The organism is Rhodococcus gannanensis (assembly GCF_042681175.1).
Lineage (GTDB): Bacteria > Actinomycetota > Actinomycetes > Mycobacteriales > Mycobacteriaceae > Rhodococcus_G > Rhodococcus_G gannanensis.
In genome coordinates this window covers 482,951-526,972 of sequence record NZ_JBHUFB010000012.1, presented here as the reverse complement: position 1 = coordinate 526,972, position 44,022 = coordinate 482,951, and the positions used below count along the sequence as shown (strand labels likewise).

Below are 44,022 nucleotides of genomic sequence, written 5' to 3'. Positions count from 1 at the left end.
GGCGTGAAGGACCTGGCGTCCGGCGATGATCCGCAGGTGTCCGTGGACTCGGTGGTCGCCGAAGTGGGTGCCGCGCTTGCCGACCGGTGATGCCGGGGCAGTCGAACTGGACCTGATCCCGGCGCGCCTGATCGCTCCGCGCCTGCGCAGGCTGGCCTTCGGGGCGGTCGGCCTCGGCCTGGTGATCGGCCTCGTTGTCGGCCTGTTCACCGGACCCGGCATCGGATCGCTCGTCGCGGTGGTGATCGCGTTGCCGACCGCGTTGTCCGCGTTCCTCGCGTCGCGCCGCCGAATGTGGATGTCCGGCACGGTCGTTCACGCGCACAGCGGACTGCGCACGAAGTCGGTGGATCTCGCCGACGCCGTCAGCGCGGAACTGCTGGTACGCAGCGGGCGGGTGTCCCAGGTGGCGCTCAAGGTGGGTGACGGGAACCGTCAGGTCACCGTTCCGCTGGCGTTGTACACCGACGACGGCGGACGCGAACTCGAGGTGTTGCCCTTGCGGGCGCTCGCGGACGGGCTGGTGTCCGGGGAACTCGCGCCCGCGGTGGCGATGTCGTCCGCACTGATCGGCCAGTTGCGTTGCGAGGCGCGCGGAGCGGGCCTGGAGGAGCGGCCCCTCTACCGCGCTGTCCGGCTCGCGCGGGAGTCGAACCGGATCCCGCAGACGGTCCTCACGGACGACGAGGTCGTGCGGCTCACGGACTGAGTCGGTCGAGTGCGCTGTCGGCGAGCCGGTCGAGTGCTTCCGACAGTGCCCTGATTCCCACGAGTGTTCGGGCCAGCTCGTCGGCGCCGACCTCGGCGACGAGCCGGGCGGCGAATTCGGCGTGGGTCGGGTCGATTCCGTCCACCGCGGCCAGTCCTGCTGCGGTCGGGGCGACGAGCTTCGCGCGGCGATGCGCAGGGTTCGTCCGGTACTCCGCCAAGCCCTTGTCGACGAGTAGGTTTGCGACGCGTTGCACGCCTTGACGGGTGATGCCCATGTCCCGGGCGATGTCTGCGACGGACTGCGGCGTGTGCAGGACCGCGCCGAGGACCTGCCACCACGCCGCCGTCAGTCCGGCGGGTCGTGCCAGGTCCTCGGCCACGTCGAGGAACTGCCCGTTCAGGTGGAACGACGCGAGTGCGAGTCCGCTCAGAAGCCGCTGGTCGGGATTCTCGGTCACCGTTCTGCGAGCGCGTAGAAGCCGGCCGGATCGCGCAGCCCGTAGAGCGCGAACCAGGCGTCGAGGACGTCGGGTTCGTACAGGTCGAGCCGCTGGAAGATCTCCCGCGCGAAGTGGACGGGCGCGATACCGGTGGCCGTGATCAGGTCGCCGTCGGTGACGGCCGGTTCGTCGACGTACCGCGAACCGCCCGCATAGCCCAGGCCGTCGAGGAACTCGGCCGCGTTGCTGGTGTGCGCCCGGTCGTCGAGCAGGCCCGCGAGTGCGAGTCCGCCCGTCGCTCCGCAGATCGCCGCGACCGGCACGCCTGCAGCGAGGAACTCACGCGCCTTGTCCGCGAACGGCGTGAACCGGTCGGTGTTCCAGACGTTGTTGCCGGCGAGGATCAGCATCGCGCTGTGGCTCGGCTTCAGCCTGTCGAGTGTGGTGTCCGGCAGCATCCGCAGCCCGCCGGTCGTGGTCACCGGATCGAGCGTCGCGCCGACGGTGGCGACGGAGTATCGCCCGGGCTGTTTCTGCCACTCGGGATTGTTGACGTGGTCGATCGCGTACCCGATCTCCCAGTCCGCGAAGGTGTCGTACAGGGCCACGTGCACTGTCTCAGTCATGACAACATGCTGTCATATTTGACAGCATGTTGTCAATAGGGGAAGCCTCAGGTGGCGCCGTCAAGGATGTGCGCACGTCAGAACGGCGCCGGATCGGCTTCCGGTGTCCGCGTCCGGACCGTGGCCGGAACAGTGATGAGGACGTCCTGCTGCGGGATCACCACGCGGCGCAGGTCGAACGCGCGGCTCGGCACCGGTTGGTGAAGTTCGATCAGGAAGTACAGGTCGCTCGCGGCGTCCCGGCCCCGGTGTGGTCCGAAGTGTCGTTCGAGTGTGGCCGAGTCGGTCAGTGTGAGGCCCAGTGCGGCGGCGATCTCCTCGTCGGCGGAGGCAGCGCCGCCCGGTGTGGTGGTCACGGTGTCGCGGGCAGGGGTTGTCCATTCGAGACGACCCCCGCCGAGTTGCCGCACGGTCCAGAGACCTTCGGTCTTGAGACGGTGATGTCGACGGCACAGGCATGCGAGGTTCTGTTCGGTCGTGCGTCCGCCCGCTACGGGATCGTCGTGGTCGAAGGGAACGGTGTGGTCGAGGTCGCACGACCGTGCACGCACGACGCAGCCCGGAAATCGACAGTGTCCGTCGCGAGCCCGCACGACGTCGGCCAAGCGGGTCGAGGGGCGATAGGTGAGGTGTTCTCGGTGGTTCTTGGTGCGTGCTCGAATGGCTGTGGGTGTGACGCCCGCGGACTTCAGTGCACGACCGATCCCGAGTATCGGGCCGTGCGGCAGGTGTCGGGTCGATGCTCGGGCGGTGTCGCCGGCCGTGTCCGGCTCGACGATCTGGTCTGCGAGCGCGTCGACGATCGCAGTGCGATCGGTGTCGTTGAGTGTCAGCATCTTTCGCCACGTCGCGTCGGAGGCGATCTCGCGAGCGAGGTCGGCGTCGATGGCTCCGTGGCCGGCCAGGAATCCGGGGAGATCGTCCAGGCCGAGCAGGGTCGTCACGTTCACGCTGACGTGAACCGTCGCGGGTGGGAGCGGCGGTAGCGCGGCTGGGTTGGAGATGCCGCTGCTCGCCTCATGGTCGGTAGGTGGGGCGGTCTCGGGCTCGGCTGGGGACTGCTTCGTGCAGTCGGATCGGCCGCACAGGCATTCCAGTCGTGTGCCGCCTTCGGCGAGCGCGACGAGCGCATCGGCTCGGCGCTGTGCAAAGGTGCGCGGGTCGTGACCGCACGCGTCGAAACACATGGCGCGCAGTCGCATTGCCACGACCTGTCCGGCCGGACCGGGGAGGGTGCCCTCGACGGCGCAGGTTCCGTCGTCGTTCGCGCGGATCCGCACGTCTCGATCGTCCTCGGCGCGCCGCCTGCGCTCTGCCGCACCATCGGGATCGTGACGGGCGATCAATCGACGGGCCTTCGCTCGGAGGGTGGTGGTGTTCAGGTGCTCGGCGTCGTCGAGGAGGAGCTGTTCGATCAGGTCGACCTTGTTGGGGGACACGTTCGCGAGGGCGTCGGAGATCGCGAATGCCCGTGCCTGGTCGATGCCGCCCGCCGAGAAGACGATCGAGGTGCGGTGCAGTCGCCAGCGCAGGTCGAGGCCCAGTTCGATGAGTCGCTGCGCGCTGCGTTCGGTGAGGCGCAGGATGTGCCCGACCTCGGCGCCGACGAACTCGCCCTGAACTGCATCGTTGCGGCCGAGGCGCGCATCCTCCGCGCAGCGCGCGAGGTAGAGGGTGGTGACGGCGTCGGTTTCCGTGAACTGTGCGCGCGCGACGGCTGCGTGATGTTCGCGGAGAGCTCCGGTCCAGTCCGACTCGGGGAGTCGCGACAGCAGTCCGGAAGCGACCGCTCCCGGTGTCTCTGTCGAATCCCCCAACTCGAACATGTGTTCGATATTAGCAGGTCTACGTGCGCTTGTCGCCCTGAATCGGAGGGTTCCTGTGTGTTCTGTCAAGCCCAGAATCGTTCGAACATCGGCCCTGTGGTCTCGGTGCGGGTCGACGAGGGCAGCGTCGACCCGCACCGAGGTCTACCTGATCCTCACACTCTCGAGCCGCTTACCCGTCTCAGCTGGTCATATCTCTAATGCCAGGCGCGATCAGGCGCGAGTCCGGTTGGCAGTGTCGGTGACCCAGCGAGGACTTTCCCAATCGTCGCCCGGTGCCAGTGTTTGGGGCGGCCAGGAAGGTTCTCACCCAGCCTGACCAGTGGTCCCGTCACCTCCGCGCCGCCTTCCCTTACCAGGGTCGATGCGGAGACGACCGCCCTTGTACACCACCGTGTACGGCACATTGTCGTCGTTGTCCGGGTCGCCGGAGTCGGAAGGATCCGGCAGTTCCGCCATCTGCTCGACCACCATCTGCGCCCGTGCCGCACCGGGGTCAAACATTTCCTGAAACGGCCCGACGAACGATCCCCCGAGCCCGCGATGCTTCGCCCGAATCGCTGCCCATCCAAGTAACAGGAACGGGCCGAGTATCACGGTCAACAGCAACAAGTCCCCACCCATGTCCACTGAGCATACTGATGAGCCCCTCCGCTTCACTGGACTCGATAGACCGGGCCCTGGCCGCTCTTGGTTGGATGGCTGTGGTCTTGTAGCAGAAGAATCCTCACCTGGAACAGCGGAGTGGATCGGATGCGGGCCGCGAAAGTCCGCCTTGAAGAATCCCCTGGTGTGAGACATGTGCCAAGGCATGTCCCGGCAACCGGGTCGAATGCAGTTCGCCTAAGCCGATCGCAGAATTGGAACCGCCGACACTCGCGATGATCTCGGCACATGTTGCGCCACAACCGTTTCGCGACTTGCCGTTTGAGACACCGCATCGCCTCGCGTGAGGTCTTACCCTCGGCCATCTTCCGTTGGTGGTAGGCGTAGCCGTCGCTGCTCGGTGCCCTGGATTGGGTGACGGCGACGATGCGGATTGCGGAGTTCAGGGTGCGGTCCCCGGATCGGGACAAGCGGTGCCGCTGCCTGTCTGCGCTGGCCACCTCGATCGGTGCGGTGCCGCTGTAGTTCGCGAACGCGGCCTCGGTCGCGAACCGGGTCGGGTTCCCGGTTCGGCGAGGATCTTGGCCGCGGTCACGATCCCGACGCCAGGGATCTTCAGGAGCCGCGTGCCGCTGGCGGCGAGTTCGGTCTTGATGCGGGCGGTGATGTCCTCGATCTGGAACCTCGTCCTCCGTAGGTCACCGACGATGTCGAGGGCGACGTTCTTACGCATCGCATCGGCCTGCGTCTCGGGCAGGAATGCCTTGAGGCGGCTGGCAGCGTCTTCCGTATCGAACTCGCGTTCCATCCCACCCCGGGAACAGCTCACGCAGCAGGGCGTGGAGCTGGTTGACGAGCCGGCCGTTCTGTTCGCTACGACCCGTCGGTTCGAACCCGACGCCGCTCCGACACACAAATCGGAAGCGTTGACCGGCGCTGTTCGCAAGATTCGCGGGCTTCCAGTGCGATGTGACTGGCTAGGCTGCGAAGATGTCGAGAGCGGTGTGGTGGGCCTCGGTCGTGGCTGCATTGGCAATCACCTTGTGGGTCGGCAACTCGCCGATGGTTGACGTGTCGATGTCGTGCTCGAAGAGTGGCGAACTGTATCTCGATGATGGCCGCACCTCCTCCTTCCAGTGCGACGACTCGATCACGCGCGTTCTGGGGATATGGCCGCTGGTTGGTCTCGGTGTGTTGCTCACGACGCCGCCCCTGGTGGCGGCATTGGCGAAGCGACAGTGGGTTTCCTGGCTGGCAGTCGTCCTGCTCGTGGGGTTGTCGGTCGCGGGGATCGTGAACTGGGCTTCCTACTGGAGAGTGCTGCTCTTCGCTGTTCCCCTGGCGGCCTTCGGTTGGACGGCCATCGTCGTGCAGCAGGCCGGTCCCCGCCTCGAACGACAGCGGAGTGGATCGGATGCGGGCCCCGCCGGTCCGCTGTGACCTGGGTGGGTCACGCTACGACCCGTCGGTTCGAACGTGACGCCGAATGCAGGTCGGACTCTCAGGCTCCGTCCCAGGCTGCGCACATGCGTTGAGCCTGATCATGATTCGTACGACAGGCGGTCGCGAGCCTCCAGAACCGCATTGGCGTCTTCGGTAGAGAGCATCTCTCGGTGTTGGGCCAGACGGTGCTCTGTCGGGCTGTGTGGTCGACCGAGACGAACGGGGCGCGCGCGGCGACAGCCGTCAGTGCTTGGCCGTCTCCGGGATCAGAGGCCGAGCCCAGCCCCTCTCCCCGTCGTGGCGAGCCGTCGGCCCTTCACGACCGCCGTCAGCCACGTGACGGCAGCGGTGGCGGTCGCGGCGACCACGACGGCTCGCCACGACCAACCGCGACGCCGGGTCAATGCTCATCTCCCGGGCGGTCAGGTGATCCCGCCGTCGAACGCTCGCGCGCATCCAACCGCAGGGTCCATAAGGTGACCGCCATCAGGACGATGCCGAGGCCGGCGAGGGCGGTGCCCGTCCAGTCGACGACCCATGCGGTGGCTGCGACATCTGTGCCTTCCAACTCCGTTGTGCATCTCGCTGCAGGAATCGGCAGAGGAGCTCGGGTCGTCTCGTAGTCGACTCCGTAGTATCCAGGAGCGGGCGGTGGCGGGAACGGCATGTGGTCGTAGCACACCGTCTCGGGAGTGGATACGAGGAAGGCGAAGCCCCAGATCGCCAGTCCGGCCAGCACGCCCACGCTCACGCGGATCCATCGCATGCTGCCATTGAACCGCAGATACCGCGCGATGCGACTCCCCGACTTTCGGCGTCCGGTCGCGGGATCGGTCGCGTGGTCCGGGACGATCCTGGCAGTGCGCCTACGTAGGGTGCAGGTGGGAATCGTTCAACTCAACGTGACTGTGGTGCAGTATGTTTCGAATCCGCACTACTGCGGGTCGACCGACCTGTAGCGTCGCGCCGGGGCGGTGCCGTTTGTCGCATTCGTCGAGGGTCGAGGAGTGCCGCACCGCCGCCATCACCTGAGGGGGTCACATGTCACCACGTTCGGGGCGTCGCCTGTTGGCGTCTGTCGCGGTTGCTGCTGCGCTGGTCGGAGGGGTCGGCGCCGGTGCAGGCACCGCAGCCGCGCAGGATCCGTCCGCATCGTCCGACCTCGAGCCGGGCTGGTCCTCCAGCGATATCGGGGGAATCGCATTTCGTGCCGTGTTCTTCCCGATCTACTCCTTGATGGCATTCGTGGAGTCCGGGGACAGTTCGTCGGAGTACCCGACCTGTCGCTGGCTCAGTCCGACCTGTGGAACCTGGGGCGGTCAGGGCTAGCCGTTGTCCCGCTCGGCGCGGTCTCATCAGCGGCCGCGCCGAGCAGCATGCCGACCGAATCGAGTGCGACAACTGGACGACCCCGTGTCATCCGTCGGTGGCGCTCGACTCCAACGCACGGCTGATCGTCCGGGCGACGCCGGCGGCCTCGGCATCGTCCGCATACGTCGTTCGAGGCCAGAAGAATCCGCGCAGACCGTCGCCCTTCGTACGGGGAACGACGTGTACGTGCAGGTGCGGCACCGACTGTGAGACGACGTTGTTCATCGCGACGAACGACCCCTGCGCTCCGAGCGCCTCGACGACGGCGGTCGAGATGCGCTGCGCGACGCCGAACAGTGGTGTCAGCTGATTCTGGGGGAGGTCGCCGAGGGTCTCCACGTGCATCCGGGGGACCAGCAGCACATGACCGTGGAACACGGGACGGCGGTCGAGGAAGGCGACGGTCGCGTCGTCCTCCCACACCCGGTGCGCGGACGCCGCCCCGGAGATCACGTCGCAGAACACACATCCGGCCATTCGAGGTCAGTTTCCCGAACGTAGTTCGGACACGAGCATGGCAGCCGGATCGCGGAGCGCGGCGACGTCCACCCAGCCGAGGACGCGCAGTCCCGCGTCGGCGACCGTCGTGGGATCCACCGCGTCGAGTCCGCCGTCGCTCTCGGCGTCGCTGCGTTCGTTGATGACCGTCTCCACCACCCGGAACGGCAGCCCGGTGCGGGCGGGGTCGTCCTCGCCCAGATCGGCCAGGACCAGGTTCGCCAGTTCGGCGTAGCGGGCGCGCAGTCGCTGCCGCTCGAGCCGGAACGGGGTGAAGCGCTCGGTGCGGAGTTCGGGCAGCAGGTACAGCGCACCGAGGTTCCAGCGGCCGGACACCAACTGTGCCGCGTCGATGGTGAGCAGGGCGTACAACCGGACCGCGGCCGGTTCCGGCCGTCCGATCAACTCGTCGCCAACGGCGAGTGCGCCCGTCACGGTGCCCTGGAGGAGTGCGGCGAGGATGTCGTCCTTGGTGGCGAAGTGGTGGTACAGCGACGCCTGCCGCACTCCGACGGCATCCGCGATCTGGCGTGTCGAGGTCGACGAGAACCCCTTCGTCGTGAACAGCTCGGCGGCGGCGTCCAGGATCTCGGCTGCCGCGGTCGGTCCGGGTCTGCGCTGCTTGGTCAGCCGGGGGCGACCCGGGCCAGTGTTGGTCACGTCACCATCCTGCCAGTCCCGCCACACGATGCAGACCGTCGAGTACGCTCCTGGCCGTAGCCATGCCTCCACGAGGCGAGTGCCGCGGACAGGGGCGGCGCGACGACGTTGTAGTGCAGTACGTGGAAAGCTCCGAAAGGCCTGACCTTCGCCGTGTCCGACATCGTGGCCAGTTCCGTCGACGCACCGGATTCCACTCCCTCGGCCTCGATCCTGTCCGCGGCGTCGCGTCCGATCATCGAGGCGACGCTGCCGGTGGTGGGGGAGCACCTCGGCGACATCAGCCGGATCTTCTACCGGCAACTCTTCGACAATCTCCCGTCGCTCGAGTCGGACCTCTTCAATCGCACGAACCAGGCGAACGGTGAACAACAGAAGGCCCTCGCGGGTGCCGTCGCGGCTTTCGCCACGTTGCTCGTCACGGAGGACGCCCCGCCGGTCGACGAGGTGATGTCGAGGATCGCGGCCAAACACGCGTCGCTCGGAATCCTGCAGGTCCACTACGACCTCGTGCACACCGCGTTGTTCGCCGCGATCGTCGACGTGCTCGGCGACGCGGTCACCCCCGAGGTCGCCGCCGCCTGGGACGAGGTCTACTGGCTGATGGCGAATTCGCTGATGGCGCAGGAAGCCGTGCTGTACGAGGCGGCGGGTGTTTCCGCCGGTCACGTCTGGCAGCCGATGACGGTGCTGGGCAAGCGGGAGGTCGCCCCGGGGGTGTGGACCTTCACGTTCGGTGACACTCAGCCGGGCGCGATGATGAACTGTGTTCCCGGGCAGTATGTCTCGGTATCCGTCGTGTTTCCGGACGACACCCGACAGATTCGCCAGTACACCGTCGTGTGGGGAGAGTGGCAGGACACGTGGGAGATCACCGTCGAGGCGGTACGAGGTGGTCTGGTGTCCAACAGGCTGATCGACGACGTCGGGGTCGGCGATCCTCTGGTGGTGTCCATCCCGGTCGGGGACCCGTACCCGATCCGCGAGGGCAACCCGGTGGTGCTCGGCTCGTCCGGTATCGGTTCGGCGGTGAGTGTCGGCCTGCTGCAGCGGCTGGTGTCGCACGGCGACATCCGGCCGGTCCGTGTGATTCACGTCGACCGGCGCCCGGAACTGTTCGCACATGGCGACAAGCTCGACGAACTGCTGTCGGTGTACCGGGGGCCGTCGTCGTTCCACACCGAGTACGCCGATGACATCGAGCACGCCGTCTCCCGGTTGCGCGACGGGAAGTGGGACCGCGCCGCCGACGTGTACCTCTGCGGTTCACCGAACTTCATGCGCAAGATGCGCCGGGTTGCCGTGCGGGAAGGGGTGGCGCCGACGAACATCCACTACGAGGTGTTCGCGCCGGACTCCTGGCTCGGCTTCGACTGAGCGGGGCGCAGCGCCCGCGCCAGCAGGGGAATCAGCGGTCGCGGGCTCGGTGCCCCCACCCTGCGGAACGGTGCCGAATCCCGGGACGCCGCCACCCAATCGGTCCGTTCGATGCCCGACAGGTCGAGGCGGAACCCGGTCGCCGCGCACAACTGGTGCAGCAGCAGTGTGCCGGTGCGGCCGTTGCCCTCCCGGAACGGATGGGCATGGTTGTACGTGACATACACCGCCGACAGCCCGTACGCGAGCCGGCCGCGGTCCGCGCGAGGCCAGTCCACCGTGGCGATCGCGATCTCCACCTCGCGCAGATACCGGTCGATCGTCGCGACCGACGCGAAATCGTCGCCGTTCTTGCTCAGTTCCACGATCCGATGCTGGCCTGCCCAGCCGAAGACGTCGCCGAAGACCTGCCGGTGCACGTTCCGAATGTGGTCGGCGTCGATGCGGCGGATCGGAGGCGGGCCGGCGAGGTGCACGCCGAGCAGGCGCGCGGCCGTCGCCGCGAATTCGACGTCGCGCAACTGATCGGCATCGCGGAGGTCGAAACGGTTGCGCAACACCGACGTTCCGCGGACCAGGTACGGGCGGGGGCGGACCCACCAGCGGCTGCGCGTCCACACCTCGCGAGTCGTCACTCGGGCAAGCGTGTTCCGGATGTGGGCGTCCGGGGTGAGTTCGCCGCCGGCCAGCGACAGCAGGGCCTCGACGTCGGTGCGCTCGGGCGTCCAGCCCTCCAGTCGTTCCGCCGCCACGACCTGGTCCACCGCGTGCACGACGGTCGCCGCCTGCGCCTCGAACAGATCGGGCCAGCGCTCGGAGGCACGTTCGGTCATGCCGGTGGTCCCGCGTAGGCCAGGGTTCGCTGCACCCCGGCGATCTCGCGCACGGCATTCGAGAGCAGACTGCGCTGCAGCGGGCCGAGGAGTTCCGGATCCACCACGTCGGTCGGCGCCTGCCCTCGTTCGATCTGCTCGCACTGGTGGCGCAGTCGGATCTGGGTGAGGACGTCGAACGTCTCGCCCAGGACCCGGCCGTCGTCGTCCGACAGGAGGCCGTGTTCGACCGCGACCCGCAACCTGGTCGGAGTCGATTCGGAGGCGAGACCGGCTGCCGTCCCCGCCCAGCGGGCGATGTTCACGACCGGGCTCAGCCCGTGCACCTTCACGTCCACCGGTTCCGGACGTCGTGTGACGATGCGGCGGCGCGCGGGAATCCGCGCCTTCTCCTCGACCGCTTCCTTGAGCAGCAGTCGCAGCACTTCGGGCCGCGACCGCAGCATCTCGGCGGTGGGCCCCGCCAGGTCCAGTGCCGGGTCGCCGTGTGCGATCCTGCTGTCCACCAGCATCCCGAGCATGACGAGCGCCTGATCGGCGAAGGGGTCGGCCAGCCACCCCTCGATCGCGGAGTGCCACTGGTCGGGAGAACGCGCGAACCGCGGCCGATCGGCGACGGCGCCCTTGTCGTCGGCGCGCAGCCCGCACCGGTCGAGCAGTGCGTGGACCGCTGCGGCGTGTTCCCGCGCAGCCGCCACGGTCTCGTCGCCGGACCACGCACTGTCGACGTCGGAGCTGGGTACCGCCTCGCGGCGAGCGATGCTTCCGAGTCCGAACCAAGCTGTGGGGGAGCGTGATTCGTCCCCGGCGAGTTCGACGGCGCGTCGCACCGCGGCTTCGACGACGACCGAGAGGACGGCGCTGACGTCCAGGGCCGCGACCCGTGCCCGCCACAGACCCACCGTGAGGGCGGGTATCCGCGAGCAGGCGGCGACCAGGGTCTCGGGGTCCTCGGCGCGGGCGATCTCCCCGCGCAGTAGGAAGCCGCCCCGGGTGGCGTTGGCGAGCAGATCGGTGTCCTCGACGACGCCGAGCGGTTCGCCGGTCTCCGACACCACCGGCAACCGGCGAACCCCATGGGTCAGCATCACGAGCAGGGCATCGGCGCCCAAGGTCGTCGCCGGGGTTGTCAGTGCGGGCGCCGTCATCACCTGCGCCACCGTGACGTCCCCGCCGTGGCCGGCGCCCAGCACCCGCCTGCGGAGGTCGCCCTCGGTGAGGATGCCCAGTCGACCGGCATCCAGGCACACCAGGACGTAGCGGGCGCGGCCGGAGGTCATCAGGCGCGCGGCCTCGGCGACGGTGGCGTCCGGACCGCAGGTCGGAGGGGTGCCGCGGAGCAGCTCGGCCACCGGTCGCATCGCGGCGTCGCGGACGACGAGCGGTTCGTTCATGCGTTCATCCTGGCAGCACACGGTTGTCCGCGACGGTGTGAGAGATCGGCAATGGCCCCGTAACGCACGAAATCGAACTGCAACGCACTGTCTACATGCGGAAACGTGGGAGTCATCGTCAGAAAACGGCCGACGTCAAAACTGTCGACTGACAGGAATTAGCCCGCCGCACCTCGCAGGAGCGCACATGACGACGGTCGCATCCAAGACCGGCGACGACGGAGATCTCGCCGAGTTCGGGTACGAGCAGCAGCTGCATCGTTCCCTCGGCAAGTTCGCATCCTTCGCCGCCGGTTTCTCGTTCGTCTCCATTCTCACCACCATCTTCCAGCTGTTCGGCCTCGGCTTCGGATTCGCCGGGCCCGCCTTCTTCTGGACCTGGCCGGTCGTCTTCGTCGGTCAGTTCATGGTCGCCCTCTGCTTCGCGGAACTGGCGGCGCGCTACCCGATCTCCGGCGCGATCTACCAGTGGTCGCGCCGCATGGCCGGCGAGGTGATCGGCTGGTTCGCCGGCTGGTTCATGATCCTCGCGCAGATCGTCACCGCGTCCGCCGCCGCGATCGCACTGCAGGTCGTGCTTCCCAACGTGTGGAGCGGATTCCAGGTCATCGGTGACGATCCCGCGCTCACCTCCTCGTCCGGCGCCGCCAACGCGGTGCTCCTCGGTTCGGTGTTGCTGGTGATCACCACCACGATCAACTGCGTTGGCGTCAACTGGATGTCGCGGATCAACAACATCGGCGTCACTTGCGAGATCGTCGGCGTCATCGCGGTCATCGGCATGTTCCTCACCCATGCCGAGCGTGGCCCCCAGGTCGTCTTCGACACCGGGGTCCAGGGCACCCAGCCCGGATACATCTGGGCCTGGATCGTCTCCGGTCTCATGGCCGCGTATGTCATGGTCGGGTTCGGTTCCGCCGGTGAACTCGCCGAGGAGACGCGCAACCCCCGCCGCGTGGCCCCCCGCACCATCCGGCTCGCGCTGTCGGTGTCCGCACTCGGCGGCGGTCTGATGATCGTCGGCGCGCTGATGGCAGCGCCGAGCCTCACCGACGGACGCCTCGCCACCGAGGGCCTGCCCTACGTGCTGAACTCGATCCTGTCATCCCCGTGGGGCACCCTGCTGCTGATCGACGTCGCGATCGCCGTGACCGTGTGCACCCTCGCGATCCAGACCGCCGCGTCGCGACTGATGTTCTCGATGGCCCGCGACGGCCGACTGCCCGCCTCGTCGGTGTTGTCGAAGGTCAACAGCCGCACCGGAACCCCGATCGCGCCGTCCGTGCTCATCGGCGTGCTGTGCATCGCGGTCCTGGGTGTCAACGTCGGCAACTCCGCGATCTTCACGACCCTGTCCAGCGTCTGCATCATCCTGATCTACCTCGCCTACCTGCTCGTCACCGTGCCGCTGCTGGTGCGACGGCTCAAGGGCTGGCCGCACGGTGGACCGCAGTTCGACGCCGAGGGCAAGCCGCTGTTCACCCTGGGAATCTGGGGCGTGCCGGTGAACATCGCCGCCGTCGTCTACGGCTCGCTCATGGTCGTGAACCTGGCATGGCCGCGCGCCGAGATCTTCAACCCCACAGGTGAATACCCAGTTCTGCAGTGGGCGGGCCCGCTGTCCATCGCGGCCGTCGTCCTCGTCGGAGTCCTCTGCTACCCGCGCGGCAAGGCCGTGCCCAACCCCGTCACGATCGGAGCCTGAACCGTGTCCGCCAGCACCGCCACCACGACAGCCGCCCGAGAGCACGCCCGTTCGCAGGCCGGGTCGATCACCGACTCGATGCCGGTCCTGCCCGCCTCGTCGTGGCCGACGCCGCCCGAAGGTATCGACGCCACCCGCCTCACCTGGGCAGAGACCGTCCCCGGCGGCCGGTACACCAGCAAGGTGCTCGCCCGTGGCACCCGGATCCGGCTCCGCGACATCGACGGCCGAGCGTGCGCGAACATCCTGCTGTACCGCGCCGACGCCCTGCACGAGCGGCTCAACGTCGCCGACACCGTGAAGGTCCCGTGGCAGGCGTACCTCGGTGTGGGGCACCCTCTCCTCTCGGACCAGGGTCGGGTGCTCGCGACGGTCGTCGCCGACACCTCCGGTCGGCACGACACCTTCTGCGGGACCACGCACCTCGCAGGCAACACGGCGAAGTACGGCGCGGGCACGGTCCACTCGGACTCGCCTGCGGGACGTGAGCTGTTCACCCTCGCGGCCGCCAAGCACGACCTGGCGCCGCGGGACCTACCGCCTTCGATCTCGTTCTTCCACGGTGTGCGCGTCGAGGACGGCGGGACCCTGGTGCCGACTGGCAACGCCGGACCGGACACCGCCGTCGAACTGCTCGTGCACCTGCCGGTCGTCGTGCTGATCGCCAACACCGCGCATCCGCTCGACCAGGCGGAGGACTACCCGACCACCTCCCTCGAGGTGCTCGCCTGGGAGGCCACCGAGGACCTCGACAGCCTGCCGAACGACGATCCCGAGTACCGCCGCGCCGTACTCAACACCGAAGACTGCTGGACCGCTGCGCGGTTCGGGAAGGACGCACGATGACCGCCACCCTCGCTGCCGAGTCCCTGACACTCGTTCCCGGCACCGTCGTCCTCGACGAGATTGCCGGCGCCCGCGGACCCTGGTCCGCCGTCGTCCGTGCCGGCGACGTGCTCACCATCGTCGACCTGCACGGCAACCAGGCCGTCGACACGCTGATCTACTCGGCCGCCGACCACGCCGTCCGCTACGACGCCGCCGCGACCGTCTCCGCTCAGGGCGGCCTGTTCCTCACCACCGGATCGGTGCTCCGCGCCAACGACGGCTCGGCGCTGATGACGATCGTCGGCGACGAGGTCGGCAACCACGACACCGTCGGCGGCGCCTGCTCCCAGGAGTCGAACACCCTGCGGTACGGCCACCACACCAGGCACCAGCACGCCTGCGTCGAGAACTTCCTCATCGAGGGCGCTCGGTGGGGCCTCGGCAAGCGGGACATGGTGTCCAACATCAACTTCTTCATGAACGTTCCCGTTGATGCCGACGGCACCCTCGGGATCGTCGACGGGCTGTCCGCGCCCGGCAAGCGACTCGCGCTCCGCGCCGAGGTCGACGCCCTCGTGCTGGTGTCGAACTGCCCGCAGATCAACAACCCCTGCAACGGCTTCGATCCCACCGAGGTCCGCATGATCGTCACCCGCGAGGAGCAGTCGTGAGCACGGTTCTGGTCGACCGACCCGGAATGCTGGCCACCGTCCAGGACTGGCCGGGCAGGGTCGGGTACTGGCAGATCGGTGTGCCGCCTTCGGGCCCCATGGACGACCTGTCGTTCCGGCTCGGCAACGTCGCCGTCGGAAATCCGGAGGGCGCGCCGGGGCTGGAGTTCGCGATGTCCGGTCCCGCCCTCCGTTTCGCCGCCGACACCGTGGTCTGCGTGACGGGTGCGCCGGTGCCCGTTCGGGTCGACGGCGCCGCCGTGCCGATGTGGCAGCCGGTCACGGTGCAGGCCGGCGGACTCCTCGACGTCGGCACCGTCAGCGGTCCCGGGCTGCGGATCTACCTGCTGGTTCAGGGCGGCATCGACGTCCCCGACTACATGGGCAGCGGAGCCACCTTCACTCTCGGGAGGTTCGGCGGTCACGAAGGTCGCGTGCTGCAGGCGGGTGACGTGCTGACGGTTGGTGACGCGGCCGTGAACCACGATGCCGCACAATCGGTTCCGGGGGAACACGTGCCGGTGTTCGCCTCGCGGTGGGAGATCGCCGTCACCGAGGGTCCGCACGGTGCGCCCGAGTTCTTCACCCGCGCCGACATCGACACCCTCTACGCCACCGACTACGAGGTGCACTTCAACTCGGATCGCACCGGCGTCCGGCTCGTCGGCCCCAAACCGGACTGGGCCCGCACGGACGGCGGGGAGGCGGGACTGCACCCCTCGAACATCCACGACAACGCGTACTCGGTCGGCGCGCTCGACTTCACCGGCGACACCCCGATCCTGCTCGGACCCGACGGCCCGAGCCTCGGCGGATTCGTCTGCCCGGTCACCGTCGTCGCCGCCGAGCGGTGGAAGCTCGGACAGCTCAGCCCTGGCGACACGGTCCGTTTCGTGCCCGTGAAAGGTGCGCACGCCGCGTCCTCCCGGGCCCTCGGCGTCGACCGACGCGCGGGACTGCCGGCGGTGTTCTCTGCGGGCGGCGACGGCGACGACGGCGTCATCGCCCGCCGGGACGGTGCGACGTCGGTGACCTACCGCCGCTCGGGCGACGACAACGTGCTCGTCGAATACGGTGACCTGACATTGGATCTCGCGCTGCGCGCCCGGGTGCACGCCCTGCATCAGCGGCTGGAGGAGGAACGTCCGGCCGGCCTGCTCGACCTGACGCCCGGTATCCGGTCGTTGCAGGTCCGCGTCGATCCCGACGTGCTGCCCGTCCCGAAGCTGATGGGCCTGCTCGGTGCGGTGGAGGACCGGATCCCGGAGTCGTCGCAACTGGTGGTGCCCAGCCGCGAGGTTCGGATGCCACTCGCCTGGGACGACCCGTCGACGCGGGAGGCGATCAAGCGGTACATGCACGGTGTCCGGTCCGATGCGCCGTGGTGCCCGTGGAACATCGAGTTCATCCGCCGCATGAACGGGCTCGGCACCGTCGCCGACGTATTCGACACGGTCTTCGACGCCCAGTACCTCGTGCTCGGACTCGGCGACGTGTACCTCGGTGCGCCGGTCGCGACACCGCTGGATCCGCGGCACCGGCTGGTGACCACGAAGTACAACCCGGCCCGGACGTGGACCCCGGAGAACGCCGTCGGGATCGGTGGCGCGTACCTGTGCATCTACGGCATGGAGGGCCCCGGCGGCTACCAGTTCGTCGGCCGCACCACCCAGGTGTGGAACCACCGCTATCCGGAGAACGCGGCCGCCTTCGAGGACGGCACGCCCTGGCTGCTGCGGTTCTTCGACCGGATCTCCTGGTACCCGGTCGAGCCCGACGAGCTGCTCGAGCTGCGCGCGGACACCGCGGCCGGGGGATCGGGCGGCGTGCAGATCACCGAGGGCAGCTTCTCGCTCGCCGACCACGAACGCTTCATCGCCGACAACGCCGACTCGATCGCTGCGTTCCGGGCGACGCAGGCGGAGGCGTTCGCCGCCGAACGCGAGGCGTGGGCCGCGGCCGGAGAGTTCGCGAAGGAGGCCGCCTGACGACGGCAGCTTGCGACGAGGGGTGAATGTGTGTTCACCTAGAAGGGGTGAACAGCTGTTCACCCCTTCTGTCGTCGCACGCAGTCGTGCAGTTCGGAGGTCGGTCGTTTGTCGGCTCACGCGAAAACGGCGACGCGCTCGTCGTCCCGCATCCTCACCGTGGTGCTCTGCATGTCGGGCATCGTCGTCGCGCTTCAGCAGACGCTCGTCATCCCGCTACTCAGCCATTTCCCGAGCATCCTCGACGTCGACTACCCGACCGCATCGTGGCTGGTGACGATCACCCTGCTCACGGCGGCCGTCGCCACCCCGATCGTGTCGCGCCTTGCCGACATGTTCGGCAAACGGCGCATGATGCTCGTCTCCCTCGGGACGATGGTGGCCGGATCGCTGCTCGCCGCGCTTGGCGGCACGTTCGTCCTGGTTCTCGCCGGCCGCGGCCTCCAGGGGCTCGCATCCGCGCTCGTGCCGGTCGGTATCGGGGTCCTGCGTGACGAACTCCCGAAGTCAAAGGTCGCGGGCGCGACCGCGATGATGAGCGCGACTCTCGGGATCGGATCCGCGCTCGGACTTCCGCTGTCGGGACTGGTCTTCGAGCATCTGGGCTGGGAGGCGATCTTCTGGCTCTCCGCCGCCGCAGGCGTGGCGCTGTTCCTCGCGGTTCTCGCCGTCGTCCCGGAATCGCCGGTACGCACACCGGGCCGCTTCGACTTCGGCGGCGCGCTCCTGCTGTCCACGGCCCTCGGTTCGCTGCTCCTGGGTATCTCGAAGGGCGGCACCTGGGGGTGGGCCAGTGAGCGGACGCTGATCGCGCTCGCCGTCTCCGCGGTCGCCTTCGTGATCTGGTTCCCGTTCGAACTCCGGGTCAACCAGCCGATGGTCGACCTGCGGACGTCGGCACGCCGGCCCGTTCTGCTCACGAACATCTCCGCATTGCTCGTCGGAATCTCGATGTACGCCAACATGATGTCGACCACGCAGCAGTTGGAGATGTCCGTCGGTACCGGCTACGGGCACGGCCTCACCGTGCTCACCGCCGGACTGTGCATGGTGCCCGCCGGACTCATGATGGTGGTGTTCGCGCCCATTGCCGGGCGTCTCATCGGCGTGATCGGAGCGAAGCACACACTGCTGATCGGAACCGCGGTGATGGCCGTCGCCTACTGCACCCGGATCTTCCTCACCGGCTCGATCGTGCTCATCGTGCTCGGCGCGATGTTCGTCACCGCCGGAACCGCCATCGCCTACGCGACCATGCCGATGCTGATCATGGGGTCGGTTCCCATCACCGAGACAGCGTCCGCCAACGGGCTCAACGCGCTCCTGCGATCCGTCGGGACGTCGGTGTCGAGCGCGATCATCTCCGCGGTGCTGACCACCGTCACGATGGACGTCGCAGGCGTGGAGCTGCCGTCGCTCGTCGCGTTCCAGATCATCTTCACGCTGGCCGCGCTCGCTGCCGTGGTGGCGACCGCTGTCGCACTGTTCATTCCGGGCGCGGAGTCGTCGGAGAGAGTGGCCTCGACAACCGCCGAGACCCGAGACGACGAGGCTCCCGCCGAACTGGTGATCAGCGGCACGGTTCGCAGTGGCGCCGGCCGCCCGATCCGGCAGGCGGTCGTGACGGTCCTGAGCACCGGTGGCGAACCCGTCGACTGGAGCCGCGCCGACAACGACGGTGAGTTCTCCGTGGTGCTTCCGGCGCCCGGGCCCTACCTGGTGGTCACGAGCGCGGACGGCTGGGCTCCCGCGTCGAACGTGATGGATCTCGGTGGTGTGTCGGACAGGCCCGTTGTCGTACTCGCCCAACGCCTGCGGCTCGGTGGCGTGGTGACCGTCGCCGGACGGCCGTGCGGGGGAGCCGTCGTCAGCCTCGTGAAGGTCACGGGCGAACACGTCGCCAGCACCCGGACCGACGCCGACGGCAGCTACGAGCTGGCGCAGCCTCCGACCGGCCGTTACGTTGTCACGGTGCTCGGACCGGATCGACGAACCTGCGCCAGACATGTCGCCGTGCTCACCCGCACGGCGGAGGTGAACCTCGACCTCGCCGAGGCGGCCGTCGGGACGCACCCCGCAGGTTCCGACGATCTACGGCCCGTGGGGGTCGGGTGACGGCCCCGTCGACCCGCGAGACCGTCATCGCGGCGGCGCGCGAACTCTTCTCCCGCCGGGGGTACACCGCGACAACGATCAAGGACGTCGCCGCGGCTGCCGGGTGTTCTCCCGCGCTCGTCATGAAACTCACCGGGAGCAAGGCGGAGCTGTTCGCCGCGGCCGATCCGTCGGCGGCTGCGGTGCTGGAGGAGCACCTCGTCGAGGAGGAACCGATCGGACGCCAGCTCGCGCGTCGCCTGGTCGATCGCCGTGATAACGACGAGGCGGAACCGTGGGCGATGGCACCCATCCTCATCCGCGAATCGGCGGACCCCGCGGCGGCGCGGGACGAGACCCGGCAGCGATACCTGGACGCCATCGCCGACCGCATAGGCGACACCTCCGAGGATCGGGTCAGGACACAGCTGGTGATCGCGCAACTGCTCGGACTGGGGGCAGCGATGCGTCACTTCGAGCTCCTCGGCCAGGACGTGCTCGACCGCGAATCCCTGATCCGCCGCTACGGTTCGGTGATCCAGTCGATCGTCGACGGCGAGGTGTGAGGGTCAGGCGAGAGTCCGGGACAGGTGCTTCGCGATCGCCTCGAAGGTGATCGGGTCGAGAACCGCGCCGAGGTACCCGTCCGGGCGGACGACATGGCCGGACCCGGGGCGGGTGTCGTAGACGCCGGCGAACTCGCCCGCTCCGTCGAGGAACACGATTCCCGACGCGTCCGCGTCGGCAGCCGCTGTGATCACGTAGCAGCGGACCAGGTCTCCGTACCGCTCGCCGACGCGACGCGCGAGCAGTTCCTGCCGCATCGCCTCGTCGGCCGTGGAAGCCCACAGGAACAGGGTGTGTGCGGTGTGCCGCAACAGGTCGTGCGCGCGGACCGGCACGGGCGAGCATGCCTGGACGAGTCCCCGCGCATCGGGGGCCCGTCCGGCGGCGCCCTCGGTGATCGGGCTGTCCGGGTAGGCGATCAGCAGCTGTGCCTCGCGGAGGGCGACGACCGAGAGATCCGGCTCGTCTGCCCCGATACCCTCCCTGGCGTTGCGGACGGTGCGCCCCACCACCTCCTCGCCGACCGGGTGCCGTTCGAGGTGGTAGGTGTCGAGCAACCCGTCGGCGGCCCGGCCCCGCACCGCCAGTGCCAGCTTCCAGGCGAGGTTGCAGGCGTCCTGGATGCCGGTGTTCATGCCCTGGGCGCCGGTGGGCGGATGGATGTGCGCGGCGTCGCCCGCGAGGAACACCCGCCCGCGGGAGTAGCGGTCGACGAGGCGATGACTGATGCGGAACACCGACGACCAACGCATGTTCGACGCCGTCGTCGGCTCCGGGGCCATGCGGTCGAGCACGGCCTGGACGTGGTGGAGTTCGGGGGCGCGGCCGCCCTCGAGGCCGTGCGCCACCTCGCCCTCGGCGGGCCGGGTGGCGAGCTCGTCCGGCACCAGCATCGAGATGCGGTACCGCTTGTGTCCCGGGCTGGAGTGCGGCAGGGGGATGGCGACCAGGATGTCGTCGATCGTGCCGTCGGTCCGGTGCATCGCCCGGAGTCCGTAGCCTCCCGGCAGATTCCAGTCCACCTCGACGTCGGCGAGCATGTACTCCTCGGGGAACGCGTCGCCCTCGAAGGCAGCCCCGATCGTCTTCCGTACCAGCGAGTGCGCGCCGTCGCACCCGGCCAGGTAGCGGGCCGACACCGTCGACCGCCCGTGGGGTCCGTCGAGGGTCGCCGTCACGGAGTCGTCGCGGTCGTCGAACCCGGTGACCTCGACGCCACGGGTGACAGCGCCGCCGTGCGCCGCCAGTGCCTCCGAGAGGATGCGTTCCGTCGCGTACTGCGGGAGGCCGATCGCCCGGTAGGGGACGGCGTCCGGGAGAACGAACTCCAGGGTCTGCGGCGGGCCCTCACCGAGGCGGATCTGCTGTCCACGCATGGTGATCGACGCGTCGATCACGTCGCGGACGACGCCCATCGAGTCGAAGACCTCGAGGGTGCGCGGCGAGACACCGATCGCCTTGGCGTACGGCGCGCGCTCCGTCCGGCGGTCGACGACGAGGACCTCGACGCCGTTGCGCCGCAGTTGGACCGCGAGCGCGAGGCCGACCGGCCCTGCGCCGACGATCAGGACGTCCGTCGTGGTGTGCGGGACCTTCGGATCAACTGCCGACGTCATGGAGAAAGTGTGGCACCGGACGCGCATGCGCGCGCGGGGACTTGACAGCTGGTCGAACTGGTGTTCGACTGTTCCGCATGCGGTGGCAGGGTCAGACACTCGATGCCGTGCAGTCGGAACTCGACGACGGCGCCCTTCCGGGCCTGGCGCGGGCCGGGCTCGTCCGAAGCGTACAGACCCCGGACTTCGAGGGCATCACGTTCCACGAAGTGCTGTGCAAGTCCGCGCTGAACAAGGTTCCGCCGGAGTCGGCGCTCCCGTTCCGCTTCACCGTCAACACTTTTCGCGGTTGCACACACGCGTGCCGGTACTGCTTCGCGCGGCCGACCCACGAGTACCTCGACCTGGACGCGGGCACGGATTTCGACACCCAGGTCGTCGTGAAGACCAACGTCGCCGCGGTGCTGCGCCGAGAACTCGCGAAGCGGTCCTGGAAGCGGGAGACGGTCGCGCTCGGCACCAACACCGACCCCTACCAGCGGGCCGAAGGCCGATACCGGCTGATGCCCGGGATCATCACCGCGCTCGCGGAATCGGGTACGCCCTTCTCGATCCTCACCAAGGGCACCCTGTTGCGGCGCGACCTGCCCCTCCTCGCCCTGGCGTCCCGGCAGGTACCGGTGTCGCTCTCGGTGTCCCTCGCGATCGGCGACACGGAACTGCAGCAGGCGATCGAACCAGGCACCCCGACACCGCGAGCCCGCCTCGACCTGATTCGCGCGATCGCGGACGCCGGCTTCGACTGCCACGTCATGGTCGCGCCCGTCATCCCGTACCTCACCGACTCCACGACGCACCTCGACGCCCTGTTCGCCGCGATCTCGGAGGCCGGTGCCAGTGGGGTGACCGTCTTTCCCATGCACCTTCGCGGCAGCACCCGTGGCTGGTTCCTGAACTGGCTCGCCGAACACCACCCGGCCCTGATCCGGCGGTATCGGCAGCTCTACGGTCGCGGCGCCTACGTGACGCCGGAGTACAAGGCGTGGCTGCGGGGCCGTGTGTCGCCCCTCGTCGAAACGTACGGGCTCGGAGTCGATCCCTCACGAGCGGAACCGGTGGCGCCGCCGCGGGAGCTCGTCGGCGCGGGCGCTGCGCCCGCGCTGACGCTGTTCTGATCGCGCTGCGGGAGTAGATTCCGCACCAGCGACGCGAACCAACCGGGCGGCAGGACCAGCGTGGAGGGTGCGATGAACGAAGACGAAGGCCCCGCGGAGTCACGCACCCCGTCCGGCAAGCGTGTCAACCGAGTCACCCCCGAGGGGGCGGGTGTCCGGACGCCCGCTGCCGGGAGGTCGGCGGTTCGGAGTGTCGGTTCCGGGACCGCCACGCGGACAACGAACCTGCGGTGGCTCCGCATCGTCACCGTGTACATCGTGCTCGCGATAGCCGCGTACCAGATGTCGGGGTGGTTGTTCCACAATCTCCGCGGCTTCCTGGGACTGCTGTTCCTCGCCTGGCTGGCCAGCGTCACCATCGAACCGGTCGTCGACTGGTTCGAACGCCGCGGTCTACGGCGCGGCGCGGGCACCGGGATCGTCATGGCGTCGCTGACACTTCTCGTCATCGGATTCGTCGCCCTGTTCGGAACGCTGCTCGCCGAACAGCTGGCGCAACTGCTCACCGCGCTGCCCGACGCGATCTCCCGGGTGACCGACTGGGCGAACCGCACGTTCGGCACCGACTTCGCCACCGGTCGGGACCTGATCAAGATCACACCCGAAACCGTGAAAGACCTCGCGGAGCGGTACACGCCCAGCGTTCTCGGAGTGGTCTCGTCCATCGTCGGGGTCGTGTTCCAGGCCCTCACGATGCTGCTCTTCGTGTTCTACATGTCGGCACAGGGACCGCAACTCCGGCGGACGATCTCGAGCTGGTTCCCGGCGCGTCAGCAGGAGATCATCGCGACCGTCTGGGGAATCTCCGTCGAGAAGGCCGGAGGCTATGTGGTGTCCCGGCTGATCCTGGCCGCCGTCAGTGCCGTCGCGACGGGCATCTTCCTGATGGTGATCGGAGTGCCCTACTGGCTGCCCCTCGCGATCTGGACGGGCGTCGTCTCCCAGTTCATTCCCACACTGGGTACCTACCTCGCGATCGCACTCCCCGCGCTCATCGCAGCGGCACAGCAGCCGATGGACGGCGTGTGGGTGGTCGTCTTCGGCACCGCCTACCAGCAGGTGGAGAACTATCTGCTCCATCCGCGCATCACGTCGCGGACCGTGTCGATACACCCCGCGGTGGCCTTCGGCTCCGTGATCGTCGGGGCGTCACTCTTCGGTGCCATCGGTGCGCTCGTGTCGGTACCTGTCGTCGCCGTCATCCAGGCAATCATCGAAACCTACGGTCGCCGTTACGAATTGGTCCAGGATTCGGAGCGGCCGCCCGAGGAGCAGGAACCGGCGGGCACAGACGCCGGAGACGAGACCAGCTAGGGATCAGCGGGGGAGCGCCGGCGGATTGTCGAGATCCCGGGCCCGGTAGGTGTCGCAGTCCGACACGCTTCCGGTCGTGTAGCCCGTCAGGAACCACTTCTGCCGCTGCTCCGCGGATCCGTGGGTCCAGCCCTCGGGGTTCACCCGGCCCGTCGCCGCCTTCTGGATGCGGTCGTCGCCGACGGACGCCGCCGCCGACAGCGCGTCCTTGATGTCGGAGGTCGACAGCGGCTCGAGGAAGGGCTGGCCGCCGTCGGGGCCGGACTGGTTGTCGGCGTAGTGCGCCCAGACTCCGGCGTAGCAGTCCGCCTGCAGTTCGGTGCGGACCGCACCTGATTCGGGGCCACGCGGATCCGTCTGCGCGCGGCCGATGTCGCCGAGCTGGTTCTGGATGTGGTGCCCCACCTCGTGCGCGACGACGTACTCCTGTGCCAGCGGACCCGCCGACGAGTCGTAGCGGTCGACGAGCAACTGGAAGAACGTCGTGTCGAAGTACGCCGTCGAATCCGCCGGGCAGTAGAACGGCCCGACCTCGCTGGTGGCGTTGCCGCAGCCCGTCGCGACCGACCCGGAGAACAGGACGACCTCCGGCTGCACGTACTCGGTCCCGGTCTGCTCTGCGAGCTCCGTGCCCCACACCGAGTCCAGGCTCGCGGCGGTGAATGCCACGCGGCAGTCGAGGTCCCGATTCGCGTCCGCGCCCGTCCGGCAGTTCTCCAGCCCGGCGAGTGGCCCGGTCTCGATCGCGTTGTCGGAGCCGGACGTGGTGCCCAGGATCGCGCCGGGATCACCGCCGAGGAGCAGCGCGAGAATCACCACGACGAGTCCGCCGAGTCCGCCGCCGATCGCGACCCGGCCGCCTCGCCCACCGCCGCCGACCCGCACCCGTCCGGGATCCATCCGGGCGCCCTCGTTGAAGGTCATGGCAGTCCTCGCTCTCGGCAGACCTGGTTGCGTCACAGCTTGGCACGGGCGGCGCGATCGACGTTGCGCGTAGTGCGATGTGTCATCGAATCGGCACCTCCGTAGGATCACAGGACAAGAAGTCCCGGATCCCGTGTGACTGGAAGTGTGAAAGGAATCCCGTGCTGCGCACCCATCTCGCCGGCTCGTTGCGACCCGAGCAGGCATCCCAGACCGTCACCCTCACCGGCTGGGTTGCGCGGCGGCGCGACCACGGCGGCGTCATCTTCATCGACCTGCGCGACGCCTCCGGGGTGTCGCAGGTGGTCTTCCGGAGTGACGACGTCCTCGAGCAGGCGCACAAGCTGCGCGCCGAGTACTGCGTCAAGGTGACCGGTGTCGTCGAGGTCCGGCCCGAGGGCAACCAGAACTTCGAGATCCCGACCGGCGCCATCGAGGTGAACGCCACCGTCCTCGAGGTGCTCAACGAGAGCGCCCCCCTCCCGTTCCAGCTCGATGACAACGCCGGCGAGGAAGCGCGCCTCAAGTACCGCTACCTCGACCTGCGGCGCGAGGGCCCCGGGCACGCGATCCGGCTCCGGTCCAAGGTCAACGCCGCCGCCCGTGAGGTGCTCGCCCACCATGAGTTCGTCGAGGTCGAGACCCCGACCCTGACCCGCTCCACCCCCGAGGGTGCCCGCGACTTCCTCGTCCCCGCGCGCCTGCAGCCCGGCAGCTTCTACGCGCTGCCGCAGTCGCCGCAGCTGTTCAAGCAGCTGCTCATGGTCGGTGGCATCGAGCGCTACTACCAGATCGCCCGCTGCTACCGCGACGAGGACTTCCGCGCCGACCGGCAGCCCGAGTTCACCCAGCTCGACATCGAGATGAGCTTCGTCAACCAGGACGACGTGATCCTCCTGGCCGAGGAGATCCTCACCAACATCTGGAAGCTCATCGGGCACGAGATCACCACGCCGATCGCCCGGATGACCTACGCCGAGGCGATGCGCCGTTACGGCTCCGACAAGCCGGACCTGCGCTTCGGTATCGAACTGGTCGAGTGCATGGACTTCTTCAAGGACACCACCTTCCGGGTGTTCCAGGCCGAGTACGTCGGCGCCGTCGTCATGCCGGGTGGTGCGAGCCAGCCGCGTCGCGAGCTCGACCGCTGGCAGGAGTGGGCCAAGCAGCGGGGCGCCAAGGGCCTGGCGTACGTCCTGATCGGGGAAGAGGGCGAGCTGACCGGACCGGTCGCGAAGAACCTCACCGACGCCGAGCGGGCCGGTCTCGCCGGTCACGTCGGCGCGAAGCCGGGCGACTGCATCTTCTTCGCGGCGGGCCCGACGAAGCAGATGCGCGCGCTGCTCGGCGCCGCACGTGGCGAGATCGCTCGCAAGCAGGACCTCATCGACCCGAACGAGTGGGCCTTCGTGTGGGTCGTGGACGCGCCGCTGTTCGAGCCGACCTCCGACGCCGTCGCCGGCGGTGACGTCGCGCTCGGCTACAGCGCCTGGACGGCCGTGCACCACGCCTTCACCTCCCCGAAGCCGGAGTCGATCGACACCTTCGACACCGACCCGGGATCGGCGCTCGCCTACGCCTACGACATCGTCTGCAACGGCAACGAGATCGGTGGCGGATCGATCCGTATCCACCGCAAGGACATTCAGGAGCGCGTCTTCAAGGTCATGGGGATCTCCCATGAGGAAGCCGAGGAGAAGTTCGGCTTCCTGCTCGACGCTTTCGCGTTCGGCGCACCGCCGCACGGCGGCATCGCGTTCGGCTGGGACCGCATCACCGCCCTGCTCGCGGGCATGGACTCGATCCGTGAGGTCATCGCGTTCCCGAAGTCGGGTGGCGGCATCGATCCGCTCACCGAGGCGCCCGCGCCGATCACCCCGCAGCAGCGCAAGGAATCGGGGATCGATGCCAAGCCCGAGCCGAAGGCCGAGAAGGACGCCAAGCCCGAGCCGAAGGCCGAGAAGGGTGCGGCAACCGCGGCGACGGCCGACAGCCCGAACTGACCGCTGACCTCCCGCTCCCGGGCGACCGTGACCGTTTCGCAACAATGACGACTGTTCGGTCTGTTGTCGCTGGTCCGCCCGGGCGTGGTGGGGTGGCGAGTGCACTTCGTCACCGATCCGGAATGGGTGCCCGTCGTCGAGTCCACCCGCAGTGTCATCTCCGACGGGTAGGTTGTTGGGCGCTATGACCGCACTATTGGCTGATCCAGTATCGGACGTGGTCGCCGCAGCCGAACGGCTGCTCGAGCGACGCACCGGCGCCCCGGTGACCCTCGTCGATCCCGTCGACCTCGGAGGCAGTGGGCGCACTGTCGTCCTCCGCGTACGGTGTGCCGAGAACCCGTTCTCGCTGCCCCGGACCCTCGTGATCAAGCAGGTACGCGAGCCGTCCCAGGCGGCGGGTGCCCGCAGCGTCGCACTCACGGCAGGCGCGTTCCCGGACGGCGCGCCGGGTGGAGGCGCCGACACCGCGTTCCTTCGCGAGGCGGTGTCGTACCAGTTCGCCACCGCCCTCGCCACCGAGAGCAGGCCCGGCCCCTCGCTCATCGCCTACGACCTCGACGCGCGCCTCATCGTCCTCACCGACCTCGGCGACGCCACGCCGATCGCCCGGCTCCTCGTCCAGCAGGACAAGGCAGCCGTCACGAACTCGCTGATGGCCCTCGCGCAGTCGATGGGCCGGATGCACGCCGCGACCGTCGGGCGCGAGGAGGACTTCTCGGCCCTGCTGCGCCGCTCCGGCGTGGCGGAGAGCGGCAACGTGGTGTCCGCGGAGGTCACCTCGAGCATCCCGCGGCTGCGCACGATGCTCACGCAGGAGATCGGCGTCACGCCCGGACCCGAGGTTGCCGAGGCCGCGGAACGTGGCGTCGCGCTCTTCTCCGGAGGCAGGCACCGGGCGTTCAGTCCGTCCGACCTGTGCCCGGACAACATCATCGTTAACGACGAGGGCGTCCGGTTCCTCGACTACGAATGGGGCGGCTTCCGGGACGCCACACTCGACATCGCGTACGCCCTGTCCTCGTTCCCAGGCTGCCTGTGCAGCTACGACCTCTCCATCGAGCGTGCGCTCGCGATGATCGAGGCGTGGCGCGCCGAGGTGGTCGGGATCTGGCCCGCGCTCGGCGACGACCGCACTCTTCACGCGCGACTGCTCGACGCCCAGCTCGTGTGGGTCTGGCTGTCGACCTTCTGGTTCCTGCCCGAGGACCACGCCCGCATCGCCGCGGTACGCGACCACCAGCTGTCGGGACCGCGGTCGAAGGCGCTGATCGCGCGGTGGCGTGCCCTCGCCGAGTTCGCCGAGCACACCGGCAACACCGCCGTGGCCGACCACGCGAACGAGGTCGCGGCACGGTTCAGCGAGAACTGGGGCTGAGCACAGCCGACGAGGCCGCCGCACCCCTGTGGGTGCGGCGGCCTCGTCGTCACATCAGCCCGGCAGCGGCGCGGCCGGAACCAGTCGCTGCGAGCCGCTCGGCGTCGCCATGCTCGCCGCGACCCGGACCCGCGCCGCGGGATCCTCGGGATCGGAGACGAAGTACCAGTCCATCTGGGCTTGCGCCGGGGCGACCTCGAACACGCCGAAACCGTGGGAGTCGAGCTCGACGTAGCGCAGGTGCCGGTTCGTGGTCTGCAGCGCCGCCTCCGCGGCGGGGGACACGGTGCGCGGTGGGACGCCGAGGATCTCGTCGATGTTGTTCGACGTCACCGACGGCACCACGAACTCCGTGCCCGCGGTCGCGCCTGCGGGCTGGCCCGCGGCGTCGAGCGGGAGCTCCGCCGCCCACGACGAGTGGATGTCACCCGTGAGGAAGACGGTGTCCGTGACGCCGTTCGCGGTGATCGCGTCGAACAGCCGTCGCCGGTCCGCGGCGTAGCCGTCCCACTGGTCGGCGTTGAACGGCAGTCCCGCCGCGGGCACACCCAGCGTGGACGTGAGGGCAGCCGTGGTGCGGGTGTCCAACGGCGGCAACAGGATCGGCGCGATCATCACCGGATTTCCGATCACCTTCCACTGCGCGGACGCGGAGGTGACACCGCCGGTGAGCCACTCCATCTGCGTGCGGCCCGTGATCGAGCGGTCGTCCGAATCGACCGAGCGCGAGGTGGCGGGCACCTGCACGTCCCGGTAGCTGCGGAGGTCGAGCATCGACAGTTCCGCGAGCGTGCCGAAGCGGAACCGGCGGTACAGTCTGTCGCCGCCGCCTCGGACCGGCATCCACTCGAAGTAGGCGCGCATGCCGTTGACGCGGCGGGCGCCCCAGTCGCCCTCGACTGCCGGGTCGTGGTTCTCGGCACCGCCGGACCAGGCGTCGTTCGCGGTCTCGTGGTCGTCCCACGTGACGATGAACGGCACCCGCGCGTGGAGGGCCTGCAGATCCGGGTCGGTCTTGTACTGGGCGTGCCGGATCCGGTAGTCCGCGAGGGACACGATCTCGTGCGCCGGGTCGTGCAGCCGCACCGAACCGTTCCGGCCGCCGTACTCTCCGTGGCCGTACTCGTACAGGTAGTCGCCGAGGTGGATGACCGCGTCGAGGTCGTCGCGGGCGGCGAGGTGCCGGTACGCCGAGAACCAACCGGCCTCCCAGTTGGCGCACGACACGACGCCGAAGCGCAGTCGGGCGACGTCGGTATCGGTGGCGGGAGCGGTGCGGGTCCGGCCCGTGGGGGAGCGCGTGCCGTCGGGTGCCGTGAACCGGTAGTGGTAGTCCTGCGCGGGACGCAGTCCCGTCACGTCGATCTTGACGGTGTGATCGCTCTCCGCGGTCGCGGTGACCGAGCCGGAACGGACCACGGTCGCGAACGTCGCGTCGGTTCCGACCTCCCAGCGCACCGTCGCCGGAGCACCCACACCCGATCCGGGGAGTGCGTCGGGCGACGGGGTGATGCGGGTCCAGATCACGACGCCGTCGGGCAGCGGATCTCCGGAGGCGACACCGTGGACGAACGGAGTGCCGGGCTGCGCGAAGGCTGCTCCGGGGCGGGTGAGGAGTGCGGCGCCGGTCGCCAGGGTGGTTCCGCGCAGCATCGCGCGACGGGTCAAGTGCGGCATGTCCGCGATCCCATCCAAATCTGGACGGATGTTCAATAGTCGGTGCCGCACTCCGACGGAGTGTTCACCGACAGTTCGCCCGCCGGTGGTCGGAGGCGGGGTGATCGCGTGCGGACGGGTAGGTTCGACCCGGTGAACGACTGGCTGGACTCCTCCGACAACGAGCAGGGTGGACTCTTCGAGCCCGCCGTCGCGCCGGGGGAGGATCGGGTGGGGCCCGCTCCGACTCCCGGACCGAGCGGACCCGGCGCGCCGCTGGCGGTCCGGATGCGCCCGCAGTCGCTCGGTGAGGTGGTGGGTCAGGACCACCTGCTCGGACCCGGTGCGCCGCTGCGCCGCCTCGTCGAGGGGTCCGGCGCGTCGTCGGTGCTCCTCTACGGTCCGCCCGGCACCGGGAAGACGACACTCGCCTCGCTCATCTCCCAGGCCACCGGGAGGCGGTTCGAGGCGCTGTCCGCGCTCTCCGCCGGCGTGAAGGACGTCCGCGCCGTCATCGATCTCGCGCGCCGCCGCATGGTGGCGGGGGAGCAGACCGTGCTCTTCATCGACGAGGTCCACCGCTTCTCCAAGACGCAGCAGGACGCGCTGCTGGCCGCCGTGGAGAACCGCATCGTGCTGCTCGTGGCCGCGACCACGGAGAATCCCTCGTTCTCCGTGGTGTCGCCGCTGCTGTCGCGGTCCCTGGTGCTGCAACTGCAGTCGCTGACCGACGACGACATCCGGCAGGTCCTGAGTCGGGCCGTCACCGATCCGCGCGGGCTCGGCGGGGCGGTGACGCTCACCGACGAGGCGGTGAACCATCTGGTCCGACTGTCTGGCGGCGATGCGCGCCGAGCGCTCACCGCGCTCGAGGCAGCCGCGGAGACCGTGCTCGACCAGGGCGAGACCGTCGTGGACCTCGCCGCGGTGGAGTCCAGTGTCGACAAGGCAGCAGTGCGGTACGACCGCGACGGCGACCAGCACTACGACGTCACCAGCGCCTTCATCAAATCCCTGCGGGGGTCCGACGTGGACGCCGCGTTGCACTACCTGGCGCGGATGATCGTCGCGGGGGAGGATCCGCGATTCATCGCGCGCCGGTTGATGATCCACGCCAGCGAGGACGTCGGCATGGCCGATCCGACGGCGCTGCAGACCGCGACCGCGGCCGCGCAGGTGGTGCAGCTCGTCGGCATGCCGGAGGCGCAGCTCGCGCTCGCGCAGGCGACGATTCACATCGCCACGGCGCCGAAGTCGGGCGCCGTCACGGCTGCCCTCGGAGCCGCGATGGCCGACATTCGGGCAGGGAAGGCGGGCACCGTGCCCGCCCACCTGCGGGACGGCCACTACGCCGGCGCCTCGAAACTCGGCAACGCGATCGGCTACAAGTACCCGCACGACAACCCCGACGGGGTGCTCGCGCAGCAGTATCCGCCGGACGAACTCGTCGGTGTCGACTACTACGACCCGACCACGCACGGTGCCGAGCGGGAACTCGCGACGCGCGTCGGAAAGCTGCGGCGCATCGTGCGGGGCTGACCGGCGGGGGTGATACTGGGTTCACCTCTCGGCGATGGGAGCCGCGATGACGAGAACCCGCGAGCCGGACTGGGAGCCGCGGTCCGACGCAGTGCAATCCGATCAGGTCGCGTCGTACGACGCCATGCGTGACCGGTGCCCGATCGCATACGACGGCAACGACAGCTGGACCGTCTTCGGCCACGCCGATGCCGCCGCGGTGGCCGACGACACCACCACCTTCTCGAACGCGGTGTCGCGGCACCTGCAGGTGCCCAACGGTTTCGACGGGGCGGAACACCGCGGCTACCGCGCGATCGTCGACGGCTACTTCACCTACGACGCGATCGCCGGATTCGAACCGGTGCTGCGCGGCATCTGCGCCGACCTCGTCGCGGCCGTTCCCCGCGGTGTGGACGTCGACCTTATGGCGGAGCTGGCGGAGCCGTTCGCGAACGCCGCGACGTGCGCGTTCATGGGCTGGCCGGACTCCCTGCGCGCGCCGATGCGGGAGTGGACGGAGAAGAACCGTCGCGCCACCCTCGCCGTCGACCGCGCCGCCATGGCCGAGATCGCGGTCGAGTTCGACGGACACATCCGTGCCCAGCTCGATGCCAGACGAGGCCGGGCGGTGACCGATCCGACCGGCCGCCTGCTGAGCGAACGACTCGACGGCAGGCCGCTCGACGACGAGGTGATCATCTCGATCATCCGCAACTGGTCGGTCGCGGAACTCGGCACGATCGCGGCGAGCGTCGGCGTGGTCGCCGGCTTCCTGGCCGGTCACCCCGAGGTTCAGGAGGGGTTGCGCGCCGACCCGGCGCTGCTCGACGCGGCGACCGACGAGATCCAGCGGATGAACTCGCCGTTCGTGGCCAGCCGGCGCCGCGTGACCGTCGACACCGAGATCGCGGGCACCGCACTCGATGCCGAGGACCGGGTGTACGTCGTGTGGACGTCGGCGAACCGCGACCCCCGGGTGTTCGGCGATCCCGACGAGTTCCGCCTCGATCGTGACCCCGCCGACAACCTCGTGTACGGGCGCGGCGAGCACTACTGTCCGGGTGCGCAATTGGCCAGGCTGGAACTGCGGGTGCTGTTCGAGGAACTGTTCGCAGGCACTTCCGAGATCGTCGCCGGTGAGGAAGCGCCGGCACCGGCCCGCTATCCGGCGGGTGGCTGGTCACGACTGCCGGTCAGGCTGCGGTGACGGTGCCCTCCGGGGTCGGCCGCTAAGCTTGTGAATGGTCGATTCGCCGCACGCGGCGGCGTCGACGGCAAGGTTCAGATCACACGCGAAGGGCAACCAGGTGCAGACCCACGAGATCCGCAGGCGATTCCTCGACCACTTCGTCAAGGCGGGTCACACCGAGGTGGCCAGCGCCTCGCTCATTCTCGACGACCCGAACCTGCTGTTCGTGAACGCGGGCATGGTCCAGTTCAAGCCGTACTTCCTCGGCCAGCAGACCCCGCCGTACGCCACCGCGACGAGCGTGCAGAAGTGCGTGCGCACCGGTGACATCGAGAACGTCGGCGTCACCACCCGGCACAACACCTTCTTCCAGATGGCCGGCAACTTCAGCTTCGGCGACTACTTCAAGCAGGGCGCGATCAAGCACGCCTGGGCGCTGCTGACGTCGTCCCAGGAGGACGGCGGCTACGGCTTCGATCCGGAGCGGCTGTGGGTGACGGTGTACCTCGACGACGACGAGGCGCACGGCATCTGGCGTGACGAGATCGGCATCCCCGAGGAGCGCATCCAGCGTCGCGGCATGGCCGACAACTACTGGTCTATGGGCATCCCCGGTCCCTGTGGTCCCTGCTCCGAGATCTACTACGACCGCGGCCCCGAGTTCGGAATCGACGGTGGACCCGAGGCCGACGAGGACCGCTACCTCGAGATCTGGAACCTCGTCTTCATGCAGAACGAGCGCGGCGAGGGACGCGGCAAGGACAACTTCGAGATCATCGGCCCGCTGCCCAAGCAGAACATCGACACCGGCATGGGCGTCGAGCGCGTCGCCTTCCTGCTGCAGGACGTCGACAACGTCTACGAGACCGACCTCGTCCGTCCGGTGATCACCAAGGCCGAGGAACTGTCGGGCTGCGCCTACGGCAGCGACGACACCTCCGACGTCCGGTTCCGCGTCATCGCCGACCATGCCCGCACCGCCGTGATGCTGATCGCCGACGGCGTCAATCCCGGCAACGAGGGCCGCGGGTACGTGCTGCGCCGGCTGCTGCGACGCATCGTGCGCTCGGCCCGCCTGCTCGGCGCCGAGAAGCCCAGCATGGCCGAGTTCGTCACCGTCGTACGCGACACCATGTCCGAGTCGTACCCCGAGCTGACCACCGACTTCGACCGCATCCTCGGCGTCGCGGTCGGCGAGGAGACCGCCTTCCGCCGCACCCTCGACGCCGGTGAGAAGCGCTTCGAGGTCGAGGCCGGCGAGATCGCCGCCGCGGGCAAGAAGGTCTTCGGCGGCAACGAGGCGTTCGTCCTGCACGACACCTACGGTTTCCCGATCGACCTGACCCTCGAGATGGCCGCCGAGGCCGGCCTGTCCGTCGACGAGGACGGCTTCCGTGCGCTGATGACGGAGCAGCGTCAGCGCGCGAAGGAGGACGCGCAGTCGCGCAAGCACGCTCACGCCGACCTGTCCATCTACAAGGAGTTCGTCGACCGCGGCGAAACCGAGTTCACCGGGTTCAACGAATTGAACACGGAGGCAACGGTTCTCGCGCTGATCTCGAACGGGGTCCGAGTGCCCACCGCGGTCGCGGGGCATGACGTGGAGGTCATCCTCGACCGCACCCCGCTCTACGCGGAGTCCGGCGGACAGATCGCCGACGTCGGTGCGCTGACCGCGTCCGGGCTGCGGGTGCGGGTGCGTGACGTGCAGAAGATCGCCAAGAAGGTGTGGGTACACAAGGTCACCGTCGAGGAAGGGCAGATCACCGAGGGGGACGCCGTCCTCGCGCAGGTCGACCCGGCGTGGCGTTCCGGCGCCACCCAGGGCCACTCCGGCACCCACATGGTGCACGCAGCGCTCAGGCAGGTCCTCGGCCCGAACACCACTCAGAAGGGCTCGCTAAACAAGCCCGGCTACCTTCGCTTCGACTTCGCGCACCAGAACCAGCTCTCGGCGCAGCAGCTCGCCGACATCGAGGCCGTCGCCAACGAGGCCGTCGCCGCCAACCACACCGTCAACACCTTCGTCACGGATCTCGAGAAGGCGAAGTCGATGGGCGCGATGGCGCTGTTCGGCGAGAACTACGGCGACGAGGTCCGGGTCGTCGAGATCGGCGGACCGTTCTCGATGGAGCTGTGTGGCGGCACGCACGTCCAGTCGTCCGCACAGATCGGTCAGATCACGCTGCTCGGTGAGTCGTCGGTCGGTTCCGGCGCACGCCGAGTCGAGGCCTTCGTCGGCCTCGACTCCTACCGCTACCTCGCGAAGGAGCGGGCGCTGCTCGCCGGTGTCGCCACCGCGCTGAAGGTGCCGTCCGAGGAGGTTCCGGGCCGCGTCGAGCAGCTCGTCGAGCGTCTCAAGGTCGCGGAGAAGGAACTCGAGGCCACCAAGGCCGCCGCGGTCCTCGCCGCGGCGGGCAGCTACGTCGAGAAGGCCGCCCGCATCGGCGGTCTGCTGCTGGTCGCGGAGGCGGCCCCCGCCGGTGTCGGCGGCGGTGACCTGCGCACCCTCGCCACCGACATCCGCGCCCGGTTCGGCACCGAACCCGCCGTCGTGGTGCTGCTCGGTGACGCCGACGGCAAGGTCCCGTTCGTGGTCAGCGCCAACAAGGCCGCGCAGGACCTCGGTGTGAAGGCCGGCGAACTGGTCGGCGTGTTCGGTCCGCTCATCGGTGGCCGCGGCGGCGGCAAGGCGGAGATGGCGCAGGGCGCAGGCTCCGACGCGTCCGGCATCCCGGGAGCGCTCGCGGCCGTGCGTGCGCGTGTGGCCGAGATCGCCGGGTGACGTCGGAGCAGCCATCGGCGGCCGACCGGCCCGGGGTCGACGACCCCGGGCGGGGTCGGCGCGTCGCGGTGGACGTGGGCAGTGTCCGGATCGGCGTCGCCGCCAGCGACCCCGACGGCATTCTCGCGACCCCGGTCGAAACGGTGCCGCGCGCGAAATCCAGGGCGGACCGATCCGACATCGAGCGACTCGCGGCGATCGTCGAGGAGTACGAGGCCGTTGAGGTTATCGTCGGACTGCCGCAGACCCTGCGTGGGGAACGTGGCAACGCCGCCGGAATCGCGATCCGTTTCGCAGCCTCGCTGCGGGCGCGGATCGCTCCCGTCCCGGTGCGGTTGACCGACGAACGATTCACCACCGTCACCGCGTCGCGGGCACTACGCGACAGCGGGGTCAAGGCCAAGGGGCAGCGGTCGGTCATCGACCAGGCCGCAGCGGTTGCGATCCTGCAGGGGTGGCTCGATCAGCGAAGTGCGGCGCTGCGGTCGGCGCAGGCCCAGGACGTGTCGACGGAGGACAACGAGTGAGCGACGAGCACCGGCAGTACCAGAGCCGGGCAGAGGCCCGCCGCGCGCGTGAGGCACGGGAAGCGGCGATGGCCCGCCGCAAGCGTGGCCGCGGCGCCGCCGTCGGTATCGCGATCTTCATCGCGCTCGCCGTTGTCGGCGGCGGCGGATACTTCGTGTTCGACAAACTCCGGGGCGACGCCGCTCCCGATTACGCGTCCGGTGAGCCCGGACCCGAGGTGGTCGTCGTCGTGAACTCCGGTGACACCGCCTCCCAGATCGGCGCTCAGATGGCAGAGATGAACGTCGTCGCCAGTAGCGCCGCGTTCTACGAAGCCGCCGTGCAGAACCCGGCGATGAGCTCCGTGCAGCCCGGCTACTACCACCTGGCGTCGCACCTGCCCGCCTCCGAGGCCGTCGCCGCGCTCGTCGATCCCGCGTCCCGGGTGGGGTCGCTGGTCATCTCCGAGGGCAGGCAGCTTCACGACACACGCGACGTCAACACCGGCGCCGTGAAGCGCGGCATCTACACCTTGATCTCCGAGGCGAGCTGCCTGCCGGGCGCCTCCGGGGATCTGGACTGTGTCACCGTCGACGAGCTCGACGCGGCGGGTGCGGGTTCCGATCTGGCCGCACTCGGCGTGCCGGCGTGGGCGCTCGACCAGGTCCGCGTCGTTCCGGATCGCTCCCGCCAGCTCGAAGGGCTCATCGCGGCGGGTAGCTGGGACTTCGACCCGGCCGCCGACGCCACCGAGATCCTGCGCGGCCTCGTCTCGGGCAGCGCGGCGAAGTACGAGGCGACCGGGATCACGACGGCGGGCGCGAACGTCGGCCTGAACCCGTACGAGGTGCTGATCGCCGCGTCGCTGGTCGAGAGGGAATCGCTGCCCGCCGACTTCGGCAAGGTCGCCCGCGTGATCGTCAACCGGCTCGCCGTCCCGCAGAAGCTCGAGTTCGACTCGACGGTGAACTACGCGCTCGACACCACCGAACTCGCCACCACGGACCAGGACCGCGCGACCGTCACGCCGTGGAACACGTACGCCAAGGAAGGCCTGCCCGCGACACCGATCTCGTCGCCGAGCATCGCCGCCGTGCAGGCCGTCGAGACGGCGCCGCCCGGCGACTGGCTGTACTTCGTCACGATCGACGCCCAGGGCACCACGCTGTTCACCCGGAGTTACGAGGAGCACCTGGCCAACAGCAAGCTGGCCGTCGAGAGCGGAATCCTGCGCAGTGGCCGCTGATCTCGGGCCGCGCAAGGCGGCCGTGCTGGGGAAGCCCATCGACCACTCCCGGTCGCCCGACCTACACCTCGCCGCGTATCGGGCGCTCGGTCTGACCGGCTGGACCTACGAGCGCATCGAATGCACCGGCGAACAGCTCCCCGGTCTCGTCGACGGCCTCGGCCCGGAATGGGTGGGCCTCTCGGTCACCATGCCCGGCAAGGTCGCCGCGCTGAACCACGCGGTCGAACGCACCGAGCGCGCCGTCCAGGTCGGGTCCGCGAACACCCTCGTGCGGATCGATGGCGGGTGGCGCGCCGACTGCACCGACGTCGACGGCGTCGTCGGCGCGCTCGCAGAGGTCGGGGTGACCGACCTGTCCGGCGCGGCCGTCGTGGTCGTGGGCGCGGGCGGCACGTCCCGCCCCGCACTGCGGGCGTTCGCCGACCTCGGTGCCGCCGAGGTGACAGTCGTCGCCCGGTCCGCCGACCGTGCCGCCGACACCCTGGCGTGTGCGGCGACGATCGGGCTGTGTGCTCGGTACCAGGATTTCTCTGTCGCCGACCTCGGCGCTGCCTGCGCGGACGCCGCCGTGGTGATGTCCACCGTCCCGGCTGCGGCCGCCGAGGCCGTTGCGCCTGCGATCGCTCGGGCGCCAGTGGTGTTCGACGCGATCTACGACCCCTGGCCCACCCCGCTCGCCGCAGCGGTCGCCGCAGCGGGCGGCACCGTGGTCGACGGCCTGCGGATGCTGCTCAATCAGGCGTTCGGGCAGGTCGAGCAGTTCACCGGCATGCCGGCACCCCGCGAGGCGATGGCGTCGGCGGTCCCGCGTTCATCCACAGGCCGGGGCTGAACGCCGGTCGGCGCAGTCCTTGCGCTGTCGTCGTGTGGCAGCGTCCTCCCGCATGGGGGAGACGGTGGCGTTTGCGGGCCTGGTCGTGTGGTGCGGGTGGCTGAGTGTCGTCGATCTGCGGACCCGGCGGCTGCCGAACGCGCTCACGCTGCCGGGTGCGGTGGTCGTCCTCGTCGTCGCGGCCCTGCACGGTGATTTTCGGCCGGCTGTCGTCGGAGCGCTTCTGTTGTCCGGCGGCTACCTGCTGACACACCTGGTGTCGCCATCGGCGATGGGCGGCGGCGACGTCAAACTCGCGTTCGGGCTCGGCGCCGCGACCGGTGTTGCGGGTGCGCAGGCGTGGTTCGCGGCGGCCGTCGGGGCGTTCGTGCTGACGGCGGTGATCGGAGTCGGACTGCGTGTCGCGGGCCGGGGATCCGCGGGCGTTCCGCACGGGCCGTCGATGTGCCTGGCAACCCTGGCCGCGCTCGCGGCGGTGAGCGTGTGACCGGTGTGCAATGCGGTGTTCGCCACGTGGAATGATGGTCGGCGTGCTGCGCTGGATAACTGCTGGAGAATCCCACGGTCCCGCCCTCGTCGCGATGCTCGACGGAATGGTCGCCGGGGTCGAGGTCACCTCGGACGAGATCGCCACCCAACTCGCCCGCCGCCGTCTCGGCTACGGCCGCGGCGCCCGGATGAGCTTCGAGAAGGACGTCGTCACCGTCGTCGGCGGTGTCCGCCACGGCCGGACGATGGGCGGTCCCGTCGCGATCGAGGTCGCCAACAGCGAGTGGCCCAAGTGGGAGACCGTCATGGCCTCCGACCCGGTCGACGAGGCGCTGCTCAAGGACCTCGCGCGGAACGCCCCGCTGACCCGTCCGCGCCCCGGGCACGCCGACTTCTCGGGCATGCTCAAGTACGGCTTCGACGACGCCCGCCCGGTCCTCGAGCGGGCCAGCGCCCGCGAGACCGCGGCCCGCGTCGCGGCGGGAACCGTCGCCCGCAACTTCCTCCGCCAGGTGTTCGGCGTCGAGGTCGTCTCGCACGTCGTCTCCATCGGCGCCTCCGAACCGTACGACGGCCCCGGCCCACAGTCCGGTGATCTCGACGCCGTCGACGCGAGCCCGGTGCGCGCGTTCGACAAGGCGGCCGAGGAGTCGATGATCGCCGAGATCGAGGCGGCGAAGAAGGACGGTGACACCCTCGGCGGTGTCGTCGAGGTGATCATCGAGGGCCTTCCGGTCGGGCTCGGCTCGTTCATCAGCGGTGAGAACCGGCTCGATTCGCGACTCGCCGCCGCACTCATGGGCATCCAGGCGATCAAGGGCGTCGAGGTCGGTGACGGCTTCGAGACCGCGCGTCGCCGCGGCAGCGCCGCACACGACGAGATGCGTCCCGGACCGGACGGCGTCCTGCGTTCCACCAACCGTGCTGGCGGCCTCGAGGGCGGCATGACGAACGGCGAGGCACTGCGTGTCCGCGCCGCGATGAAGCCGATCTCCACGGTGCCGCGCGCGCTGGCGACCGTCGACATGGCCACCGGTGACGAGGCCGTCGCCATCCACCAGCGCAGCGACGTCTGCGCGGTGCCCGCGGCCGGTGTCGTCGCCGAGTCCATGGTCGCGCTCGTCGTCGCACAGGCAGCCCTGGAGAAGTTCGGCGGCGACTCCGTCGCCGAGACCCAGCGCAACGTCGAGGGATACCTCGCGGCAGTGCGGGAGCGGCTGGCCAGGTGACACCTCGCGCGGTCCTGATCGGGCCGCCCGGCGCGGGCAAGTCCACGATCGGGCGGCGCCTTGCTCGGGCGCTCGGCGTCGAGATCTTCGACACCGACGCCGCCATCGAGGAGGAGACCGGTCGCAGCATCCCGGAGATCTTCACCGAGGACGGCGAGCCGGCGTTCCGTGCCCTGGAGGAGGACGTGGTCCGCCGCGCGCTCCTCGAACGGGACGGCATCGTCTCGCTCGGCGGCGGTGCGATCCTGTCCGAGTCGACCCGTGCCCGCCTCGCCGGGCACACCGTCGTCTACCTCGAGATCAGCGTCGCCGAAGGGCTGCGCCGCACCGGTGCGAACACGAACCGGCCACTGCTCAACGGCGGTGATCCGCGCCAGAAGTACCGGGACCTGATGCGCAAGCGCAGGCCGCTGTACCGGGAGGCCGCCACCATCCGGATGCGCACCGACGGCCGCAGCCCGTCCCGCGTCGTGCAGCAGCTCGTCACCCGACTCGGCGCGACCGCATCGTCGCAGCCGTCCGCGGCGCACTCCGACTCATCGAAGGAAAGAGGCACACAGTGAGCGAACCCGTGCGCGTGCAGGTGGAATCGGCCAGCCCGTACCCGGTGATCATCGGGCGCGGACTGCTCGGCGACATCGTCGACCAGCTGGCCGGGACCAGGACCGTGGCGATCATTCACCAGCCCACCCTGGGACAGACCGCCGACGTCCTCAAGGAAGCGATGAAGGACCGGGGCATCGACGCGCACAGCATCGAGATCCCCGACGCGGAGGACGGCAAGGACCTCGCGGTCGCCGGGTTCTGCTGGGAGGTGCTCGGGCGTATCGGGCTGACCCGCAGCGACGCCGTCGTCAGCCTCGGTGGCGGTGCCGCGACCGACCTCGCCGGCTTCGTCGCGGCGACCTGGATGCGCGGGGTGAAGGTCGTCCACGTGCCGACGACGCTGCTCGCGATGGTCGATGCAGCAGTGGGCGGCAAGACCGGCATCAACACCGATGCGGGCAAGAACCTGGTCGGCTCGTTCCACGAACCGGCCGCCGTCCTCATCGACCTCGCAACCCTCGAGACCGTGCCACGCAACGAGATCGTCGCAGGTATGGCCGAGGTCGTGAAGACCGGATTCATCGCCGACCCGGTGATCCTCGAGCTGATCGAGGCCGATCCCGAGGCTGCGCTCGACCCGACGGGTGACGTGCTTCCCGAGCTGATCCGCCGCTCGGTGGAGGTGAAGGCGAAGGTCGTCGCCGCCGACCTCAAGGAGTCGAGCCTGCGGGAGATCCTGAACTACGGTCACACCCTCGGGCACGCGATCGAGCGTCGCGAGAAGTACCGCTGGCGCCACGGTGCCGCGGTGTCCGTCGGACTCGTGTTCGCCGCCGAGCTGGGTCGGCTGGCGGGCCGCCTCGACGACGTCACCGCGGATCGGCACCGGGCGATCCTGGAGTCGATCGGCCTGCCGACGAGCTACGACGCGGACGCCTTCTCGGATCTGATGAAGGGCATGCAGACCGACAAGAAGAACCGGGCCGGACTGCTGCGGTTCGTCGTGCTCGACGGTCTCGCGAAGCCGAGCCGACTGGAAGGACCGGACCCGACGCTGCTCGCAGCCGCCTACGCCGCGATCGGCCGGGAACCGCAGGGCCAGTCGGGCACGATCCTGCTCTGACGTTCCGTAACCTGTGCCGGGCGGTGGACACCGCCCGGCACAGTGCTTCTCACTCCTTCGGGCGCTCCACGGCGCGGAAGACCTCGGTTGGCGCGTCGTCGTCCGGGTGGCCGTCCGTCGAACCGGCGCCGTCCGAGTACGGGCCCTCCGCGAAGCCGTAGCCGTCGTCGCCGTCCGTGGCCCCGGCTGCGCCGACACCGACCGGGACGGGTGCCTCGACGGTGCCGCGATCGCGGTCGCCTTCGTTCTTGCGTGCATCCCGGTGCGCGATGAAGCGGCCGACGGCGACGGCCAGCATCGCCGGCACGAACACCAGCAACAGTGTGAACGCCGCACCCGACGTCAGCTCGAAGAACAGGGAGTTCTCGCCGAGCGAGATGTCGGAGACGGTGCCGATCAGCCAGCACACGGCGCCGGCCAGCAGGCCCGCGACTGCACCGGCCTTGAGCCAGGTCATCGTCAGGTCCGTCTCCTCGCGCTCCGAGGGATGCGCCCGAGCGTCGCGGATGCCGTCGAGCCCGGCCCAGAGCAGTGCGACGAGCACCACGACGGCCAGACCGAGCCAGCGCAGCATCGACCCGTGCAGCGGCCAGGCCGCGATCGCGACACCCAGCACGACGCGGGTGACGACGTGCACGAAGGTCATGCCGAGTCCGCGAACAATCCAGAGGTTCATGAGAACAGGGTAACGAGCGTCACGTCGTGGTCGTGACGCAACCGACAACGTGACTCCGGTCGCGCCCGGGTCACATCGGCCGTCTCCGCGAAGACTGGCCTCCGCTGTCGTACGTTGGGGCCATGTCCACCGCAGATCACGCCGCCCGGCGAGCCGCGCTGCGCGGCCTTCTCACCGACCGAGACCTCGACGTCCTGATCGTCACCGACCTTCTCAACATCCGCTATCTCACGGGATTCACGGGATCGAACGCGGCGCTGATCGTCGACGCCGCCGACGAACCGGGCGCGGAGAACGGCACCCTCGTCTGCACCGACGGCCGATACGTCACGCAGGTGGGAGAGCAGGTGCCGGACCTGCGTGCGGTCATCGACCGGGCGAGCGCCGCCGCGCTGATCCGACGGCTCGCCGAACGCGCAGGCGCACGCGTCGGGTTCGAGAGCCACGTCGTCACCGTCGACACCCTCGCCGGATGGCAGTCGCTCGCGCCGCACCTGACCCTCACCCGCACTCCCGGCCTCGTCGAGCAGTTGCGGGAGGTGAAGGACGAACACGAGATCGGCCTGCTGCGGCGAGCGTGCGCGGCGGCCGACGTCGCTCTCACCGCGCTGGTCGAGCGGGGCGGACTGCGGCCCGGACGGACCGAGCGGGAGGTCGGCCGTGAACTCGAGTTCCTGATGCTCGAACACGGTGCCGACGGCATCTCGTTCGAGACGATCGTCGCGGCGGGCGCGAACTCGGCGATCCCGCACCACCGTCCGACCGGTGCGGTGCTCGCGACAGGCGACTTCGTGAAACTCGACTTCGGGGCCACCGTGGCCGGCTATCACTCCGACATGACCCGCACCTTCGTCCTCGGCGCCGCCGCGGACTGGCAGCGGGACGTCTACGAACTCGTGCACCGCGCGCAGGCGGCAGGCCGTGCCGCGCTCGGGCCGGGGGTTCCGGTTTCCGACGTCGACGCCGCGTCGCGGTCGGTGATCGAGGACGCGGGCTACGGAGAGCTGTTCCTGCACGGCCTCGGACACGGTGTCGGACTGGAGATCCACGAAGCGCCGGGAATCGGCAAGGCCGGCACCGGTACACTACTAGCCGGTGCTGCGGTGACCGTCGAGCCGGGAGTGTACTTCTCCGGTCGCGGAGGCGTCCGGATCGAGGACACTCTCGTGGTTCGCGAAGAGGAGCCGGAGCTCCTCACGCTCACCAGCAAAGATTTGACAATCGTCTAAAGGAGACGCGAAGCCAGTGGCTGACACCAGTGATTTCAAGAACGGGCTCGTACTGAAGATCGAGGGCCAGCTCTGGCAGATCATCGAGTTCCAGCACGTCAAGCCGGGTAAGGGTCCCGCATTCGTGCGCACCAAGCTCAAGAACGTGCTGTCCGGCAAGAACGTCGACAAGACCTTCAACGCCGGCGTCAAGGTCGAGACCGCCACTGTCGACCGCCGCGACATGACCTACCTGTACCACGACGGCAGCGACTACGTCTTCATGGACGGCGACACCTACGACCAGATCTCGATCGCCGAGGCCACCGTCGGTGACGGCGCGCGCTTCCTGCTCGAGAACATGCAGGTTCAGGTCGCGACCCACGAGGACGCGCCCCTGTTCGTCGAGCTCCCCGTCACCGTCGAGCTGGTCGTGCAGCACACCGATCCCGGCCTGCAGGGCGACCGCTCCACCGGTGGCACCAAGCCCGCCACGCTGGAGACCGGCGCCGAGGTTCAGGTTCCGCTGTTCATCAACACCGGCGACAAGCTGAAGATCGATTCTCGTGACGGCAACTACCTGGGCCGCGTGAACTCGTAGCGTGTCCGGTTCCCAGAAGAAGCTCGGGGCCAGGCACAAGGCCCGCAAGCGCGCTGTCGACTTCCTCTTCGAGGCGGAGGCGCGTGACCTCGACCCGGTGAACCTCGCGGCCGAGCGGGTGGAGCTGTCCGGCAAGGACGACGCCGTCGCGCCGGTCAACCCGTACACCGTGACGGTGGTGACCGGGGTCGCGGAGAACCTGGACCGTCTCGACCGGGTCATCGCCGACCACCTGCAGGACTGGACGATCGACCGGCTGCCCGCCGTCGACCGCGCCATCCTCCGGATCGCCGTGTGGGAGCTGTTCCACGCCACGGACGTGCCGCCGGTCGTCGCCGTGGACGAAGCGGTCGAGCTGGCGAAGGAGCTGTCCACCGACGAGTCCCCGGGATTCGTCAACGGCATCCTCGGTCAGGTCGTCCT

Annotated in this window: 40 protein-coding genes and 1 pseudogene; 26 read left to right on the top strand and 15 right to left on the bottom strand. The window is 69.2% G+C overall.

Annotated elements, in window-relative coordinates; translation table 11 throughout:
- Window positions 1-76: 76 nt before the first annotated feature.
- Window positions 77-709: a hypothetical protein gene (locus ACFSJG_RS17185; protein WP_378486433.1), complete on the top strand. Its 633-nt coding sequence runs from the start codon at window positions 77-79 to the stop codon at window positions 707-709.
- Here the strand turns inward: ACFSJG_RS17185 and ACFSJG_RS17180 are convergent.
- The 6 genes and pseudogenes from ACFSJG_RS17180 to ACFSJG_RS17155 form a co-directional block, all read right to left on the bottom strand.
- Entirely contained in the window at window positions 699-1,169 is a 471-nt protein-coding gene (locus ACFSJG_RS17180) for a MarR family winged helix-turn-helix transcriptional regulator (protein WP_378486432.1), read from the bottom strand. The two genes, ACFSJG_RS17185 and ACFSJG_RS17180, sit on opposite strands and share 11 nt — an antisense overlap.
- Entirely contained in the window at window positions 1,166-1,777 is a 612-nt protein-coding gene (locus tag ACFSJG_RS17175; RefSeq protein ID WP_378486431.1) for a DJ-1/PfpI family protein, read from the bottom strand. The genes ACFSJG_RS17180 and ACFSJG_RS17175 overlap by 4 nt, the downstream gene beginning before the upstream one ends.
- A 77-nt stretch (window positions 1,778-1,854) precedes the next feature.
- Window positions 1,855-3,603 carry an HNH endonuclease signature motif containing protein gene (locus ACFSJG_RS17170; protein WP_378486430.1) on the bottom strand — a complete coding sequence of 583 codons (1,749 nt, stop codon included), beginning with the start codon at window positions 3,601-3,603 and terminating at the stop codon, window positions 1,855-1,857.
- Window positions 3,604-3,909: 306 nt separating this feature from the next.
- Window positions 3,910-4,227, bottom strand: a complete 318-nt coding sequence (locus ACFSJG_RS17165) for a hypothetical protein (RefSeq protein ID WP_378486429.1) — start codon at window positions 4,225-4,227, stop codon at window positions 3,910-3,912.
- Window positions 4,228-4,259: 32 nt separating this feature from the next.
- Window positions 4,260-4,718 (bottom strand): annotated as a pseudogene (locus tag ACFSJG_RS17160) (hypothetical protein); the annotation flags it as partial.
- On the bottom strand, window positions 4,652-5,017 hold the full coding sequence (locus ACFSJG_RS17155; protein WP_378486428.1) for a hypothetical protein: 366 nt from the start codon (window positions 5,015-5,017) through the stop codon (window positions 4,652-4,654). The pseudogene ACFSJG_RS17160 and the gene ACFSJG_RS17155, both read right to left, overlap by 67 nt.
- Window positions 5,018-5,199: 182 nt before the next feature.
- Between ACFSJG_RS17155 and ACFSJG_RS17150 the strand changes: the two genes are divergently transcribed.
- Entirely contained in the window at window positions 5,200-5,649 is a 450-nt protein-coding gene (locus ACFSJG_RS17150; protein ID WP_378486427.1) for an ABC transporter permease, read from the top strand.
- A 403-nt stretch (window positions 5,650-6,052) separates the two neighbouring features.
- On the opposite strand, the gene ACFSJG_RS17145 is transcribed toward ACFSJG_RS17150, so the two are convergent.
- The 3 genes from ACFSJG_RS17145 to ACFSJG_RS17135 form a co-directional block, all read right to left on the bottom strand.
- Window positions 6,053-6,403 (bottom strand): hypothetical protein, encoded by a 351-nt coding sequence (locus ACFSJG_RS17145; protein WP_378486426.1) that lies wholly within the window; start codon window positions 6,401-6,403, stop codon window positions 6,053-6,055.
- Between the two features lie 665 nt (window positions 6,404-7,068).
- Complete coding sequence (locus tag ACFSJG_RS17140; protein ID WP_378486425.1) at window positions 7,069-7,500, bottom strand: HIT family protein; 432 nt, start codon at window positions 7,498-7,500, stop codon at window positions 7,069-7,071.
- A 6-nt stretch (window positions 7,501-7,506) separates the two neighbouring features.
- A complete protein-coding gene (locus ACFSJG_RS17135) occupies window positions 7,507-8,181 on the bottom strand; it encodes a TetR/AcrR family transcriptional regulator (protein ID WP_378486424.1) in 675 nt (224 codons plus the stop codon).
- Window positions 8,182-8,334: 153 nt separating this feature from the next.
- On the opposite strand from ACFSJG_RS17135, the gene ACFSJG_RS17130 reads away from it, so the two are divergent.
- Window positions 8,335-9,558, top strand: coding sequence for a globin domain-containing protein (locus ACFSJG_RS17130; protein WP_378486423.1), 1,224 nt, complete (start codon window positions 8,335-8,337; stop codon window positions 9,556-9,558).
- Here the strand turns inward: ACFSJG_RS17130 and ACFSJG_RS17125 are convergent.
- Both ACFSJG_RS17125 and ACFSJG_RS17120 read right to left on the bottom strand, forming a co-directional pair.
- Window positions 9,516-10,391 carry a Fic family protein gene (locus tag ACFSJG_RS17125; protein WP_378486422.1) on the bottom strand — a complete coding sequence of 292 codons (876 nt, stop codon included), beginning with the start codon at window positions 10,389-10,391 and terminating at the stop codon, window positions 9,516-9,518. The genes ACFSJG_RS17130 and ACFSJG_RS17125 overlap by 43 nt on opposite strands.
- Entirely contained in the window at window positions 10,388-11,785 is a 1,398-nt protein-coding gene (locus ACFSJG_RS17120; RefSeq protein WP_378486421.1) for a putative nucleotidyltransferase substrate binding domain-containing protein, read from the bottom strand. The genes ACFSJG_RS17125 and ACFSJG_RS17120 overlap by 4 nt, the downstream gene beginning before the upstream one ends.
- A gap of 187 nt (window positions 11,786-11,972) precedes the next feature.
- On the opposite strand from ACFSJG_RS17120, the gene ACFSJG_RS17115 reads away from it, so the two are divergent.
- The 6 genes from ACFSJG_RS17115 to ACFSJG_RS17090 all read left to right on the top strand — a co-directional run bounded on the left by ACFSJG_RS17115 (window position 11,973) and on the right by ACFSJG_RS17090 (window position 19,637).
- Window positions 11,973-13,490 (top strand): amino acid permease, encoded by a 1,518-nt coding sequence (locus ACFSJG_RS17115; protein ID WP_378486420.1) that lies wholly within the window; start codon window positions 11,973-11,975, stop codon window positions 13,488-13,490.
- Between the two features lie 3 nt (window positions 13,491-13,493).
- On the top strand, window positions 13,494-14,336 hold the full coding sequence (locus tag ACFSJG_RS17110; RefSeq protein WP_378486419.1) for an urea amidolyase associated protein UAAP1: 843 nt from the start codon (window positions 13,494-13,496) through the stop codon (window positions 14,334-14,336).
- Complete coding sequence (locus ACFSJG_RS17105) at window positions 14,333-14,989, top strand: urea amidolyase associated protein UAAP2 (protein ID WP_378486418.1); 657 nt, start codon at window positions 14,333-14,335, stop codon at window positions 14,987-14,989. Before ACFSJG_RS17110 ends, ACFSJG_RS17105 begins: the two co-directional genes overlap by 4 nt.
- A gap of 26 nt (window positions 14,990-15,015) precedes the next feature.
- On the top strand, window positions 15,016-16,977 hold the full coding sequence (locus tag ACFSJG_RS17100; protein WP_378486463.1) for a 5-oxoprolinase/urea amidolyase family protein: 1,962 nt from the start codon (window positions 15,016-15,018) through the stop codon (window positions 16,975-16,977).
- A gap of 171 nt (window positions 16,978-17,148) precedes the next feature.
- Window positions 17,149-19,092, top strand: coding sequence for an MFS transporter (locus tag ACFSJG_RS17095; protein WP_378486417.1), 1,944 nt, complete (start codon window positions 17,149-17,151; stop codon window positions 19,090-19,092).
- Window positions 19,089-19,637: a TetR/AcrR family transcriptional regulator gene (locus ACFSJG_RS17090; RefSeq protein WP_378486416.1), complete on the top strand. Its 549-nt coding sequence runs from the start codon at window positions 19,089-19,091 to the stop codon at window positions 19,635-19,637. Before ACFSJG_RS17095 ends, ACFSJG_RS17090 begins: the two co-directional genes overlap by 4 nt.
- A gap of 3 nt (window positions 19,638-19,640) precedes the next feature.
- Here ACFSJG_RS17090 and ACFSJG_RS17085 read toward each other — a convergent pair whose 3' ends face one another.
- Window positions 19,641-21,254, bottom strand: a complete 1,614-nt coding sequence (locus ACFSJG_RS17085) for an FAD-dependent monooxygenase (protein ID WP_378486415.1) — start codon at window positions 21,252-21,254, stop codon at window positions 19,641-19,643.
- A gap of 77 nt (window positions 21,255-21,331) precedes the next feature.
- Here ACFSJG_RS17085 and ACFSJG_RS17080 point away from each other — a divergent pair, with 77 nt between their 5' ends.
- Window positions 21,332-22,369 (top strand): Rv2578c family radical SAM protein, encoded by a 1,038-nt coding sequence (locus tag ACFSJG_RS17080; RefSeq protein WP_378486414.1) that lies wholly within the window; start codon window positions 21,332-21,334, stop codon window positions 22,367-22,369.
- Window positions 22,370-22,441: 72 nt separating this feature from the next.
- Window positions 22,442-23,683 carry an AI-2E family transporter gene (locus ACFSJG_RS17075; RefSeq protein WP_378486413.1) on the top strand — a complete coding sequence of 414 codons (1,242 nt, stop codon included), beginning with the start codon at window positions 22,442-22,444 and terminating at the stop codon, window positions 23,681-23,683.
- 3 nt (window positions 23,684-23,686) lie between these two features.
- Here ACFSJG_RS17075 and ypfJ read toward each other — a convergent pair whose 3' ends face one another.
- On the bottom strand, window positions 23,687-24,607 hold the full coding sequence (ypfJ, locus tag ACFSJG_RS17070) for a KPN_02809 family neutral zinc metallopeptidase (protein WP_378486412.1): 921 nt from the start codon (window positions 24,605-24,607) through the stop codon (window positions 23,687-23,689).
- Between the two features lie 161 nt (window positions 24,608-24,768).
- On the opposite strand from ypfJ, the gene aspS reads away from it, so the two are divergent.
- Both aspS and ACFSJG_RS17060 read left to right on the top strand, forming a co-directional pair.
- Complete coding sequence (gene aspS / locus ACFSJG_RS17065) at window positions 24,769-26,610, top strand: aspartate--tRNA ligase (RefSeq protein WP_378486411.1); 1,842 nt, start codon at window positions 24,769-24,771, stop codon at window positions 26,608-26,610.
- Between the two features lie 184 nt (window positions 26,611-26,794).
- Window positions 26,795-27,988: a phosphotransferase family protein gene (locus ACFSJG_RS17060; RefSeq protein ID WP_378486410.1), complete on the top strand. Its 1,194-nt coding sequence runs from the start codon at window positions 26,795-26,797 to the stop codon at window positions 27,986-27,988.
- Between the two features lie 54 nt (window positions 27,989-28,042).
- Here ACFSJG_RS17060 and ACFSJG_RS17055 read toward each other — a convergent pair whose 3' ends face one another.
- Window positions 28,043-29,665, bottom strand: a complete 1,623-nt coding sequence (locus tag ACFSJG_RS17055; RefSeq protein WP_378486409.1) for an alkaline phosphatase D family protein — start codon at window positions 29,663-29,665, stop codon at window positions 28,043-28,045.
- Window positions 29,666-29,797: 132 nt separating this feature from the next.
- On the opposite strand from ACFSJG_RS17055, the gene ACFSJG_RS17050 reads away from it, so the two are divergent.
- From ACFSJG_RS17050 to aroB, 10 genes are all read left to right on the top strand, one after another.
- Window positions 29,798-31,183: a replication-associated recombination protein A gene (locus ACFSJG_RS17050; RefSeq protein WP_378486408.1), complete on the top strand. Its 1,386-nt coding sequence runs from the start codon at window positions 29,798-29,800 to the stop codon at window positions 31,181-31,183.
- 46 nt (window positions 31,184-31,229) lie between these two features.
- Window positions 31,230-32,372, top strand: coding sequence for a cytochrome P450 (locus ACFSJG_RS17045; protein ID WP_378486407.1), 1,143 nt, complete (start codon window positions 31,230-31,232; stop codon window positions 32,370-32,372).
- Between the two features lie 100 nt (window positions 32,373-32,472).
- Window positions 32,473-35,139, top strand: a complete 2,667-nt coding sequence (gene alaS, locus ACFSJG_RS17040) for an alanine--tRNA ligase (protein ID WP_378486406.1) — start codon at window positions 32,473-32,475, stop codon at window positions 35,137-35,139.
- Window positions 35,136-35,666, top strand: a complete 531-nt coding sequence (gene ruvX / locus ACFSJG_RS17035) for a Holliday junction resolvase RuvX (protein WP_378486405.1) — start codon at window positions 35,136-35,138, stop codon at window positions 35,664-35,666. Before alaS ends, ruvX begins: the two co-directional genes overlap by 4 nt.
- The gene (locus tag ACFSJG_RS17030) at window positions 35,663-36,892 is read left to right on the top strand and encodes an endolytic transglycosylase MltG (RefSeq protein WP_378486404.1); all 1,230 of its coding nucleotides are present in this window, start codon (window positions 35,663-35,665) and stop codon (window positions 36,890-36,892) included. The genes ruvX and ACFSJG_RS17030 overlap by 4 nt, the downstream gene beginning before the upstream one ends.
- Entirely contained in the window at window positions 36,882-37,727 is an 846-nt protein-coding gene (locus ACFSJG_RS17025) for a shikimate dehydrogenase (RefSeq protein WP_378486403.1), read from the top strand. Before ACFSJG_RS17030 ends, ACFSJG_RS17025 begins: the two co-directional genes overlap by 11 nt.
- Before the next feature lie 52 nt (window positions 37,728-37,779).
- Entirely contained in the window at window positions 37,780-38,214 is a 435-nt protein-coding gene (locus tag ACFSJG_RS17020; protein WP_378486402.1) for a prepilin peptidase, read from the top strand.
- Window positions 38,215-38,257: 43 nt separating this feature from the next.
- The gene (gene aroC / locus ACFSJG_RS17015) at window positions 38,258-39,445 is read left to right on the top strand and encodes a chorismate synthase (protein ID WP_378486462.1); all 1,188 of its coding nucleotides are present in this window, start codon (window positions 38,258-38,260) and stop codon (window positions 39,443-39,445) included.
- A complete protein-coding gene (locus tag ACFSJG_RS17010; RefSeq protein ID WP_378486401.1) occupies window positions 39,442-40,008 on the top strand; it encodes a shikimate kinase in 567 nt (188 codons plus the stop codon). Before aroC ends, ACFSJG_RS17010 begins: the two co-directional genes overlap by 4 nt.
- On the top strand, window positions 40,005-41,114 hold the full coding sequence (gene aroB, locus ACFSJG_RS17005) for a 3-dehydroquinate synthase (protein ID WP_378486400.1): 1,110 nt from the start codon (window positions 40,005-40,007) through the stop codon (window positions 41,112-41,114). Before ACFSJG_RS17010 ends, aroB begins: the two co-directional genes overlap by 4 nt.
- A gap of 49 nt (window positions 41,115-41,163) precedes the next feature.
- Here aroB and ACFSJG_RS17000 read toward each other — a convergent pair whose 3' ends face one another.
- A complete protein-coding gene (locus ACFSJG_RS17000) occupies window positions 41,164-41,790 on the bottom strand; it encodes a B-4DMT family transporter (RefSeq protein ID WP_378486399.1) in 627 nt (208 codons plus the stop codon).
- Between the two features lie 122 nt (window positions 41,791-41,912).
- On the opposite strand from ACFSJG_RS17000, the gene ACFSJG_RS16995 reads away from it, so the two are divergent.
- The 3 genes from ACFSJG_RS16995 to nusB all read left to right on the top strand — a co-directional run.
- On the top strand, window positions 41,913-43,019 hold the full coding sequence (locus ACFSJG_RS16995; RefSeq protein ID WP_378486398.1) for a M24 family metallopeptidase: 1,107 nt from the start codon (window positions 41,913-41,915) through the stop codon (window positions 43,017-43,019).
- Window positions 43,020-43,035: 16 nt separating this feature from the next.
- A complete protein-coding gene (gene efp / locus ACFSJG_RS16990) occupies window positions 43,036-43,599 on the top strand; it encodes an elongation factor P (protein WP_378486397.1) in 564 nt (187 codons plus the stop codon).
- A gap of 1 nt (window position 43,600) precedes the next feature.
- On the top strand, window positions 43,601-44,022 hold a 422-nt coding region (gene nusB, locus ACFSJG_RS16985), incomplete at its 3' end, for a transcription antitermination factor NusB (RefSeq protein ID WP_378486396.1).

Excerpts from the sequence above, each read along its gene's own strand:
- ACFSJG_RS17175 (WP_378486431.1), bottom strand. The coding sequence starts at position 1,777 with ATGACTGAGACAGTGCACGTGGCCCTGTACGACACCTTCGCGGACTGG.
- ACFSJG_RS17080 (WP_378486414.1), top strand. The coding sequence starts at position 21,332 with ATGCGGTGGCAGGGTCAGACACTCGATGCCGTGCAGTCGGAACTCGAC.
- ACFSJG_RS17165 (WP_378486429.1), bottom strand. The coding sequence starts at position 4,227 with ATGGGTGGGGACTTGTTGCTGTTGACCGTGATACTCGGCCCGTTCCTG.
- ACFSJG_RS17045 (WP_378486407.1), top strand. The coding sequence starts at position 31,230 with ATGACGAGAACCCGCGAGCCGGACTGGGAGCCGCGGTCCGACGCAGTG.
- ACFSJG_RS17085 (WP_378486415.1), bottom strand. The coding sequence starts at position 21,254 with ATGACGTCGGCAGTTGATCCGAAGGTCCCGCACACCACGACGGACGTC.
- ACFSJG_RS17075 (WP_378486413.1), top strand. The coding sequence starts at position 22,442 with ATGAACGAAGACGAAGGCCCCGCGGAGTCACGCACCCCGTCCGGCAAG.
- ACFSJG_RS17060 (WP_378486410.1), top strand. The coding sequence starts at position 26,795 with ATGACCGCACTATTGGCTGATCCAGTATCGGACGTGGTCGCCGCAGCC.
- ACFSJG_RS17105 (WP_378486418.1), top strand. The coding sequence starts at position 14,333 with ATGACCGCCACCCTCGCTGCCGAGTCCCTGACACTCGTTCCCGGCACC.
- ACFSJG_RS17140 (WP_378486425.1), bottom strand. The coding sequence starts at position 7,500 with ATGGCCGGATGTGTGTTCTGCGACGTGATCTCCGGGGCGGCGTCCGCG.
- ACFSJG_RS17000 (WP_378486399.1), bottom strand. The coding sequence starts at position 41,790 with ATGAACCTCTGGATTGTTCGCGGACTCGGCATGACCTTCGTGCACGTC.
- ACFSJG_RS17125 (WP_378486422.1), bottom strand. The coding sequence starts at position 10,391 with ATGACCGAACGTGCCTCCGAGCGCTGGCCCGATCTGTTCGAGGCGCAG.
- ACFSJG_RS17115 (WP_378486420.1), top strand. The coding sequence starts at position 11,973 with ATGACGACGGTCGCATCCAAGACCGGCGACGACGGAGATCTCGCCGAG.
- ACFSJG_RS17095 (WP_378486417.1), top strand. The coding sequence starts at position 17,149 with ATGTCGGGCATCGTCGTCGCGCTTCAGCAGACGCTCGTCATCCCGCTA.
- ACFSJG_RS17155 (WP_378486428.1), bottom strand. The coding sequence starts at position 5,017 with ATGGAACGCGAGTTCGATACGGAAGACGCTGCCAGCCGCCTCAAGGCA.
- ypfJ (WP_378486412.1), bottom strand. The coding sequence starts at position 24,607 with ATGACCTTCAACGAGGGCGCCCGGATGGATCCCGGACGGGTGCGGGTC.
- ACFSJG_RS17150 (WP_378486427.1), top strand. The coding sequence starts at position 5,200 with ATGTCGAGAGCGGTGTGGTGGGCCTCGGTCGTGGCTGCATTGGCAATC.
- ACFSJG_RS17055 (WP_378486409.1), bottom strand. The coding sequence starts at position 29,665 with ATGCCGCACTTGACCCGTCGCGCGATGCTGCGCGGAACCACCCTGGCG.
- ACFSJG_RS17120 (WP_378486421.1), bottom strand. The coding sequence starts at position 11,785 with ATGAACGAACCGCTCGTCGTCCGCGACGCCGCGATGCGACCGGTGGCC.
- ACFSJG_RS17020 (WP_378486402.1), top strand. The coding sequence starts at position 37,780 with ATGGGGGAGACGGTGGCGTTTGCGGGCCTGGTCGTGTGGTGCGGGTGG.
- ACFSJG_RS17100 (WP_378486463.1), top strand. The coding sequence starts at position 15,016 with ATGCTGGCCACCGTCCAGGACTGGCCGGGCAGGGTCGGGTACTGGCAG.
- ACFSJG_RS17170 (WP_378486430.1), bottom strand. The coding sequence starts at position 3,603 with ATGTTCGAGTTGGGGGATTCGACAGAGACACCGGGAGCGGTCGCTTCC.
- ACFSJG_RS16995 (WP_378486398.1), top strand. The coding sequence starts at position 41,913 with ATGTCCACCGCAGATCACGCCGCCCGGCGAGCCGCGCTGCGCGGCCTT.